Origin of the sequence: Paenibacillus sp. BIC5C1 (assembly GCF_032399705.1) — a bacterium.
Taxonomy (GTDB): domain Bacteria; phylum Bacillota; class Bacilli; order Paenibacillales; family Paenibacillaceae; genus Paenibacillus; species Paenibacillus taichungensis_A.
On the sequence record NZ_CP135922.1, the window covers coordinates 4,498,381 to 4,556,051 of the forward strand.

At 46.4% G+C, this 57,671-nt stretch carries 46 protein-coding genes (2 of these 46 only partly in view); 9 read left to right on the forward strand and 37 right to left on the reverse strand.

The features are described from left to right. The 7 genes from RS891_RS19930 to RS891_RS19960 form a co-directional block, all read right to left on the reverse strand. Nucleotides 1-231, reverse strand: the start of a protein-coding gene (locus tag RS891_RS19930; protein ID WP_315792988.1) for a sensor histidine kinase. 762 nt of this gene lie to the left of the window's left edge; the window shows 231 of its 993 coding nt (coding positions 1-231); the start codon lies at nucleotides 229-231; the stop codon falls past the left edge of the window. Then, entirely contained in the window at nucleotides 228-941 is a 714-nt protein-coding gene (locus RS891_RS19935; protein ID WP_315792989.1) for a response regulator transcription factor, read from the reverse strand. Before RS891_RS19935 ends, RS891_RS19930 begins: the two co-directional genes overlap by 4 nt. An 81-nt stretch (nucleotides 942-1,022) precedes the next feature. After that, the gene (locus RS891_RS19940; protein ID WP_181586480.1) at nucleotides 1,023-2,126 is read right to left on the reverse strand and encodes a diacylglycerol kinase catalytic domain-containing protein; all 1,104 of its coding nucleotides are present in this window, start codon (nucleotides 2,124-2,126) and stop codon (nucleotides 1,023-1,025) included. Continuing rightward, nucleotides 2,123-3,163 carry an SPFH domain-containing protein gene (locus RS891_RS19945; protein ID WP_315792990.1) on the reverse strand — a complete coding sequence of 347 codons (1,041 nt, stop codon included), beginning with the start codon at nucleotides 3,161-3,163 and terminating at the stop codon, nucleotides 2,123-2,125. Before RS891_RS19945 ends, RS891_RS19940 begins: the two co-directional genes overlap by 4 nt. 253 nt (nucleotides 3,164-3,416) lie before the next feature. Then, complete coding sequence (locus RS891_RS19950; protein ID WP_315792991.1) at nucleotides 3,417-4,433, reverse strand: iron-hydroxamate ABC transporter substrate-binding protein; 1,017 nt, start codon at nucleotides 4,431-4,433, stop codon at nucleotides 3,417-3,419. A 156-nt stretch (nucleotides 4,434-4,589) separates the two neighbouring features. Continuing rightward, on the reverse strand, nucleotides 4,590-8,942 hold the full coding sequence (locus RS891_RS19955) for a glycosyl hydrolase 53 family protein (protein ID WP_315792992.1): 4,353 nt from the start codon (nucleotides 8,940-8,942) through the stop codon (nucleotides 4,590-4,592). Nucleotides 8,943-9,257: 315 nt separating this feature from the next. Continuing rightward, nucleotides 9,258-9,977 (reverse strand): YceI family protein, encoded by a 720-nt coding sequence (locus tag RS891_RS19960; RefSeq protein WP_113052015.1) that lies wholly within the window; start codon nucleotides 9,975-9,977, stop codon nucleotides 9,258-9,260. 190 nt (nucleotides 9,978-10,167) lie between these two features. Between RS891_RS19960 and RS891_RS19965 the strand changes: the two genes are divergently transcribed. After that, a complete protein-coding gene (locus tag RS891_RS19965; protein ID WP_315792993.1) occupies nucleotides 10,168-10,854 on the forward strand; it encodes a response regulator transcription factor in 687 nt (228 codons plus the stop codon). Further along, a complete protein-coding gene (locus tag RS891_RS19970; protein ID WP_315792994.1) occupies nucleotides 10,839-12,302 on the forward strand; it encodes a HAMP domain-containing sensor histidine kinase in 1,464 nt (487 codons plus the stop codon). Before RS891_RS19965 ends, RS891_RS19970 begins: the two co-directional genes overlap by 16 nt. A 159-nt stretch (nucleotides 12,303-12,461) precedes the next feature. Here RS891_RS19970 and RS891_RS19975 read toward each other — a convergent pair whose 3' ends face one another. After that, the gene (locus tag RS891_RS19975) at nucleotides 12,462-13,274 is read right to left on the reverse strand and encodes an AAA family ATPase (RefSeq protein WP_315792995.1); all 813 of its coding nucleotides are present in this window, start codon (nucleotides 13,272-13,274) and stop codon (nucleotides 12,462-12,464) included. Between the two features lie 364 nt (nucleotides 13,275-13,638). Between RS891_RS19975 and RS891_RS19980 the strand changes: the two genes are divergently transcribed. Both RS891_RS19980 and RS891_RS19985 read left to right on the forward strand, forming a co-directional pair. Continuing rightward, nucleotides 13,639-13,791 (forward strand): DUF1540 domain-containing protein, encoded by a 153-nt coding sequence (locus RS891_RS19980; protein WP_072733378.1) that lies wholly within the window; start codon nucleotides 13,639-13,641, stop codon nucleotides 13,789-13,791. Between the two features lie 200 nt (nucleotides 13,792-13,991). After that, nucleotides 13,992-15,449, forward strand: a complete 1,458-nt coding sequence (locus RS891_RS19985) for a 4-hydroxyphenylacetate 3-hydroxylase family protein (protein ID WP_315792996.1) — start codon at nucleotides 13,992-13,994, stop codon at nucleotides 15,447-15,449. 26 nt (nucleotides 15,450-15,475) lie between these two features. Here RS891_RS19985 and RS891_RS19990 read toward each other — a convergent pair whose 3' ends face one another. Genes RS891_RS19990 through RS891_RS20000 form a run of 3 tightly spaced genes read right to left on the reverse strand, consistent with a single transcriptional unit; the run spans nucleotide 15,476 to nucleotide 17,357 of the window. Next, the gene (locus RS891_RS19990; RefSeq protein WP_072733380.1) at nucleotides 15,476-16,042 is read right to left on the reverse strand and encodes a nitroreductase family protein; all 567 of its coding nucleotides are present in this window, start codon (nucleotides 16,040-16,042) and stop codon (nucleotides 15,476-15,478) included. A 52-nt stretch (nucleotides 16,043-16,094) separates the two neighbouring features. Further along, on the reverse strand, nucleotides 16,095-16,898 hold the full coding sequence (locus tag RS891_RS19995; protein WP_315792997.1) for a hypothetical protein: 804 nt from the start codon (nucleotides 16,896-16,898) through the stop codon (nucleotides 16,095-16,097). Between the two features lie 6 nt (nucleotides 16,899-16,904). Then, the gene (locus RS891_RS20000) at nucleotides 16,905-17,357 is read right to left on the reverse strand and encodes a flavodoxin (protein WP_315792998.1); all 453 of its coding nucleotides are present in this window, start codon (nucleotides 17,355-17,357) and stop codon (nucleotides 16,905-16,907) included. 262 nt (nucleotides 17,358-17,619) lie between these two features. Between RS891_RS20000 and RS891_RS20005 the strand changes: the two genes are divergently transcribed. From RS891_RS20005 to RS891_RS20015, 3 genes are all read left to right on the forward strand, one after another. Further along, nucleotides 17,620-18,483, forward strand: a complete 864-nt coding sequence (locus RS891_RS20005) for a class I SAM-dependent methyltransferase (RefSeq protein ID WP_024630567.1) — start codon at nucleotides 17,620-17,622, stop codon at nucleotides 18,481-18,483. A gap of 2 nt (nucleotides 18,484-18,485) precedes the next feature. Next, nucleotides 18,486-19,217 (forward strand): RluA family pseudouridine synthase, encoded by a 732-nt coding sequence (locus tag RS891_RS20010; RefSeq protein ID WP_315792999.1) that lies wholly within the window; start codon nucleotides 18,486-18,488, stop codon nucleotides 19,215-19,217. A 119-nt stretch (nucleotides 19,218-19,336) separates the two neighbouring features. Further along, the gene (locus RS891_RS20015) at nucleotides 19,337-19,681 is read left to right on the forward strand and encodes an MGMT family protein (protein ID WP_113052007.1); all 345 of its coding nucleotides are present in this window, start codon (nucleotides 19,337-19,339) and stop codon (nucleotides 19,679-19,681) included. 112 nt (nucleotides 19,682-19,793) lie between these two features. Here the strand turns inward: RS891_RS20015 and RS891_RS20020 are convergent, their stop codons facing one another. From RS891_RS20020 to RS891_RS20115, 20 genes are all read right to left on the reverse strand, one after another. After that, nucleotides 19,794-21,305, reverse strand: coding sequence for a DHA2 family efflux MFS transporter permease subunit (locus tag RS891_RS20020; RefSeq protein WP_315793001.1), 1,512 nt, complete (start codon nucleotides 21,303-21,305; stop codon nucleotides 19,794-19,796). Next, nucleotides 21,302-21,748: a MarR family winged helix-turn-helix transcriptional regulator gene (locus tag RS891_RS20025; protein WP_076288997.1), complete on the reverse strand. Its 447-nt coding sequence runs from the start codon at nucleotides 21,746-21,748 to the stop codon at nucleotides 21,302-21,304. The genes RS891_RS20020 and RS891_RS20025 overlap by 4 nt, the downstream gene beginning before the upstream one ends. A gap of 241 nt (nucleotides 21,749-21,989) precedes the next feature. Continuing rightward, nucleotides 21,990-22,427 (reverse strand): MarR family winged helix-turn-helix transcriptional regulator, encoded by a 438-nt coding sequence (locus tag RS891_RS20030; protein WP_063563171.1) that lies wholly within the window; start codon nucleotides 22,425-22,427, stop codon nucleotides 21,990-21,992. 229 nt (nucleotides 22,428-22,656) lie between these two features. Beyond that, complete coding sequence (gyrA, locus tag RS891_RS20035; RefSeq protein WP_315793002.1) at nucleotides 22,657-25,119, reverse strand: DNA gyrase subunit A; 2,463 nt, start codon at nucleotides 25,117-25,119, stop codon at nucleotides 22,657-22,659. Nucleotides 25,120-25,131: 12 nt separating this feature from the next. After that, nucleotides 25,132-27,111: a DNA topoisomerase IV subunit B gene (gene parE / locus RS891_RS20040; protein ID WP_099858369.1), complete on the reverse strand. Its 1,980-nt coding sequence runs from the start codon at nucleotides 27,109-27,111 to the stop codon at nucleotides 25,132-25,134. Nucleotides 27,112-27,187: 76 nt separating this feature from the next. Further along, entirely contained in the window at nucleotides 27,188-28,177 is a 990-nt protein-coding gene (locus tag RS891_RS20045; RefSeq protein ID WP_315793003.1) for an ABC transporter permease, read from the reverse strand. Then, nucleotides 28,170-29,135 carry an ABC transporter ATP-binding protein gene (locus tag RS891_RS20050; RefSeq protein ID WP_315793004.1) on the reverse strand — a complete coding sequence of 322 codons (966 nt, stop codon included), beginning with the start codon at nucleotides 29,133-29,135 and terminating at the stop codon, nucleotides 28,170-28,172. The genes RS891_RS20045 and RS891_RS20050 overlap by 8 nt, the downstream gene beginning before the upstream one ends. Beyond that, on the reverse strand, nucleotides 29,136-30,002 hold the full coding sequence (locus tag RS891_RS20055) for a GDSL-type esterase/lipase family protein (protein ID WP_113052003.1): 867 nt from the start codon (nucleotides 30,000-30,002) through the stop codon (nucleotides 29,136-29,138). Nucleotides 30,003-30,249: 247 nt separating this feature from the next. After that, nucleotides 30,250-31,041 carry a CAP domain-containing protein gene (locus RS891_RS20060; RefSeq protein WP_258530549.1) on the reverse strand — a complete coding sequence of 264 codons (792 nt, stop codon included), beginning with the start codon at nucleotides 31,039-31,041 and terminating at the stop codon, nucleotides 30,250-30,252. 350 nt (nucleotides 31,042-31,391) lie between these two features. Further along, nucleotides 31,392-31,850, reverse strand: coding sequence for a GNAT family N-acetyltransferase (locus tag RS891_RS20065; protein WP_062328403.1), 459 nt, complete (start codon nucleotides 31,848-31,850; stop codon nucleotides 31,392-31,394). Then, entirely contained in the window at nucleotides 31,840-33,027 is a 1,188-nt protein-coding gene (gene purT / locus RS891_RS20070) for a formate-dependent phosphoribosylglycinamide formyltransferase (protein WP_113052001.1), read from the reverse strand. The genes RS891_RS20065 and purT overlap by 11 nt, the downstream gene beginning before the upstream one ends. A 136-nt stretch (nucleotides 33,028-33,163) precedes the next feature. Next, nucleotides 33,164-35,014, reverse strand: a complete 1,851-nt coding sequence (locus RS891_RS20075; protein ID WP_315793005.1) for an ABC transporter ATP-binding protein — start codon at nucleotides 35,012-35,014, stop codon at nucleotides 33,164-33,166. Next, entirely contained in the window at nucleotides 35,011-36,783 is a 1,773-nt protein-coding gene (locus RS891_RS20080; RefSeq protein ID WP_113051999.1) for an ABC transporter ATP-binding protein, read from the reverse strand. Before RS891_RS20080 ends, RS891_RS20075 begins: the two co-directional genes overlap by 4 nt. A gap of 321 nt (nucleotides 36,784-37,104) precedes the next feature. After that, nucleotides 37,105-40,776, reverse strand: a complete 3,672-nt coding sequence (locus tag RS891_RS20085; RefSeq protein WP_315793006.1) for a dynamin family protein — start codon at nucleotides 40,774-40,776, stop codon at nucleotides 37,105-37,107. 294 nt (nucleotides 40,777-41,070) lie between these two features. Beyond that, nucleotides 41,071-41,343 carry a hypothetical protein gene (locus RS891_RS20090; protein WP_024630585.1) on the reverse strand — a complete coding sequence of 91 codons (273 nt, stop codon included), beginning with the start codon at nucleotides 41,341-41,343 and terminating at the stop codon, nucleotides 41,071-41,073. A 23-nt stretch (nucleotides 41,344-41,366) separates the two neighbouring features. Next, nucleotides 41,367-42,062 (reverse strand): endonuclease III, encoded by a 696-nt coding sequence (gene nth / locus RS891_RS20095; RefSeq protein WP_113051997.1) that lies wholly within the window; start codon nucleotides 42,060-42,062, stop codon nucleotides 41,367-41,369. Nucleotides 42,063-42,225: 163 nt separating this feature from the next. Further along, the gene (locus RS891_RS20100; protein ID WP_113051996.1) at nucleotides 42,226-44,964 is read right to left on the reverse strand and encodes an S-layer homology domain-containing protein; all 2,739 of its coding nucleotides are present in this window, start codon (nucleotides 44,962-44,964) and stop codon (nucleotides 42,226-42,228) included. 72 nt (nucleotides 44,965-45,036) lie between these two features. Beyond that, nucleotides 45,037-45,720 (reverse strand): GerMN domain-containing protein, encoded by a 684-nt coding sequence (locus RS891_RS20105; RefSeq protein WP_113051995.1) that lies wholly within the window; start codon nucleotides 45,718-45,720, stop codon nucleotides 45,037-45,039. A 35-nt stretch (nucleotides 45,721-45,755) separates the two neighbouring features. After that, complete coding sequence (locus RS891_RS20110; protein ID WP_113051994.1) at nucleotides 45,756-47,168, reverse strand: N-acetylmuramoyl-L-alanine amidase family protein; 1,413 nt, start codon at nucleotides 47,166-47,168, stop codon at nucleotides 45,756-45,758. A 258-nt stretch (nucleotides 47,169-47,426) separates the two neighbouring features. Beyond that, the gene (locus tag RS891_RS20115) at nucleotides 47,427-48,833 is read right to left on the reverse strand and encodes an N-acetylmuramoyl-L-alanine amidase family protein (protein WP_315793007.1); all 1,407 of its coding nucleotides are present in this window, start codon (nucleotides 48,831-48,833) and stop codon (nucleotides 47,427-47,429) included. A gap of 334 nt (nucleotides 48,834-49,167) precedes the next feature. Here RS891_RS20115 and RS891_RS20120 point away from each other — a divergent pair, with 334 nt between their 5' ends. Then, a complete protein-coding gene (locus RS891_RS20120) occupies nucleotides 49,168-49,737 on the forward strand; it encodes a hypothetical protein (RefSeq protein WP_315793008.1) in 570 nt (189 codons plus the stop codon). Nucleotides 49,738-49,869: 132 nt separating this feature from the next. Here RS891_RS20120 and leuD read toward each other — a convergent pair whose 3' ends face one another. The 4 genes from leuD to RS891_RS20140 form a co-directional block, all read right to left on the reverse strand. Next, on the reverse strand, nucleotides 49,870-50,472 hold the full coding sequence (leuD, locus tag RS891_RS20125; protein WP_113051992.1) for a 3-isopropylmalate dehydratase small subunit: 603 nt from the start codon (nucleotides 50,470-50,472) through the stop codon (nucleotides 49,870-49,872). Nucleotides 50,473-50,504: 32 nt separating this feature from the next. Further along, a complete protein-coding gene (gene leuC / locus RS891_RS20130) occupies nucleotides 50,505-51,926 on the reverse strand; it encodes a 3-isopropylmalate dehydratase large subunit (protein WP_113051991.1) in 1,422 nt (473 codons plus the stop codon). A 425-nt stretch (nucleotides 51,927-52,351) separates the two neighbouring features. Next, nucleotides 52,352-53,494 (reverse strand): N-acetylglucosamine-6-phosphate deacetylase, encoded by a 1,143-nt coding sequence (nagA, locus tag RS891_RS20135; protein WP_315793009.1) that lies wholly within the window; start codon nucleotides 53,492-53,494, stop codon nucleotides 52,352-52,354. A gap of 26 nt (nucleotides 53,495-53,520) precedes the next feature. Next, nucleotides 53,521-54,306 (reverse strand): DeoR/GlpR family DNA-binding transcription regulator, encoded by a 786-nt coding sequence (locus RS891_RS20140; RefSeq protein WP_181586478.1) that lies wholly within the window; start codon nucleotides 54,304-54,306, stop codon nucleotides 53,521-53,523. 457 nt (nucleotides 54,307-54,763) lie between these two features. On the opposite strand from RS891_RS20140, the gene RS891_RS20145 reads away from it, so the two are divergent. Then, on the forward strand, nucleotides 54,764-55,684 hold the full coding sequence (locus tag RS891_RS20145; RefSeq protein WP_064636917.1) for a LysR family transcriptional regulator: 921 nt from the start codon (nucleotides 54,764-54,766) through the stop codon (nucleotides 55,682-55,684). A gap of 494 nt (nucleotides 55,685-56,178) precedes the next feature. On the opposite strand, the gene RS891_RS20150 is transcribed toward RS891_RS20145, so the two are convergent. Together RS891_RS20150 and RS891_RS20155 are read right to left on the reverse strand one after the other, a co-directional pair. Continuing rightward, the gene (locus RS891_RS20150; RefSeq protein ID WP_315793010.1) at nucleotides 56,179-57,000 is read right to left on the reverse strand and encodes a carbon-nitrogen family hydrolase; all 822 of its coding nucleotides are present in this window, start codon (nucleotides 56,998-57,000) and stop codon (nucleotides 56,179-56,181) included. 48 nt (nucleotides 57,001-57,048) lie between these two features. After that, nucleotides 57,049-57,671, reverse strand: partial view of an ABC transporter substrate-binding protein gene (locus RS891_RS20155; protein ID WP_315793011.1) — the final stretch only. The gene runs 1,024 nt beyond the window's last position; 623 of the gene's 1,647 nt are visible here — the last part of the coding sequence; its start codon lies off the right edge, out of view; the stop codon is at nucleotides 57,049-57,051.

Genomic DNA, 57,671 nt, shown 5'->3' on the forward strand with positions numbered 1-57,671 from the left:
AGGCTCCTGTACCAGCCGTTGTGGCTGCTGGAGCACGCGGTAATATGGATGGAGTTGGAAATAACGCACGGTCAGATAAACGAGCAATACCACTGTACTCAAAAACATGCCATAAAAAACAATTCTCATGGGGCGATCCTCACCTGAAAGCCAATATACACATGGGACAAGCAGCATTTGCAGCAAATAAAATCCGATGAGGGGTAGCTGATCTCTTAAGAACAGTTTCATTGACGGTCCTCTTGGACAGGTGACTCCAAATCAAGCAATCGGTAGCCCGCTCCGCGAACGGTTTCCAAAACTTCTTCAGCCCCCAGATCCTTCAGCTTGCGGCGAACACGTGTAATGTACACATTCAACGTATTATCATCAATAAAATGCTGATCTTCCCACATCAGTTCAAGTAAACGTTCCCGGCCTACTACCCGACCTGCCTTGGCCATCAGCGCTTCAACCAATATGGATTCCTTCTGTGTCAGCTCCACGGAACGACCATCGAACTCCAGCACATATCTTTCGGGGTACAGTAGCATAGAGCCATTTTTCACTTTCATTTCTGGTTGAACAGCTGCATACATCCCATATGCTCTACGCAGATGGCTACGAACTTTAGCAAGTACGACCTCATATTGGAAAGGCTTCGTAATATAATCATCCGCACCATGTTCCAGCGCCATAACCTGATCCATGCCACTGTCACGAGCCGAAATAAATAGAAAGGGACATATGGAATGCGAACGGATCTGTCTGCACCAGTAGTAGCCATCAAACTGAGGCAGATTCACATCCATTAATACCAAATCCGGGCCGATCTGCATGAATTCATCCAAAACATGACGGAAATCTGTCACAATCTGCACTTGAAAACCGTTTCGGATCAGATATGCCGCCAGCAGTCCGGCGAGCTTCGCATCATCTTCAACCAATAATATGGATTGCATCGTCAACCTTCTTTCCGTTCCCTGACATATTCTCTACATCTAGTTTACCATTCTAGTCAAAAACGGATTGGAAATAAAGGATTAGACCACCAAACGTCCACGTTTCTCTGCCAAGCCAATAGTTGCTTCCACTCCGGAATTAAATTCGAGAAAGTCCTGTTCTACCCCGTCACTGAAAATAACACCGTCCTCCGGCATCTGGGAGACAACCTGCAAAGGCTGGTTCGGATGAATCTGTCCGAACACCAGATTGGCTGCAGTCGTCCGGCTGGGGAAAGGTTCACGTACTGTAAAATATAGATAAGGTGCATCCCAGCCGAAGTGATTCATGCTACTCATGCTTCCCTGTGCAGACGCTGTAACCGCGGTATGTGCTTCTGAATAACCTTTTCCTTTAGAGTTTGAGTTTGAATGAGAGCTTATGCTATCTCTATTGGGGATGAACGCTTCACCCGATTGGATGTGCTGCCACGCTTCCGAGCCCACGACTCCGGCAGCACCTGCTAGCACACTTTTGAACCAGCCAGTCGATCCCATTCCCGTGGATACAATCACTCCGCTGGAGGATTGTTGTTCTACCGATGAACCCATACGAACTTCGTAACGAGCAGATACATGCGTCTTTCGGCCAATGAAAAGATCGTTGACGCCATAGAGATACTGCCCATCATTCAGCTCCACTTTGGCCAGAGTCACTTCTTTCAGCGAGCGACGTTTACGAATCACATCAGGTATAATGAAGCTCAGATCCTCCACAGTAAATGGCAGCAGTACCCCATCCCAACGCATCGGATCAGGATTTACACCAATGAGCGGCTGCTCGGTTACGTACTTAAGCGTATTGGCAACAAGTCCGTCTTGCCCAATCACTACCACAATATCTTGCGCTCCAAAAATAAAGTTGGGTACATGTTCCCGATCAATCGTCTGAACCCGGCCCAGTTGGCTAAGCTGCAGCTGGGCCTGCTGCACGGAATGATAATAACGTCTGTCTTCCTCCAGGTAATCACTGAAGTCAGCTCCCAGACGTTCAATATAGAACTGGGCCTGTTGGACTGTGTTATAGCGGACCACCAATTCTTCCAGCCTCGTTCTGCGTTTGACTAGAATCAACTTGTATTCGGTCATTGGTTCTCTTCCCGCAGTGTGTGTGGTTACAGTCTGGCTTGCCTTCCCAAGTCTCATCGTGCCCGACCTCCCTGTTCTCTTGTCGGTGGATTCATCAGTCCTTGCAGCAGATCCGGCGAAATGTTAAGCTGTCCAATTTTCCCGGCATTCTCAGCCATCTCCTGGAATGCAAGGGCAATCAGTTTATCCGAGTTCATACCCATGTTAGCCATCGCCTGTAGCACACTAGGCTCCACCTGTTGTAACGAGTTCATCACAGCAGCAATTTCATAGGCTTTGGCATCAGCTTCGGCGTTCTGATTGGCAATCGTTAATTCAATGAGCTGTTGTTTCCGTTCCTCCATCGCCGTATTGAATTGAAGCTGTTCCTGTTCCATCTCATTTTGTTTCTGTTTCACCGAACGCTCGGCATGTAGTTGCGTTTCTCGAATCTGCTGTTTTTTCGTCTCCACGGCAATTTCCGTATTCAGTTCATTCTCCTTCACTATCCGCTCCTGTTCAATGGATGCATTGCGACGTACATAAAGTGCTTCGTCGGCCTGGCGTAAAATCTCTTCCCGCGCTTGTGCTTCCAGTGCGCGCATCGTCTCTTTATTGGGCAAAATGGCCAGAATGGACAGACTCATCAGCTCTACACCCAATTTCTCCAGTTCCTCACTCTGCACCACTTCCCGTTTCATGCTGCTGGCCAGCCGTTCACTCGATTGGATTGCTTCCTTCAGGGGCATTTGCTCCAGATGTTTTTTGGTTAACACCTTGGCGGTCGTAATTACACGTTGATCCAATTTGCCAGGATCGTCGGAGATATATCTGTTTTTGCGCAAATTGTACGTGTAGTTCAAGCTTTGGGTGATTTTCATATAATCAACGATACGATAGCTCAGTTGACCCTGAACCGTAACGGTTTGATAATCGGCTGTTATTTCTTCGAACATAAAGGGCACATCCACCGAAGATACAGGCAGAACCACCACCGATGTCGTCGGCTCATAATAGTAGAAGGACAAACCCACACCTTGACGTTGCACCTGCCCATTCTTCACTTTCATTACGTACTCACTGGGTTGAAACTTCACGAATCGGAATCCAAACATTGCTCATTCCCCATTTCTTAATATTGTCGTTTTGATATTATCGAAATGATAACAAATGAATTTGATATTGTCAATATGACATTAACAACTTTTTTTGCTTTTGACATCAAAAAAAGACCTACCTTAGGCAAAAGCCTTGAGATAGGTCGATTTTCTATAATTATAGTCAGTAATGACAACTCATAATGGGTTAGATTTGAGAGGCGCTAGCCTAACATTAGGAGTCACCACGTTGTTAATCAACGTTCATCATTTATTTATTTTGTTCAGCGCTCTTCAAGATCAGATCAACAAACAAATCAATCTGCGCTGTAATGGCGATCGGATCATATCGATAGAATGTGTCAAAATCATTCTCGAAGAATCGGTGATTCTTCACCGCATTCAGACCATTCCATACTTTGGACTGTTTGAATTCCTTCAGCGCTTCGCCTTTTTTCTCAGGATCGTACACCGTCATGAACATGTAATCGGTAGCGTATTCCGGCAGTACTTCAAGCGATAGCTGCACGGTCTGATTGTCTTTGCTCACCTTGCTCGGCATTTTCAGCTTCAAAGCATTGTATACCACTTGTCCGCCCCGGCCTGCGTTGTCGCCAAAGATCCACAGATCTCCTTTGTCCGTCAATTCGTATAATCCTACGGTCGTATTTTCGTCCACGATGCCTTTCAGCTTCTCGCGTCCTGCTGCCGCCTTTTCCTCATAATCGGCAATGAACGCCTTCGCCTGCTCCGGTTGACCAATCAAATCACCAAACAGCTCAACTGTCTTGTAGATATCTGTCGCTGTACCATATGGGATATGCACGGTTGGTGCAATTTTGGACAGTTCCTCGTAGTTATCATCATACATGACAACGATCAAGTCAGGCTGTAATTCCAGCGTCTTCTCCACGTTAACCGGATAACCCACGTCTGTGGTGTCTTTCAGCTTGTCCTTAATAAACGGATTATCGAAGGCACTCGGCTCCACACCAATCAGATTACCACCTACAGACAGAATTTCGCCCCCGTAGTAATCGGTCACGATGCGTTTCGGATGTGCAGGAATGGTAACCATCCCTTTATCCGTCTGATACTCGCGTGTTTCACTTTCCGTTGATTCATTCTGAGCCGTATCGGTTCCAGTGGATTCCTGATTCTCAGTCGTCTGCCCTGATCCGCTCCCCGTTTCATCCGTTGTCTTTCCTGCATTTCCGCAGCCCGCAAGAACTAGCGCAAACACAATAAATAACGTGCAAATGGAAAGAATCGATTTGGATTTAAACATAAACATGATGCCCCCTATAATTCAGTGCTTTTGTGATAATGGTAATCATTATCATTGGAATCATAGCAGAATTGATTACTTACTGTCTACCATTTTGTTGAATGTATAAACATAGGGATCGAGCAGAAAGACCCGATCCCTATATCATATATACACTTAGAATTTATAAATCTGCTCCATCATTCTGGCTACAGCGACTGCACCCTGTGCACGATTAGCATGCAGTTTAGGCGCAAACGATCCATCTGCCATTCCTTGAAGCAGGCCTTGCTCCTGCATCGCTGCAACAGCTTGTTTTGCATATTCAGCGATATCTGCGTTGTCATTGAATTCGATACCATCTGATGAAGAATCAACGGCTGCACTGGTGTTCTGCTTCATGACCTGTATCGCACGGTTTAACATCACGGCCATGTCCTCACGGGTAATACGTTCAGTTGCTGCAAACGATCCATCTGCTCGGCCTTGCACGATTCCCATCTCCAGACCAAGGCGTACGGAATCTGAATACCACTGACCATTCTTAACATCCATTGGAGTCAAAGTGGACGGTTCCGGCAAGCGTGATTCGCCAATCCCCTTCATGATCATTTGCAGAAATTGTGCACGTGTCAGTTCTCCTTGCGGGCTGAATTGGGTATTTGTCATGCCTGAAATGATTCCTTTGCCATACAGATTCTGAACCTCTTTAATGGCCCAGGAGTGGGATTGTAAGTCATTCAACGGCACCTGTACTTCAGTAACCACGAAACGACCTGCTTGAAGCGGCTTGAAAGCCAGACTTTGGGTCATTTCATCATATTGAGTAAAGGTTACTGGTTTCATTTCACCGTTTGGCAAAAGGGATTGGATAACCAGCACAACGTCCTCTGCATTGGGATTTTGAACATTCGACATCGCGATTTCAATGGATCTATCAGTCCACTGTAACGGCTCTCCGTTTAACAGCAGATCCACACTGACCACATTGCGGTTACCGATGGCTTTCTTTTGCACTTCTGACAGATTGGCTGTAGAGTCTTCGGCCAGAATGACATCCAGCGTAGCCCTATCTTCACTACCAGTATCCTTCAATAAACCTAGTGGGATACGGACAGATGTCTGCTTCATGGTCAGTTCAAGCGACTGTAATGCCTGAGTACGTGCCCATTCCTGAAGTTGGTTTGCGTTGAGTTGAAAGGACACAGCCTTAGTATCCTTAGGAACATCTGCAATCAAGGTGAGCTTTTTGCTCCCTGCTCCCATTCCGTTAATCGTTTGAGATAACTGCTTCATATCAGGTTGAATCACATAGGTGCCCGCACCCGTACTTGTACCTTTGAGTGTAATGGAACCACTCTCTCCTGGACTGCCCGATTCAACAAGCGGCTTTACAGAAGGATTCTGCGAAGACCCAGGCGTGGAAGGCTGCGCAGGTTGACCAGGCTGTGACGGCTGACCCGGGGTCGACTCTTGCCGTACAAGCTGACTAACCGCCTCTTTCAAGGCATTATCCGCAGCACTGATTTCCTGTGCACTGGCTTCTGCATCATCCATGAGTAAGCGGGCAAACGACAGTGCCTGTGCAAACCCATTCCAGCTTGCGGCCGTGTAATCACTTTGATGCAGCTGCCCAGCGGAATTCACTGTAGTCTCCAGGGCAGATTTGTCTGCCGGGAACACCCCGTAAGCTTCAAAATCCATAAAGCCTACCCACTCAGAACCTGCGGTAATGGTCAGTCGAATATAACGCGCCTCCGTGCCTGCGAGCAGGATATGTCTTGGACTGGTGGATACAACCACATCACTCGTTGTATCTACAATTTTGACAAAATTCTCGTTATCTTTGGACACTTCGATCTTGTATTTAATGCCTCCACTCCACATGGACATTTCCAGCTTACGGATCACAGCGGTTGCCCCCAGATCCACTTGCCACCAGCTACCTACGCTCTGATCTGTCCCCCATGAAGTATTAGGATTACTGTCAATCGCTCCCCCAGGCGAGTTAGCTTCTCCACCACCTGTACCTGCACTGCTTGATGCAGTAGCTGTCTTGCCTGTTGTTAATGCCTCCAGCAAAACAAGGTTGTTATTCGCTTTTTGCAGTATAGTCAGAGCTTCCTGCACTTCCGATTGTATGGCATTCTGCTTGTCTCTGACCGTGATTGCTGATAACAATGCCGCTTTCAGGTTTGCCCAGCTTCGCTGAGTATACGAAGATTCGGTCAACTGCTGGGTTTCACCGATAAACTGTGTCAGCTCAGTTTTGTCTACATTGGACAAACGATGGATGGCTGCTTCCACTTGTTTTGTTGCAGTGTTCACCTCGGTCTGGGTAGCTCTTGGGTCTGTCATAACCTGTTCTGCACGAGTAAGAGCCTTGGTCAGAACAGCCCATGTTGCAGCAGACCAATCTGCTTGTTTATATGTTTTGGCTTCGGCAATGATTGCCTCAAGAGCGTTTCGATTCGCCGCTATAACATCAAGCTGCTCCATAACCTCATTAAGAGCGGCAGTCGCAGCGTCTGTATCCTGTTGTGTCACACCACTAGATGTATAAGCCAATTTGTACGTATTCTCGGCTGCTGCAATGGCTGGAGCAAGTGTGGTCCAACTTTCAGAAGTGAAATCACTGGATTTCAGCGCCTTTGCATGTGTAATGGCTGCTGACAACTCTTTCCGATCTGCAGGCAGAATCTCCAGGCCACGTTTGTACACGTCCAGCGAAGGCAGAGCACGCCCTTCATACGAGTAACCGCCATTCGCCGGATATTCGTCATAATCGAACATGGCGTGATTCTCCCATGCGTCTCCCTCGGAAGCAATCCAGCCTACATTGGCTGCAATCCATGCAGGCTCCCAATAGAAGAATCCCGCTCCCTTCTGATCCGGAACTTGTGAGATCATGTCCATAATGCCCGCAATGGCATCATATTGTCCCTGTACGGTTGCCGGGAAGGTAGCACCTCCCACATTCAGCGTTTCCGGGTTGCCAATAATATTGCCGTGAGCATCCCCGTTTTTATACGAGAATGGATATGACGTCTCAGCAATAATGACTTCTTTTCCATATTTCGCGGATACCTCATTCATCGTTTTGCGCACATCTGCGAATGTTCCGTGCCAGAATGGATAATAGGACAGGCCGATAATATCATACTCCAAATGACGTTTCTGCAATTCGCCGAAATACCAGTCAAATGTATCGGCTTTGCCCCCCTCAGCCAGATGGATCATGATTTGAACCTGATCTCCACCTTGAATCGCGCGAACGCCATCCACTCCTCGCTGAAGTAAGGCAACGTTTTCATCAAAGTTGACATTACTCTTCAATCCGTTTAACACGCCACTGTTGATTTCGTTACCGATCTGTACCATGTCTGGCATCGCGCCCGCTTCCTTCATCTCGCCTACCACTTCACGCGTGTAATCATACACCGCCGTCTTCAAGTCCTCGAACGAGAGATTTTCCCAAGCCTTCGGACGAAGCTGCTGACCGGGATGCGCCCATTCATCGGAATAATGGAAGTCGAGCAGGATTTTCATGCCTTTCTCTTTTACCCGCTGGGCAAGACGAATCACATCTTTCTTGTCGTTGTACCCATTGGATTTCTGTGGATCATTCCACAGACGAAGCCGCACATAGTTCACGCCACGGTCTTTTAGAATATCGAGCAGATCGCGCTCAGCTCCATTGCTGTCCAGATAATAACCTCCATTATCCTCAATGGCCGTTAACGTGGAAATATCCACCCCTCTGACAAAATCACTGCGGTATCCTTCTATTGTAACGGTAGCTTCAGGTTGAATGGGAGCCCCATATACATCACCTGTAACGGTAAAGCTGCCGGCTGATGCATATTGTGAAGGATTAATTTCCTCCCATGCAACCGGGACAAGGCCCGATTTCCCATTCTGATAATGTGCAGTGACTTTTGCTGGCAGAATAGGAGCAGTACGACTTACGGTAGACACGTTGACCGGATCGTAATTCACGATGTCTGCCGGATTCCGTACCTCTTCCTCTCCCCAGATTTGAAGCTCAGAAATGCCTGGCCACCAGTCGGTACCCGCATAATAAGGAATTGTGACTTTTACGTACTGGACCGCTTCAGCCTGGAAATCCAGAATGACCTGTGATTCCGCTTTATCGTTGGCAGAATGATCTGCCACAGATGTCCAAGTATTTCCGTCCTCAGAAACCTCCACCAAAAACTTCACAACCTCGTTTGCATCCTTCCACGTTAGTTCCGCACCGGAAAGGTTGTATGAAGCTCCCAAGTTTACCGTCAGCCAATGCGGTTGATCTACTGAAGTAGGACTATTCGCACTCCATTTTGTATCTCCATTACCATCCACCGCTTTTTCTTTATAGCCCTCCCATTGTAGATCCTCTGAGCTGACCGTAACCGCCTTATTCAGCGCAACATTTACTTTCGCCGCTGCCGCTGCGGGCCGAACTGCCAGACCCAAATCACAGAACAACATCAGTAATACGAGACAGCCGCTTATGTATCTTTTGTGCACGCTTGATCTCCCCCTTATCGTTTGTTTGGTTCAAGTTGAACAATGAATGTTGTAAATCATTATCATTGTAAGCGCTTTATATCAAACGAGGACACGGTATTATGCCAAGGAAACAGCAGTTATTTTAACTGAATGCTTGGTAATTCCTTGCTCGCCGTGGATCGATTTCCATTCTTCACAGAAAAAATCTGCCCCCTCCGCCACACGGGCGGATTGGAACAGATTCTGTCTGTTACTAAAAGTATGAATAAGTAGAATTTCGGTCTACACTTTATGGAATTTTAGCATCACTTATATTCAATCATGCCGAGAAACTTACTTGCTGAGCTTCAGCTCCAGTTGAACCTGAATGTCATTTTCTGTAGAAAGGACCACCGAATGTGGATTCTCCATACCAAAATCTTCAAAGGTCACCATCGTTGTGGCGGACAACAGTACCTGGTCATTTTCATAAGCGGCTTTTACGTCAAACGCAACCTCTTTCTCAATGCCTTTTACCGTTAGGGTGCCGTTCATTTTAAAGTCTACGGTCTGTCCTGTCGCCCATTCCGTTGGTACACCTTCAAATGAGTTAGCCGTAAATGTAGCTTGTGGATGGGTGGAAACATCGAAGAAATCAGCTTCTTTCACATGTCCATCCCGCTGGCTATTGCCTGAATCAATGTCACTCATCTCGATCTGTCCATCCGCTTTCATCTGGGATGCATCGTCTACATTAAGGGTCAAGTTTCCACTAACCTGCTCGTCCGCAAAATTGACCGTTTCCCGGGATGTCGTTACCGAAAAATATACTTTCGAACCTTCGCTAATGCTCCAGTCTCCATTCAATTGCTCTGCTCCTGCTGCAACGTTGGATACACTTGTACCACTGTCCGATCCGGCTTCCGTTGTGGACGCTGCAGTGCTGGCAGGAAGTACCTGTTCAATCTCAACGTTGTTGCCCAGGTAACTGTTCGCGAAATAGTACCCTCCGCCTCCAAGAATGACGATTGCTGCCGCACCTGAGATCATCCATGTTTTTGTCTTTTTATTCATCTCTATTTCCTCCAATGGGTAACTGTATAAGTTGGTTATTTATCAGCATCTTACCAGCCCAATGTGTCAGGATGACGTCAAGAGATGACGTGTAACGCATTTTTTTCTGAAAATAATTGCATGATTGGCTTTGTGCTTCCGCTCATGTAAAATCAGTACACAAGCTTCTGAAGTGAAAGGAGACACTTTCTTGAAATCCATACTCATCGTCGAAGATGAACAAGCCATTGGCCGTGTGCTGGCTGCCTATCTTCGAAAAGCGGGATTCGACGTTCGTCATGCAGCGGATGGACCCACTGCCCTAACTTTATTTGATTCGGATGTGCCTTCCTTGGTCTTGCTGGATGTGATGCTGCCCGGAATGGACGGTTGGGATCTGCTACGAATCATCCGCGAAAAAAGTGCTTGTCCCGTCATCATGTTAACCGCACTGGATGATATTCAGGACCGTCTTAACGGGCTGAATGCCGGTGCTGACGATTATATGAGCAAACCCTTTGTGCCCGAGGAAGTAGTCGCCAGAGTCAATGCTGTGCTTCGCCGCAATCCACACTGGACAGCTGAAGGTGAAGGCAAACGATATTTTGGCAATCTGGTCATTGATCTGGCTGCCAAACAGGTACTTTTGAACGGTGCCGAGGTTGCACTCACACCACGTGATTTGTCACTGCTCCTGTTTCTATCGGAATACCCCAACCGCACATTCACCCGGGACCATCTGATTGAACAGGTATGGGGCATGGACTATGACGGAAGTGACCGGGCTGTGGACCTGTCGATCAAACGGCTGCGTCAGGCGTTATCCCACTGGCTGCCTGAAACGGGAGAAATCCGGACTTTACGGGGAATGGGGTATCAATTTTGGATCGCCAACTAAAACGAAATACAACCAAACGTAAAACATCCATTCTGTCCTACTGGACACTTCGATATTTTCTAATCCTCTGTATTGGTTTCACCATTATTGTTGCAGGGGCACTTTACTGGATCAGAACTACTTCCATTGAAAAAGGTCTCAAAACGGCCCAGCTGCTAGGGCTGGAAATTGCCGAAAAGGTAACAGGAGCGGATAACAAACTGCATATTCCCCCGGATCTCGACAGACTCGTGGACAAGCGAACCAAGCTTTTCAATACAGATAATTACTTTTGTATTATGGTGCTCGACAACAATAATCAATTGATCTATTCCAAACCAAAAATGACGCAGCAAGATGTATATAATCGGCTGTCTGATGACCTACGTGAACCAAGAAACAAAAAATTCGCCGGGGTGACGGTCAATGTCACAGATGACGATCAGACGCTTGGTAAAGTGTGGGTCATGCAGTCCAAAAAATCCATTGCATACAATCCGGAAACGATGCTTGTGGTATGCATCCTGTTCGTTGCTTTAATTCTGTGTGGTTGGTTTACAATCTACCTCCTGTCCCGCAAGCTCTCCAGGCCTATTCGTCAGGTCGCCCATGCCGCAGAGCAGATTCGAAACGGAAATTATGAAGTCAATTTGGATCTGAACACACGGGAACGGGAGATGAATGAACTCGTTGAATCTTTTCGCGAGATGTCCATCCGTTTGCAGCAATTGGAGGAATGGCGTGCCCTGTCACTTGCTGGGGTAACCCATGAATTGAAAACACCGGTAACGTCCATTAAAGGACTCGTGATGGCTGTCCGGGACGATATCGTCAGTCCGGAGGAAGCAAAGGAATTCCTGGACATCGCACTCAAAGAATCCGAACGAATGGAACGTATGGTCGCTGATCTGCTGGATTACAATGCGATGAGCGCTGGAAGTGTTGCTGTTCGTCGGGAACGCATAGATTTGAATTTGCTGGTGGATGAGATTATCTATCAGTGGAAAATTGCTTATGAGGACAAGTCTCCCGAGATTGAATTGCACACACCTTCGGGTACCCTCTATACCATCGGTGATACACTTCGGATTCAGCAGATTATTGTCAACCTGCTTAATAACGGACTGCAAGCAGCCGCTTCCGACCAAGCTGCCATCTTTAATATCCGTCTGCGCACCGAGGCGGAAAACTTGTTTGTTGATGTGCAGGATAACGGTACGGGTATCACAAAAGAAGATCAACCCAAGATCTTCGAACGTTTTTACCGTGGCGAGATCAAAAAACGCCGTACCCGCGGGCTAGGTCTGGGACTGACCTATAGCCGTTTGCTTGCTCGAGCTCAGGGAGGGGATTTATCCCTGACCTCCAGCAGTCCTGAAGGCAGCCTTTTCACCTTAACTTTGCCACGATGGTCTAGTCTTGAAAAAACAGAGATTGAACCACCTTACCGCGCAACGGCTAACGCCTAATTCAATGCATGCATTTTCATAAATGGTCTTACTTCATCTGCCAAAGAATCAAAAACAAACGGTCTATGTAGTTTGCTGAAATATTGAATAGCCCGACATTCCTTCATAGGAACCGGGCTATTCATTATGTGACAGTGGTCGCTGATATTCATATACATGCTATGTGGTCAGTACCCGCGGCATATATTCTGCATAAGCGTCATTAATGAATTGCTCATGTAATGGGCTGCTGGCAATAATGGCTTTTCGCTTAGCCTTCAAGACAATCTGCTCTACATCCGCATAACTGCATCCTGTGAGGCGTTCACACGTGAATTCTTCCAGTCGGCTCTCCTGCGCAAACTGCCCCATCAGCTTGCTAATATACAATCTACGGCTCGAGTCATCCGGCATCCCATAAGTCATTTTGGTATCAAATCGCCGCCATATCGCATGATCCAGCTGTGTCTCCAGATTCGTAGCGGCAACCAGAATGCTGTCACCATCAAATTCATCAAGACACTGCAACAATGTATTGACGACACGAGCCATTTCTTTAACCTCATCATTACTTTCACGTGTACGACCTACGGCATCAAATTCATCTAGAAATAGCACACAGGGATTAGCCCGTGCATATTCAAATAATTTACGGACATTGCTTCCCGTCTCCCCTAGGTGGCTATGAATAATAGCATCGAGTCTTACAAGGACAAGCGGAAGCTGAAGTCGGTGTGCAAGATGGAAAGCCGTTAAGGTTTTGCCTGTACCCGGAGGACCAAACATTACCATTTTGTTCGGCATTGGCACATCATGTTCTGCAAACTGATCTTTCATACCGAGAATGGTAATAAACTCCTCCACAACCCGTTCATTGTCTGCAGAGAATACAATATGCTTTGCCTTGCTTCCACACTCTTTCGGTGAATAAAAAGCGGCCATATCGATGCCTTTCGCTCGGGGTATCCGATTTATATGGTTGGTTTTGCTCATCGTTGATCGTTCTCCTTCTTCTATGTCTCAAGAGATCATCCAAGTTAAATCCTATTGATTCAATCTCATACATAAAGTTAACGATTGTTTAATCGTAATTATTACTATTAAATCATATCATAATACGACCTCTTTGCAAAGTTTCAGTGACTTGTCCATCATTTTGCTCAAGGTCTCGTCCAATTTGTTGCAAGAGGCAGTAAAATTTGCTATTCTAAATATGCATCGTTGTGTATAATGCAAAAAAGCCCTCTTTTTACTCGAGAGAGCACAAAATTTTTCCAGATTTGCAAGCGGCAACTTGCCATTTCCGGATGTTTTTTATACCAACGAATGTAATCCAATCAAAGCGAGGTTATCAATCATGGCAAAAGACGTATTATGTGAGGTTAATTCATGTCGTCACTGGGCTCAAGAGAACAAATGCAACGCATCTTCAATCTACATCGTGAGTCACAGTTCCAAAAAAGTAAGTGAATCCGCTGAAACGGATTGCAAAACATTTGAAGTAAAATAAAAATTCAAATTGTACAAGTTAAAGGAGCCCTCGTGGTTCCTTTTTCTTTTTCTATTGTAACAAGAATGATAATTATTATCAAGCTCTTTTCAACAAAACCTGAACTCCCTTCTCTTCATGCACATTGGACTGCCTATTGACGTACACTACGAGAGCAGTCAAACTGCCCATGAACGAATAGACCATAGAGGTGAGTAACGATGCCCGTAAAAAGTGGCAAACAGTATATTGAACGGATCGATGCACAGACGGTCCCCTGCTGGTACAAAGGAGAGCTTGTTACTGGAAAACGTTCTGAACATTTTGCGTTTGCAGGTTTGATGGAAACTCAAGCGAAGTTGTACGATCTTCAGTCTGATCCACATTTAATCGATACGATGACTTATGCATCTCCTGCTGACGGAAAACCAGTAGGTATGTCCTTTCTGCCTCCAACCAGTGTGGATGACTTGCGCAGACGCCGAGAAGCAATGAATATTTGGTCAGGGACTCACCATGGTTTTTTGGGACGATCACCCGATTATATGAACACAGCAATTATGGCCTTTTATACTGGGGCAGATATCCTTGAAGAAGTATCGCCACAATACGCCGAAAATCTGAGAAACTACTATGCCTACTGCCGGGATAATGATATTACCCTCTCCCATGCCTTTATCCAGCCTCATGCCAGTAAAATTTCGGGACTATTGGACGCGACCGAAGACGCCATTGCCGCCAAAGTGGTTGATCGCACTGAAGAAGGTCTAATCATCAATGGTGCATTCATGATGGCCACTCAGGCCGCCACATCAGACGAAATCCTGGTGTATCCTTCCCCTTCACCAGCACCGTTCGACGATGAAAATCCGTTCGCTTTTGCTTTTGCTGTACCGAATGACCTGCCTGGAATTAGTCTTATCTGCCGGGATACGTACGCATCCGAGTCCAATTTCAACTATCCACTCAGTTCCAGATATGAAGAGATGGATAACATTGTAATTTTTGATCATGTGCTTGTTCCTCATGAGCGGATATTCTTCGCCGGTAATGAGGAGATGTCTGGCCGCCTCTTTAGCGGAAGCCATTTTCATATTCACGCAGGACATCAGGTCGTATGCCGGTATATTGCCAAAACAGAATTTGTTCTGGGCACCATTCAGTTACTCGCTGACACGCTCGACCAAGCTGCTGAAACGCATGTGATAGAGAAAACAGCCAGGGTGCTTGCCGGTCTTGAAACGTTAAAAGCACTGGCTCTGGCAGCAGAAGCCGGTGCTATGGAAGATGGACGGGGATTTATAGTACCTGCCCCCAAACCTTTAATGGCAGCAAACCTTTTATTCCCCAAACTGTATCCAGAGATGATTGAAATCTTACAGCTCTTGGGCTCCAGCGGTGTAATTATGGTGCCTCAGGAAGAGGAGTTCCACTCGAATATCGCGCCTCACTTGGATACGTACCTTAGAGGAACCGATATGGTATCTCAGGAACGCACGGCATTGTTCCGTCTGATCTGGGAGCTTGGAGCAGGATCATTCGGAGGCAGGCAGACCCAGTTCGAACGGTTCTTTTTTGGTAACACCGTCACCGTCTCGAACCGGATGTATTCAGCAGGCTCCGCAGATCAATCATATCGTCAGCTCGTTCGTAATTTTATTGCCAAAACCGGCAAATAAGAATGAGGAATGACTGATACCCTCGTTTAAACCAGATGGTCGTAGACCGTCATCAGTTCAGAGGCTGGTCTGCCTGCGTCGGTGTCCCGAAGTGCAGACTGGTCTCCGTAACCGATGTGGAATACACCCAGTACTTTTTCCTCACGCGTTAGACCCATCAAATTCATAAATACGGGATGCTGCTGATAATCATTGATCTTCCAGACAGCATTCAAGCCTTGTTCCGCTGCCAGGATGCAAAAACGTTTGCTCCAGGCTTTTGCAGGCAATAAATGGTCCTCCCTGGCACTTGAAGGGGCTACAACAACCAGATGTGCCGGAATAGCTTCTGTATACTGATATGTAGCCCAGTCCCCGTAACGATCTGCCAAATGTGGTGGGTAACTCTGTCTGACCGCCTCCAGATACAGTTGACGTCCTTCATTCGCGAACAACATAAACCGCCAAGGCTCTGAACTTATCACATATAAAGATGGATCTGCTTCATCCAGCAACCGTCTTATAACCGACTGTGGTACAGGCAACGGGCTGAATTCACAAGTTCCTGTACGTTTCTTGCCGCTTGCTGCATCTTGTCTCAAACCGGTAGACATGGCTCATCCCTCCTTAATCTGCACGATATATCACAACATCCCTTGTCTTGCTTTACATCAACCAGTTTTTTTTCGGTTCAGTCTCACTTCTCCACCGATCGACCTCTTCATGAACTCTGGCTTTGTCCCGAACCGTAAATTGGTCAGACTCCACCTTCTCTGTGCTCGGAATGCTGTCACGAATCAGTCGAATATAATCCATCGAACGGACAAGCGATTGACGTCCCGGGATATATCGAATCTTGCGACCTTCAAGCAAACAATAGATTTCGATCATGCCTGGCAGCTTGCCAAATGCTTCCCAGCAGAACACACTCACCATATGCTGGAACGCCTCAACCACATTTGGATCATGGACAACCATATATTTTTGGATGAGTAGTGAATCCCAGCCCTCTGGCTGCCAGGCAGCCTGGAAGATCATGGATAGATGCATGGACAAGGTAGGAAGCTCCGTTCGCCATTGTTCAAACAGAATGGTCGGATGCTTCAAATCATCGTTCATGGCAATTGCAAGGGATAATTCATCCGTAATTTTGTTTTTTACATCCCAGTAATGAAGTACCGATTCGAATCCGGTTGCCTTTCTAGGCCACCACTTTTCGAGTAAATATTGCACAGGCACCTCTTTGCGCACTTCCGGGTCCATACTGTAAAAGGCATTAACTGCATGGCTGACTGCATATTGTACACGGTGTCTCCATTGCAGCGGTGAGCGCTGTTCAGCCTCCGGTTCCGGGCGGATGAACCGATGCGGGCTGCGCAGCATCTCTTCCAATCTGTAATCTTCAAGCAGCCGTACCGGTGTGTCTGACATTCCCGGCTGCAGAGCTGCCTGAACATTATGTCTTAACATGAGTCCTTAGGACACCTGTAATCCGGCAGCAGCAAAACGTTTGCCAAAGTCACGGCACGTATCCTTCTCCTGCTCCAACGGACTGTATTCAATCTTCAGCATCTCTGGAGATACCTCCGCCCCACGTTCCACCAGCTTCGCTGCCGCGAGATCAACGGCTCCGCAGTACTGCTCGTAAGAAGTATCCCCGCTTCCGAACACCGCTGCCCGTTTGCCACTCAGATCTAGCTCATCCAGCTCTTCGTAAAAATCGAGGAATTCATCCGGCAGTTCACCGTCTCCCCACGTGTATACCCCAATGAGAAACCCGTCATAATCAAGTACATCAGCTGCATTGCAATCCGTTACGGACTTGAGATCCACTTCATGCCCACCTTGTTTAATTCCTTCGACGATCAGTTCCGCAATCTCTTCCGTATTTCCTGTCATACTTGCATAAGCCACTAACAATTTAGCCATCTATTTTTCCCTCACTTTTTATTGATCATGTCATACTATTCCTGAAGAAGTAACATTTGAATTTATCAAAATCATATGTGATAATGATTATCATTGTCAAATTAAATTTTCAATCGGTTTCCATTTCAGTATATGGTGATGGACCAAATTCAACACCTTATTAGGCGCTGCACCCTTTCAGGCGCCTACCACAACTGGCGTACAGGCCCTTTTTTGTTGTACAATAGTATCCAAATGACTTTTGAAGGATGGATAAATCATTATGTACGTAGCAAAGAACTGGAAGGACTATGAAGTAATCGATACAGGAGGCGGCGAAAAGCTGGAGCGTTGGGGCGATGTGATTTTGCGTAGACCCGATCCACAGATCATATGGCCCCTTGAAAAAGAAACCAATGAATGGCGCCAGGTTCACGGCCATTATCACCGCAGTTCTTCGGGTGGCGGCAGCTGGGATATGAAAAAACCGATCCCAGAACGCTGGACCATCGGATATGAGAACCTGAAATTTCACATCAAACCAACCAGCTTCAAACATACCGGTCTGTTCCCTGAACAAGCGGCTAACTGGAGCTGGATGATGGATAAAATCGCAGGAGCAGGACGTCCCATCTCTGTACTGAACCTGTTTGCATATACAGGCGGCGCAACAGTTGCTGCAGCTTATGCCGGAGCTTCAGTTGTGCACGTGGATGCGGCTAAAGGCATGGTACAGTGGGCCAAAGAAAATGTTCAATTATCCGGCCTCGCGGATCGTCCTGTTCGTTTCATTACAGATGATGTATTCAAATTCGTACAGCGCGAACAACGTCGTGGCAATCGGTATGACGCGATTATTATGGACCCGCCTTCTTATGGCCGCGGCCCTAACGGAGAGACATGGAAGCTGGAAGAGAACCTCTATCCTTTCCTTAAATCCTGTATGGAAATTTTGTCCGATAACCCATTATTCATGCTGGTCAATTCCTACACAACCGGGATTTCGTCTACCGTTCTGCGCAACATGCTGACAATGACGATGTCTGCCCAATACGGCGGTCAAATTACAGCTGGTGAAATTGGGCTTCCAATTACCCGTAGTGGTCTGGATCTGCCATGCGGCATCTTGGGCCGCTGGGAGTCCTGATTATGTCCGAACATTCGCAAACAACGGGAAATATTCCGATTCTGTTTGAGGACAATCATCTGTTAGGCATCACGAAACCGGTCAATGTTCCTACCCAGGAAGATGCATCAGGTGATCCGGATTTGCTCACACTGCTGAAACAGGATTTAAAAGAACGCTATAACAAACCTGGCAACGTCTATCTCGGATTAGTACATCGTCTTGACCGCCCCGTTGGTGGTGCCATGATTTTTGCCAAAACATCGAAGGCGGCTTCAAGATTATCCGAGACGGTTCGGGGACGTCATTTCCGCAAAATATATGCGGCTGTTGTACATGGCAAGCTGCCTGCACAACAAGGAACGTTAAAACACACGCTGCTGAAAGATGCACGTACCAATACCGTCACCGTTGTTCCTAAAGGTACAGCTGGCGGTAAAGATGCTGTGTTGGATTACCGGGTCATCGGCGAAACCGACCGTTACAGTCTGGTTCACATCGAACTGCACACAGGCAGATCTCATCAGATTCGTGTCCAAATGAAAGAGATTGGCTGCCCCCTGTTTGGAGATCAAAAGTACGGTGCAGGTGTGAATAAGCCTGGTCAACAAATTGCTCTCTGGTCTGCCATCGCTGCTTTTCCCCACCCGGTAACAAAGGAAGAAATTGTCCTGCAGTCCCTGCCTCCCCGTGAATTCCCATGGGCAGAGTGGCCGGCTGCTGTGTATGATAAAGCATTTAAATCAGAACATTAATTGATATATTTAAAATAATCATTCACAGGATCAGGTCAAATCTGACCGTAAACCGTGTCATCCAGATTCCTTATCTGAATGGCGCGGTTTTTTTACTCCAATGGAAAGGAAGACCTACTATAACACCTTTTACGAAACAGGTCGTCGCCATCATTGCAGCAATCCCCGAAGGAAAAGTCATGACGTATGGACAGATTGCCGCTCATGCAGGCAGCCCGAGAGCTGCTAGACAGGTTGTACGCATTCTACACTCCATGAGCCGGAAGGAGCGTCTTCCCTGGCACCGCGTCGTCAACGCCAAAGGTCTGATTGCCATTCCCGACGAGCATTCACGCCTCATGCAGGAAACGGAGCTCATTAGCGAGGGTGTTGAATTCCAGATGGATGGAAGCATCAACCTCAGACTGTTCGGTCATGATCCTGGTCCTACCTTCCTCCTTGATCTATCGACAGATGAAGAATAATGTCAACACAAGGCATAACAAAAAGAGAGTTCAGGCAGTGTGATCTGCCTGAACTCTCTTTTGTATTTATAGTACCTTTATAGAATGAATAATAACAGTAATCAAGGATGATTTATGCTGTTGCATTCACTTTTTGTTGCTCAGTTGGTACAGGTTCAGTAGCCGGTTTTGTTTTACGGATAAAGAACGCCAGCAGCAGAGCAACTACAGTCATCGCTGTCGCTACAACAAATGCATAGTTTACGCCGTAGATTGTTGCATCTGCGGTAGCACGAAGCATTGCAGCCTTATCATCTGTAGCGATTTGGCCTGTAGCCAGGGTATCTGCCAGATGGGATTTCAGCTTACTACTCATAATCGTAACGAGAATCGCTGTACCAATCGCACCCGCAACTGTACGCAATGTGTTGGACATCGCTGTACCATGTGCATTCAGGCGCTGTGGAAGCTGATTCAGACCCGCTGTTTGAATTGGCATCATCAACATCGACATACCAAACATACGAGCTGTGTAGATAAACATCATGTAACCATAAGTAGTGTCAATCGACAGGCGGCTGAGCCCCCAAGTTGTGATAGCGGTAATTGCAAGGCCGGCAACGGATAACCAGCGTGCTCCGACTTTATCGAAGATGCGACCTGTGATTGGAGACATAATCCCCATCAGGATGGCGCCTGGCATCATCAGCAAACCAGATTCAATTGGTGAGAATCCACGAATATTTTGCAAGAAAATCGGAAGCAAAATCATACCGGCGAACATCGCCATCGTAACGAGCATGTTAATGATCGTTGTTAATGTATACATGTTGTATTTGAAAATACGGAACTCCAACAGCGGATGATCGGTTGTCATCTGTCTAATAACGAACAGGATCAGGGAAATGGCCCCTACAACCAGACAAGCAATTACAATTGCACTGCCCCATCCGTCTGTACCCGCATCACTGAAGCCGTACAACAAGCTACCAAAACCGAGTGTAGATAAAATAACACCTGGATAGTCCAATTTAGGTTTGGATTGACGTGTTACATTTTTGACAAACGCAATACCGATTGCAGTTGCAATAACGGAGAATGGCAAAATGATATAGAACAATAGTCTCCAGGAATAATGCTCAACCACATAACCTGAAAGTGTTGGTCCAATGGCCGGAGCGAGAATCATTGCGATCCCCATCGTACCCATGGCCTGGCCACGTTTCTCAATCGGGAAGATTGTCAAGAATACAACTGTCATCAGTGGCATCAGGATACCTGCACCTGCCGCTTGAATAACACGACCTACCATCAGAATACCAAAGTTCGGACTTAAACCACAGACCAAGGTTCCTAAAGTAAAGAGCGTCATAGCCGTAATGAAAATTTGACGTGTCGAAAATTTGGCGATCAGATACGCCGTAACCGGAATCAATACACCATTGACGAGCATATAACCTGTAGTCAGCCATTGGGCTTTATTCGCGCCGATGCCGAGGTCCTCCATGATTTTAGGAAGAGCTACGTTCATTAACGTTTGGTTCAGGAAGGCGACGAATGCACCGATTAACAATGCGGCCACAATCGGGCCTTTCTTAATATTGTCCATCGCTGAGGATGGCGCTGCTGCTGCAGTAGTACTCATTGGTTGTTCATCTCTCTTCCTTCTAACTTTTCAATCATTTGATTATGAATTCTTAGCAGGTGCTCAAGGTCTTCCTTCGGGATATCCAGAATAGGTGACACTCGCTCCATCCACAATTGGTGTGTTTCCTGCTGAGCCCGTTCTCCTTTGCCCGTAATCTGAAGCTTTACGGATCGACGGTCCGAGTCGGAACGCGTTCGAACAATGTACTCGCCCTTGACCAGGCGCTCCACCACAGCGCTCATGGAACTGCTGCCCATATGACAGAGCTCAGCCACTTCATTGATACCGATCGAAGGGCGCTCTCTCAAAATGGATAACACCATAAATTGGATCGAAGTGAGCTCAATTTCCTTGTTTTCATTCCAGAATGCCCGGAAGAGCATTTGATTGACCTGCCGAAACGAATTAATAATGTAGAATACTTCATATGTGTCAGACATTAATTCACCCTTTTACTTATGGAATATAATATTTCGTACACGAAATATCAGGGGAACAATTACTTATTATAACAAAAATATTTACATAGTCAACTCTTTACATATAAATTTTCAGAGATTATTCTTAGCTGTTCAAAGCGGGCAAAACTCTTTAAAGTACACATCAATAAAAAATAACCATAGCCCTCCTGCATGTTCTGCAAGAGTTCCATGGTTACTATTATTCGTCCGTCCATCGGCATTAAGATGTGGACAACGCATGCTCTTTTGTTTTTGGTGTCGTCATTTTGCCTAGTAGATATACCAGCAATTGCTGGTTATGCATTGAAATATTGCTGAGAACGGAATTCATAAATTCATTACGAATCGTGATTCCACGTTCGGTCTCCATGCGTCCCTTATCAGATAGGGAAACCCATACAATTCGTCGATCCTGATCATCCCGATCCCGGCGAATCAGTCCGTTTTTCTCCATACGATCCAACAACATCGTCACTGCTGCGGGTGTTGTGGCCAGAAAAGGAATCAGATCGGATGGTTTCATCTTCTCGTGATCCTCAAGAACCTCCAGTACTGCCAGCTGCGCCTCTGTTAACGACGGTGCCAGCTCATGATCCATATGCAGTTTGTAGTCCTTGGTCAGCCTTGACCAACACTTGGCAAAATCGGAATTATACATCTTGAATCGCTCCTCTCTGCAACCGGTTATCACTTCACCTGCTTAAGTTTTCGCCCTTCAAAGCCGCATTCCTGCTGCCTTTTTTCAATTTCCCAGCGATCGACCGTAATCGACGAAGGTTGTTAAACTTCGCATGGAGGTCCTCTTTTAATCCGCGTCTGAACAACAAAATAAGACTCTTCACATGACAGGCTTCCCTGTTCTGCAAAGAGTCTTTATTGAATCCTGATTAGGAGGAAGAAGCTGACTGATTCTCTGCGAGATCCATGATAAGCTCCACAATTTCATCCTGTTTATCCACATGCACAAGCAATTTACCAATATGTTTCCGTTCAGTAATAGGTACAGCTTCGGAAGAAATGTGATGTGATTGACCTTCTTTGGTCATCACCGTTACATTTCGTTGTTCCCGACAATAGAATGCTCCGACAATTCGGCTACCGTTCGGTTTCACCCGTTTGCCTTCCTTAAATTCAAATGTTGCCAGTCCCTTGCCACCACGGCTCTGCAGAGCATAATCCAGCAGTAAAGAGCGTTTGCCATAACCCAAGTCAGATAATATAGCAACCTCGCCTTCATCGCCTTCCACCCACAGAACAGATACAACTTCATCCGTTTCTTTTAACTGAATACCACGTACGCCTCCAGACACACGCCCCATCGGATTTACTTCATCCTCACGGAAACGGATAGCCATGGCTTCTTTGGTGATCAGCATGATATCCTTGCCACCTGTACTTAGATGAACGGATAAGACCTCATCATCTTTGCCGACTTTGCATGCAGCTACTGCGCCGGAACGTTTGGTGACGTATTCCTTCAACTCGGTACGTTTAACCTGTCCTTTGCGAGTGACAAAGACCAGACTGTGGTCCGGTTCTCCAAAGGATTTAACGGCAAGCACACTTGAGATTCGATCATCTTTTGCAAGCGGAATAACATTGACAATCGCCGTCCCCGGATCTTTCCACTTGAATTCCGGCACCTGATGCACAGGTAACAGGAAATACTGGCCTTTCTTCGTAAATACAAGCAGGTTCTCCAGCGTATTAACTTCAAGGACCTGAGCGATATAATCGCCTTCCTTCACACCACTTGCGTTACGCTCCCCGCCGGATCGTGTAAATGACTGCATGCCTGTACGCTTGATGTATCCCTCTTTGGACAAAGTGACAAATACATCTTCCGCGTTCACCAGCACTTCCAGATTAACCTTAAGTTCTTCCACTTCGCCCTGAATGGCTGAGCGACGGTCAATTCCGTATTTCTCACGAATCTCCATCAGCTCTTTGCGGATGACTCCGATCAGCTTGCGGTCACTATCCAGAATGGAGCGTAATTGCGCGATCTTCTTCGTCAGTTCGCCGAGTTCCTTTTCCAGAGAAGTAATCTCCAGATTGGTCAATCGGTATAATTGCAAAGTCAGAATGGAATCCGCTTGACGCTCGGAGAAACCAAACATCCACATCAGGTTATTTTGAGCATCCTGACGGTTCTTCGAAGCTTTAATAGCCGCAATGACCTCATCAAGGATGTTAAGAGCTTTTACCAGACCTTCCAGGACATGTGCACGGTCTTCCGCCTTCTCCAGCTCAAAGCGGGTACGGAACGTCACAACTTCACGCTGATGGGCAATATAAGCCTCGAGGATTGATTTCAATCCCAATTGCTGAGGGGCCTTGTTTACAATCGCAACCATGTTGAAGTTGTAAGTGACCTGCAAGTCGGTTTTCTTCAGCAAATAAGCCAAAATACCTTGTGCATCCGCTTCTTTTTTCAGCTCAACCACGATCCGCAGGCCTTCACGCCCACTTTCATCCCGTACTTCGGCAATTCCTTCAACCTTTTTCTCAAGTCGAATGTTCTCCATCGCAGTAACAAGACGGGATTTTACGACCTGATAAGGGATCTCGGTAATCACGATTTGCTGTTTGCCACCGCGCATATTCTCGATATCGGTTTTGGAGCGGAGATAGATCCGTCCTTTACCAGTGCGGTAAGCATCCAAAATGCCGTCCCCGCCCATGATTAATCCACCTGTCGGAAAATCCGGACCTTTCATAAACATCATGATCTCATCCAGTTCAATTGACGGCTTCTCCATCACAGCAATACAAGCATCAATGGTTTCACGCAAATTATGTGGAGGGATCTCCGTTGCAAAACCAGACGATATCCCACTTACACCATTGACCAGCAGGTTCGGATAACGTGATGGTAATACAACTGGTTCTTTGGCCGTATTATCAAAATTATCCTTAAACAGAACAGTCCGTTTCTCGATATCGCGAAGCATCTCCATTGCGATGGGCGACAAACGGGCCTCCGTATACCGCATGGCCGCTGCCGGGTCATCATCCTGTGACCCCCAGTTTCCATGACCGTCCACGAGCATATGCCCCATTTTCCATGGCTGTGCCATCCGTACCATACCATCATAGATGGAGGAATCCCCGTGAGGATGGTAATTACCCATAACATCCCCAACTGTTTTTGCGGACTTCCGATATGGTTTCTCCGGTGTATTACCTGAATCGTACATAGCGTAAAGAATACGCCGCTGCACCGGCTTCAATCCATCCCGTACATCGGGAATGGCCCGGTCCTGAATAATGTATTTGGAGTAGCGACCGAAACGGTCACCCACGACCTCTTCGAGAAAGGCCGGCATAAATTGTTCTGATAGACTCATTCCAAGCACCTTCTATTCTTCGTACTCTGTAAAGTCGACGTTCTCTACAATCCAGCGTTTGCGCGGATCAACCTTATCACCCATGAGTGTAGATACACGACGTTCCGCTTTTGCTGCATCGACAATTTCTACTTTGAGCAATGCGCGTGTTTCAGGATTCATCGTTGTCTCCCACAGTTGATCCGGGTTCATCTCGCCAAGTCCTTTATAACGTTGAAGCTCCACATTGTTTCCAAATTCTTTCATGTAATTCGCCAGCTCTTCATCAGTCCAGGCATAACGTACACTAGCCATTTTTCCTGATTTACGTGTGAGTTTATATAATGGCGGCTGAGCGATATATATTTTGCCGGCATCAATGAGCGGTTTCATATAGCGGTAGAAGAAAGTCAGCAACAATACCTGTATATGTGCGCCATCCGTGTCGGCATCCGTCATAATTATGATTTTGGAATAATTGCTGTCTTCAACTGCAAATTCGGTTCCAATACCTGCTCCGATAGCCGATGTAATGGCTCGATATTCTTCATTTTTGAGGATATCGGCCAACTTCGCTTTTTCCGGATTGAGCGGTTTACCCTTAAGCGGGAGAATCGCCTGGATCTTGGAATCACGTCCCTGTTTGGCTGAACCACCTGCGGAATCCCCTTCGACGATAAACAGTTCATTCCGGGTAAAATCCTTGGATTGTGCCGGAGTCAGTTTGCCGTTCAGGTTGGAGCTTTCACTGCGTTTTTTGCCGGTCCGCATCTCATCCCGAGCTTTTCGTGCAGCTTCTCTGGCTCTGGAGGCCTGAACCGCTTTGCGAATCAACGTTTGCGCAACCTGCGGGTTTTCTTCCAAAAACCGTTGGATATTCTCGGACACGACAGAGTCTACTGCGCTACGCGCGGAAGCGCTACCGAGTTGATCCTTCGTTTGACCTACGAATTCAACCTCCGACATTTTGACACTGATGACCGCCATCATGCCTTCACGAAGATCATTACCTTCGAGGTTTTTATCTTTTTCCTTAATCATGCTGGTACGCCGTGCGTAGTCATTCATCACACGTGTATAAGCTGCTCTGAATCCGGTCTCATGTGTACCGCCGCCCCTGGTGGGAATCGAGTTCACGAACGACGCCAGCGTTTCCGTATAACCCGCGTTATACTGAATCGCTACTTCGACCTCAATGTCATCCTTCTCCGCATAAAAGTGAATGACATCATGCAGCACATCTTTATTTTCGTTAAGAAAAGCAACAAACTGGCTTGCTCCGCCTTCGTACATGTACTCATCCTGATTGCCTGAACGTTCGTCCTTGAGCACAATTCTCAGACCCGAATTCAGAAAAGCAATCTCCTGAAGACGTTCTGCCAGTGTATCATAATTAAATTGAATGCCGTTCTGAAACACCCGAATATCCGGTTTAAACGTAACTTTGGTTCCCGTTCGATTGGTATTGCCCAATACTTCGAGACCAGACACCGGTTCTCCGACATGCTCAACGCCTTTTTTGTCTTGCCAATACTCGAAACGTTGACGATGAATCTTGCCATCACGGAAAATCTCGACTTCAAGCCATTCGGACAATGCGTTCGTAACTGACGCACCTACACCGTGCAAACCGCCGGATTTTTTATATCCTGATCCACCGAACTTTCCGCCTGCGTGCAAAATCGTAAACACGACCTGGGGAGTAGGAATCCCTGTTTTATGTATACCTGTCGGAATTCCCCTTCCGTTATCCTGAACCGTAACAGAACCGTCCTTATGCAGCGTGATATCGATTTTGGAGCAGAATTTGGCGAGATGTTCGTCGACAGCGTTATCCACGATTTCCCATACCAAATGATGTAGACCCGAAGTACTGGTGCTGCCGATGTACATCCCCGGCCGTTTCCGTACCGCTACCAGTCCTTCAAGTACTTGAATGTCGTCCGCGTCGTAGCCTGAAGACCCTTGTCCTCCGCCTGTCGAACCTGCCGACATATCGATTTGCTCGACCATTCATGCTCCCCCTTCTTAACTTGCAACTAAAAAAATGCCTGAAATGCAAACAGATGTTTTCTTATCCTTGTCCATTTTAATTCAAGATATCCCGTTTCGTAAAGACAATGAATGACACAAAGAGTGAAGCAATGCCCCAAACACTAAGCACAATAAGGGAAAAACCTAAATTCATCCCTTCGATTGGCGGCAATCCGCCAGACAAATAATTCGGAAGTTCGAGGTTAACCATAAACAAATATTTGGCTGACTGCCAGGATGCAGCCATACTCGTGAGAATAGTTCCTGCTATGAGTGCTGCCATCATGATGACAATACTTGCAGCTGTACTTCGTACTAATACAGAGACCATGAAGGCAAGCATCGCCACAATGATACTGACGAACCAGATCAGCCCTGCCTGCATCAGCATATACAGCCACTGGTCCACAGCATGGACTTCAGACATATCGACATCTGTGCCCACAACTTTGAATCCGGTAAAGATCGGCATACCGAAACCTTTATATCCGAATACCGCTCCCGAGATGACATAACAGATAACGTACGCCGACACCACAATAATCGACACGAACATAATCAACGTGATGAGCTTGCTCAGCAACACTTTCCAACGTTTGACTGGACGGGTCAGAAGCATTTTAATCGTACCTGTGGTGCGCTCACCAGATACCAGATCCGAAGCAATAGCCATTATGAGCAGTGGTATAAACAATCCAACGGCGTTATTCATGAATTCCCTCGTAAAAGTTACACCGCCAGGCTCCTTCGGATTGATATCATTCTCCAGATAGTATTGCATTTGCTGGATATATACAGTCCTGTACTTTTTGTATTCTTCTGGTACCCGGTCACTGCCAAGGGAGTTCTGATTATCCGTAATGGCTTGTTGCAGTTCAAGCCGCCAGTCGCCGCCAAACTTGTCACGATTATTTTCCGCAGATTTCATCTGGGCATACGTAAACATCGGAACCAGGACCGCGAGTACGATAAAAATAATATAAAGACGTTTTTTCTTTACCATCTTGATCGTTTCGTTTCGGATCAGCGGCATGATGTTACTCAATGGATTCACCTTCTGTCATTTTTAAGAATAGCTGTTCCAGCGTAGGTTGAATCCGCTGCACTCCTTCAACCTGAATTCCGGCTTGCACCATTTGCTGGACCAGGGCTGGAATCCGATCTTCATGCATTTCAGCAACGACCGCATTCAGACCCAGCCCTGCAACAATCGTATCGTCCATAACATCAGCAGGCCGATCCACCAGGGAAATACCTGCATCCAGCAACATCCTTTTACCTTCATCCAGCGGAGTAACATGCCATATTGCCAATTTGGAATGGTCTTCAATCAGTTCATCGACGCCGCCAACTGCCAGCACGCGCCCGGCACTGATAATTGCTACCCTGTCACAAAGAAGCTGGATCTCGCTGAGCAAATGACTGCTGACGAACACTGCCATGCCTTCGCTTGCAAGCTGTTTGATAAAGACACGAAGTTCCTTAATCCCTTTAGGATCAAGTCCGTTCGTTGGCTCATCCAGAATCAGCAGCCGTGGGCGACTAAGCAATGCCTGTGCAATGCCAAGTCGTTGACGCATCCCCAGAGAGTAGGTTCTTACTTTATCATGAATCCGCTGATCGAGGCGTACAATATCTACGACTTCCTGAATACGGTCATTATCCACCCCTGGCTGCATCCGTGCAAAATGCTCAAGATTCTCCCATCCGGTCAAATACGTGTACACTTCCGGGTTTTCAACAATGGAACCCACATATTTCAGGGCCCGTTCAGGATCACGGTTGACATCATATCCACAGACTTGAATTTTACCTTCCGTGGGTTTAATCAGATCGACTAACATCCGGATGGTTGTTGTCTTCCCGGCACCATTGGGTCCCAGAAAACCGAAAATTTCGCCTGGTTTAACGTCAAAAGTAACATCCTTAATGATCCACTTGCGTCCAATTTTTTTCTTCAGATGCTGCACGGACAATACGGAATCAGTCTGTTCTTGTGCCATTTATTTACCGCTCCCTTCTGCTGGAGTCTCTGCTTGATATTCTTGTGCAATTCGAACCGCAATTTGCTCGTAGCCTTCTCCATTGGGATGAAAATGATCTGACGACAGATATTGTCCCAGATGATTTTCAAACAAATCAAATGTAGGTACGAGTGTCATCTTGTCCTCGTTGTTCAGAACCTTCATCGCAGCATCGTTCCATGCAGCTACAACCGCATTTCCTGGCTCTTTGAGTTCTTTTACATCCCCAAACGGATTGTATAGCCCTATGTATGCAATCTGTGCATCAGGGTTAATTTCTTTGACTTTCTTCAAGATCTCCTGCAAACGCTTCGACGTCTCAGGTAATGCCGCAGTAAGTGTCTCTGCCGTTGGAGCGTCTTCTCCCTGTAGAACTTGTCCACCCTGGAACAGATCATTGGCTCCAATCGACAACAGAATAAAGTTGGACTGTTGTAAGACATAACGTACGCCTTGTTCATCTAGCTTGCTCAATAACGCGTCTGTTCTCAAACCATTCACACCCATATTGTTAAGCACTTGCACATCATATCCTTGATCTTTGAGCAAATTACCTGCCCGCCTTACAAAACCAAGCCCCTCATCATCCCCCGTACCTCTTGCCAGGGAATCACCGATTACAGCCATTCGAATTTTGCCATCTTTCACCACAGGTGTTGATTGCCCGCTATCCTTGGCAGGTGTCGTTGTCTGCTGTCCTGTACCTAATCGGGCATCTCCCTCAGGAAAAATGACGTCTTTAATCGCGTATCCAAACCCAAATAACAGCAGCAATGTTGTCAATATGGATACTGTGCTAATGGTTCTCCAGATCCATGGCGCTGAATCAAGATTCCTTTTTTTCATTCTTCACATCTCCGCTCATGTACACCTGGCTGGGTGCTTAAAATTTAAAATGATTTTACATTAAGATGACGCTTTTTCTAAATAACATAAATGTTCTGTCGTTAATTTGCAAATTTTGCCGCTGTATTAAGCAGAATTCAGTTTCAAACATGCTTTTACAAAAAAAAGCTATGTCACGCACAGCTTCGAGCTGTGATGACATAACCTTTTTTTGAACTAAAATTAAAATATTCTTCAATAAAATGAATTAGTTACCGATAAATTCTTGAGCCCAATATCCGTTGTAGAATCCAACACCAATTTTCGTGAAGTTTTTGCTTAGGATATTCGCACGGTGGCCTTCGCTATTCATCCAGGCTGTAACAACCTCTTGAGGTGTTTTTTGCCCTTTCGCGATATTCTCGCCAGCATAGCTGTAAGTGACTCCGAATTGTTTCATCATGTCAAACGGAGAACCATAGGTCGGTGATTGGTGATCAAAGTAATTGTTGTTGCTCATGTCTTTAACTTTGGCTACAGCCACTTTGTCCAAAAGAGCATCGGAAGCCAATGCGCCCAGGCCTGCTTTGGCACGTTCAGCGTTCACAAGTTTTACAACTTGAGCTGCAAAATCCGATTGTGTGCTCTCGCTACCACTGTTGCCTGTATTGCCTGTAGTCGTTCCAGTTCCAGTTCCACTATTTGAAGGATCTTTGGCTGGTGTAGTTGCCGGTTTATCTTCTTGAGTTGGTTTGGCAGGTGTTACCGGTTTGGCAGGAGTTGTCGGTTGAGCAGGTTTAGTTGTTTGATCAGGCTGTGTTGCAGGCTTCTCTACTGTGGTTTGCCCTTCGCCAGTGGATACAGTGTAACCATTATCTTTCAGCCATTGCTCAATGTACGCTTTTAAGCTTTCCGCACTCGTAATTTTATACGTAGTAGTTTTAGTCGTTGTTTTATATGATGCATCTGCAGCAGAAGCGGAAGCAGGGAGCATAACCCCTACGGCGAGTACGGCTGTCAGACTGCTGGTTACCACGGTTTTCATCCATTTCTTCTTCAAATTCATTCATCTCCTTAGGAATATTAGTTATGACAACTTTGTAATTAATACTCTAGGAGTATATCAAGAGGATAGTAGATTGTGAACCCATAAATTATGGAAAAGTAACTTTTTTGTCATTTTTACTAGCTGTTTCAAGTGGGTGTAGACGGTTTATAGTACATTGCACCTTATCCTGCAAACTGCTCTTAAATCGCTGGTATATCAACTAAATATACAACCATCGTCCTTAAAATACGGCATAAAAAAATGGCATCCGGACTTAAAAATGCTCGCCGAATGCCACTTATCTTCTTTTATCATTCACCGCACCAAAAACGTGAAGATCGCGATATAATAAAACACTTTTTCTATAGAAGGACTTTACTGAAACGATAGCCTCTCTTCTGGAAACCAATATGCTCGTAGAAAGAATAGGTTGTTGAAGTCACTTCACGGTTCGCTCCGGTGACAAACAATTGTTTCCCACCTTGCTGTCTGCCCCAATCCTCGGCACGGGCCATCAGACGACGACCAATTCCGCCCCCACGATGCTCTTGCCCTACTATCAAGGACGTAATTTGTGCGGCAGGTTCCGGATAGGCATGACTTTGCACACATTGCAAGCCAATCACACCAATAATTTGTTCATCCACTTCGGCAACAAGCATGCATGCGTTTGGATTACTTTCCAAACATTCAATGCGCTCTTTCATGACATTGGCTGTTGTGGGATAGCTGACCTCTCGCATCAGTCCCGTTACCGCTTCAGCATCTCGCAGTTCACACTCTCGGATCATCAGTACAGGGGCCTCAACATTATTGGACATGATTTACCTCCACTTTCAGCATATTAGCGGCTTGTACCGCTGTTTTACGAGCTTCTTCCACATCTTGGCCGGCACTTAATGCTACGGCCATTCGGCGTCCCACTTTGGCCTCAGGTTTACCAAATACACGAACCTGAGTACGAGGAAGCGCCAGTGCTTCTTCAATCCCGCCTACAGTAAAGTCAGATGTTTCATCATTAGCCTTCAGCGTTGCTGAAGCTCCCGGTGTCAGTAAATGTACATCTGTGACCGGAAAACCAAGAATTGCACGCACATGCAGCGCAAACTCGGAACTATCTTGCGTTACCATAGTAACCATACCTGTATCATGCGGACGAGGCGACACCTCGCTGAACACGACTCCATCTGATGTCAGGAATAATTCAACCCCGAACAGTCCATAACCACCGAGTTCATCCGTAACAGACTTGGCAATATGACAAGCTTGTTCCCATTGCTCCGGTGTCATCGCGTGAGGCTGCCACGATTCGACATAATCCCCATCTTTTTGAATGTGACCGATCGGAGGACAAAATACAGTCCCTGAGACAGATCTAACTGTGAGCAGCGTAATTTCGCTGTCAAACTTCACGAAGCTTTCCACAATGACTCGTACGGATTTGCCACGTGCTCCCGAAAGAGCAATATTCCAGCAATCCTCTACGTCATCCGCTGTACGGCATACACTCTGCCCTTTACCGGAAGAACTCATTAGTGGTTTGATGACGCATGGTGTGCCCAATTCACGAACAGCTTCCTGAAGTTGCTCCAGGTTGTCCGCAAAAAGATAGGCCGCTGTTGGAAGGTTCAATTGTTCGGCTGCCAGACGGCGGATGCCTTCGCGATCCATCGTTAAACGGGCAGCACGTGCCGTAGGAACGACACAAAATCCTTCTTCCTCAAGCTCGAGTAATGCTTCAGTTGCGATTGCTTCAATCTCAGGTACGATGTAATGAGGTTGTTCCTTTCGGATCAATTGTTTCAGAGCTTCGGCATTTAACATGTCGATGCAGTAAGACCGATGTGCAACCTGCATGGCAGGTGCGTTTTCGTAACGATCAACAGCGATCGTTTCTACTCCCAGTCGCTGGGCCTCAATAACGACCTCTTTTCCCAATTCTCCGCTGCCCAATAGCAGCATTTTTTTGGCTTGAGCCGAAAATGGAGCACCCCACATGTTCTTTCCAATCCTCCCAAAGAGAAATCTTCTATATCTATCTCTCTATTTTCGGGGTTTTGGTTAAAGAATGCAAGAGTGCTCCCTATTTTTCTTGTGAATTTTACAAGATTTTTTGTGTTTTTTCGATCAATTTTTACAAAAATCTGTATTGAGCTTCTATTAATCCATTATAAACTCCTTGTTTCTGGATAAGTTGCTCATGGTTTCCTTCTTCCTTGATTTCACCATGATCCAGCACGATAATGTTATCCGCATTTCGGATTGTGGAGAGACGGTGGGCCACCATAAAGGAAGTTCTTCCTTGCAGCAACACTTTCAAAGCCTCCTGAATTTTGAGCTCTGTTTCGGTGTCGATGCTGGCAGTCGCTTCATCCAAAATCAAGATTCGAGGGTCAGCCAGCAAGGCACGGGCAAAGGATAACAATTGCCGTTGTCCCATGGATAATACATTCCCGCGTTCTTCGACTTCCGTATCATATCCACCCGGCAGCTTCATAATAAATTCATGGGCATTAACAGCCTTCGCAGCTTCTTCCACTTCTTCATCGGTTGCACCCAGCCGTCCAAAACGAATATTATCACGAATGGTACCTGAGAAAATGAACGTATCCTGCAATACAATACTGATCTGGCTGCGCAGACTTTCAACCGTTACATCCCTTACATCCTGACCATCTATGGTGAGACGTCCGCCAGATATGTCATAGAACCGGCTGATGAGATTGATAATGGTACTTTTACCTGAACCCGTATGACCTACAAGGGCAATCGATTGTCCGGCTCCTGCAGCGAAACTGATTCCCTTCAGCGCCTGTCTGCCCTTCTCATATTCAAACACGACATTGTCGAATACAATATCTCCTTTAATAGAAGCAAGCGGCTTGGCTCCAGGTTTATCTGCAATACTCGGCTCCTCATCCATAAACTCGAAGATCCGTTCGGAGGAAGCCATGGCAACGAGCAATTGATTGTACATCTGTCCCAGACGGTTGATCGGGTCCCAGAAGTTGCCGACATAGTTGGCAAAGGCAACAAGCAATCCAATTGTCAGCTGCCCCTCTTGAATCAGATAAGCACCAAACCAGAACAGGATTAACGTTCCGAAGCCGCCTGTAATTTCAATCAGAGGACCAAAGCCCTGGTTCATGGCTGATGCTCTATCCCATGATTTTTTGCTCGACAGATTCATGTTGTCAAAATACTTCATGTTTTCTTTTTCCTGCGTATACGCCTGAGTCACACGAATCCCCTGAATGGATTCATTCAAATGGGAGTTGATGCGGGAGTTTTTCATCCGTACATCCTGCCACGCACGGCGGATCAGCACACGCAGTTTGGTTGAAATAATAAACATGAGCGGAACCGTAATAATGACCGCGAGGCCCAGTTTCCAGTTGATCAGCAGCAAAATGACTATAATACCGAGCAGCTGCACACAGTCGATCATGACATTGACCGCACCGTTGGTGAACAGATCCTGCAGGGAGTTGATATCATTGGTGACACGCACCAATACGGATCCCGCAGGTCTTTTGTCAAAGAAGTTAAAGGACAGCTTCTGGATATGTTTGAACAGATCCGAGCGAAGATCGTAAATGACCCTTTGCCCGATAATGTTCGTCAATTTGATTCTGTACGTATTAGCCGCCCATTGAATCAGATACAACACAAGTACAGAACCGGCAATAATATAAAGCATCGTCAAGCTTGGCAAACCCGTTGCAGGTGCAATCGCTTTATCAATCGCCAAACTGATCAAAAATGGAACGGACAATTTTGTAATGGTACCCAAAATCATCATTAGAATAATAAGTGGCAAGAGTTGTCTTGCATAAGGTTTCATGTATGAGAACAAACGTCCGAACTCACGCCAATTAAACGGTTTTTCAATTATTTCATCGTCCTGATATACAAAACGTTCATTCATTTTCTTGTCAGAGGTCTCTTTGACCTCGCGCCTATCGGCTACCGTTTCGGCACTCATGAATTCACCTGCTCCCCAGCCTCCCGCTTACCGCGGGCAATATAATCTGCGTATTGAATCTCATATACGTCCCGGTAAGGCCCAGGCTCTTCAATGAGACGTTTGTGTGTGCCACGTTGAACGACACGTCCTTCATCCAGTACCAGAATCTCATCTGCGTGACGCAAGGAAGAGATCCGATGCGCAATGATAAACGTCGTTCTTCCACGCATGACTTCCTGGAATCCGGATTGAATTTCATGTTCGGTCTCCATGTCGACTGCACTGGTTGCATCATCCAGAACGAGAATTTTCGGATTCTTGAGCAAAGCTCTTGCAATCGCAATCCGTTGTTTCTGTCCTCCAGACAAGCCCATTCCCCGCTCCCCTACGACCGTATCGTATCCTTCTGGGAATTCCATGATGAACTCATGTGCTTTGGCCAGTTTGGCTGCACGGATAATTTCATCCATGGTTACATTTTTGAGTCCATAAGAAATGTTGTTGCGAATGCTGGAAGAGAACAGGAACGTTTCCTGGAACACAGAAGCAATCTGACTCCGCAGGCTTCGGATTCCAATATCCTTGATATTTTTGCCGTCCAGCTTGATGGTGCCCGAGTTCACGTTGTATGCACGCATCAGGAGCTGAATAATGGTTGATTTACCCGAGCCTGTTCCTCCCAGGAAGCCAATGACGGAGCCTGGTGGCGCATCAAAGTTGATATCGGTCACGGCCGGCATTTTATTGCCGTAGGCAAAGGTAACGGATTCAAAGGTCACATGCCCTTTGACTTGATCAGCCTCTACAATGACCGGATCTTCTGTCTCTTGTACATCTACCGGCGTATTCAAAAGTTCCAACACCCGTTCACCCGATGCTTTGGATTGCGTATAGTTATTGATATGGAAACCAAGGTTCCACATTGGACCGATTATGTACCAGATCAAACTGAAAAAGGCAACGAGTTGACCGAGTGTTAACGTTTTCTGAATAACCATGTTCCCACCAATGAGGAGCAGAAGAACTACGCTGACCGAAGCGAGAATCTCCATGATCGGAAAATATTGACTCCATAATGTTGCTGCATGAATCTGGTTCGTTTTATAACGCTCGTTACGAACGGAAAACTTCTCCACTTCGTGAGGTTCACGTGCAAATGACTTTACAGTACGCACACCTGTAATATTCTCCTGTACTGCTGTCGTCAAAGAGCTGAGTGCCAGCCGCATTTCTTGGAATGCAGGGTGAATTCGGGATTCGAATCTCAGCGCAACGAAGGCAAGCAGAGGAATACATATGAGCGTTAGCAAGGTAAGCTTCCAACTCATCGTCATCATCATGATTGCGCCGAATACGACCATCAGAACCATGTTGAGAATTTGAGCGAAGCCAAATCCGATAAAGTTACGGATCGCTTCCAGATCTCCCGTGAGGCGGGACATCAAATCTCCCGTTTTGGCCGTGTCGTAATACCGGAAGGATAAAAATTGAAGCTTTTCGTAACAAGCGTTACGAAGTCGGTACGCCAGGAAGTTCCCCAGACGCCCTCCAAAAAGACCGTGTAAAAATTGCATTCCCGCTTTCAGAATAACGACACCTAATACCGTTAAAGCAAGTTTGGGAACGTCTTCAAAATTGCGCGGAGTGATGACGTCATCAATCAGTATCCTTAGCAGGTTCGGATACACCAGTCCAAGCGCGGTCGCTATGGCGAGGCATAAGATCGATAAAAATAAATACGTGCGCTTCTCCCAGAAAAAGATCTGCAATTGCCTGAGAACATCCATGTCTCTCCTCCTCTTATATCGTTCAAAAACAGTATGAACATTTATGAAGTTTATCACCGTCCCCCATTCGCGGCAAAGCGAATAAGCGACCATATTCAGGCTACTTTCACCTTAATGCGTCATTAAGGAAGGTAGATACCCTCCTATCAATCAAATGTTTGAATATTCTCTTCCTTTCAGGTTGTTCGTACCAAAAAAGGCTCCCTGTATGCCTTTAGAGGCAGGGGCCTTTTTTGGTACAACGACAACATTTCAAAATATCGCTGTATATCTTATTTCGCTTTTCAACCGTTTACATACAGACATGGATTCGAATCCCTTTTATTCACGTTCAATCTGCCCCAGTTTTACAGACAGACTCTCCCATTCTTCGGCAGGAATTCCACTGGTCAGTGTCTCATGAAGGGCACTCACGGCCTCCTCAAGTCTCTCTTCCAATTGACGGGATTGATACTGCAAAGACTGCACAAGCTGGTTGTCATAGAATTGAACCAGCTTATTCTCTGCAGCAGGCAGAACATCAATCACCATTTGTTTAATAACAGGATCAAGTGCCTCCTGCAGCCTTTGTCGTCCATCTCCTTCGAAGAACTGTTTCGGATTACGGAAATAACTCAGATACGCTTTCCAACCCGAAGGTTCTTCCAAACGAACCTCTTCCAAAGCAGGTGTACTCCAGCGTTCGTTCAGCGGTAACGACAGATCCATGCCTCCGGATAATCGTTTCAATTCATCTAAACATTCGGTCACTTGCTTGTGCAGCCAAGTCTGACCTGCCTGTTCGAGTCTGAGTGTAGTCGCAAGCAGTTCCTGCTCCAGTTCGATGGCAATCATGCGCAGCAGTTCGCGACCACAGGCAGCGAAGGCTGCTTTCAGATTCCCGCGATCCTCACGAAGAACGGATGGATGGAACGCTTCTGCCATGAACAGACCAAAACGATAACCCAGGCGCTGCCGCACATGGAACAGCAGTTCAGCCGTTTCCTGGGCCAGTTCTGCCTTCATGGACCGTTCCGCGAGCAAATGTACCCTCTGAAGGGACTGTTCCTGGATCGAGCCCAGCTCATTCCGTCGTCGCTGTAGAACTTCTTCCCCCTGGGTTGCATCCTCGGCACGTGTCTTCAATCGTTTTATTACCCGTGCGATCTCTTCAGAAGCTCCACCAACCGCAAGGTCCGCAAGCTCACTTCCTGCAAACCGGTTAAATTCTTGCTCGAACTGAATGAAGCCGGATTGCTCCAGCAAATTCGCATCGTTGCCCGTCTTGCCTTCCATTGCCAGCATGCTGGATACAGGAAATAGGCGTGGTGCCCGAATGCCATTACTGCGCAGCTGAGTACTCACATGGTCAAGAACTTGCTCCAACTCCTCTTCAGAGGAAGACAAATCACTGGCATTAACCACAAAGAACATCTGATCCATCGCCGAGCTGTCTTTCACACGTCCCAATTGATTCAGGAATTGTCGGTCTCCCTGAGAGAAGGCATGATTGTAGTACGTTACGAAAATGAGTGCATCCGCATTTTTCATATAATTGAAAGTGACGCCCGTATGACGGGCATTCACGGAGTCAGCCCCTGGTGTATCTACAAGAACAATGCCTTGTTCTGTGACATCACAACTGTAGTACAGATCAATACTGTCGACAAAGCAAGACTTCTTCTCATTAGCAACAAAGTTACGATATCCGTTCAGATCCACCAGCACATCCTGGCCGAGTTGAGCTGCGGTATCCTCCCAGCCTGCTGCGGCTGCCTGCAAAAAGCTGTAATGCGGACGTCCCGCCGGATGCACATCCTGTGGCGAGAGGGCTTTGACCCGTTTTTGCCAGTCTGCCCCAGGCTCACTCAGTCCAAGCAAACGGAAGGAATACGCGAGATCCTCCTGGAAGGCGTCCGGAGTCTTCATCCGGACCCGGGCAGTTCCATGCTCCGCGCCATCGGACGGAGCCATGATCCGGTTAATTGCCGCTGTCGTTGGATGCGGCGAGACCGGTAACACGGCTTCGCCCAGCAACGCGTTGGCGAAGGAGGACTTGCCGGCGCTGAACGCTCCGAACAGCGCCAGCGTAAACGTGCCGCCCGCAAGCGAAGCCGCGCGTGCACGCAGATCCCGTACCGCCGACCCCATGGCGGGGTACGGCTCTACCAGCACAGCGGCGGCTTCCAGCCGTGCCGCCGCTGCGTCCAGGCGCAGGCGGCGCTGTGCGCCAGCCGCCGGCTGCCCAGGCACCGCCGCTTTGCGCGGCGGCGGTGCCCCTGGAGTCTGTGGCTGCGCAGCCACAGACTCTGCCGTGCCCGTGTGCGGGCCGGGTGCTTCACCCGGCTCGTGCGCGGGCACGGGCGGGCCCTGCACCTCCGGCAACAGCCCGGAGGTGAGGGGGCCCGCCGGAGGCAGCAGGCTGCGCAGCCCTGCTGCCTCGGCGTCGGCGGCGCGCTGTAGCGCCGTGTAGCGCGCCGCCGACGCGGATTGCGCCAGCAGCGCGGCGCGGCTGGCGTCCAGCGCCTGGAGCGCGGCTTCGCCCTGCGCGCCCAGCGCTTCAAGCAAGCGGTCGGCCAGCATCATGGCCGCCCTGCGGTAACGGGCCTCCATCTCGCTCCGTATATCTTTGCTGAATTGAAGCACATACTCGGGAGATACCTCTGCACTGACGCTCCGTTTCATCTCCAGAAGTGCTTCATCTACCGCAGGCAGCTCCGAGTTCAACGCCTGCTCCCACTCCGCACCCCACAGCTGATGGGCTTCACCCAACTGTCTGAGCATTGTACGGATATGCACCTCAACTTGCCCTGAAGCTTGATCCTGCAAAAGTCTCACAAGCTCAGCAGCCCGACGCTGTTTCTCCTGCTCTGTCTTACCCCCAGAGAATAATAAGCCTACCCGGAAACCGGGTTTACGGCTCTCCAAATAGGCCGCCGCAGAGGTACGAATATCGGCAGGTGTCAGGTTCGCATTTGCCAGAAGGGGCTCCAACTCCGCCCGAAACTTCTCCCGTTCACGTGATGGTTTGGAACGAAGTTCTGCTTCCTTTTGATCCAGGAGACCCAGTTCCCGTTCCAAGCGTTCAATACCTTCCTTGCCCCCAACTTCCTCCAGAAGTGCTGACTCTTCCTCTTCGCGTTCCTCTGCCTGTCTTGTCAGATGCTGCTCGGTCACATGGCTCGCAGAGCTTGCAAGGCTATGCTTGATTAAACCTTCCTTCTCTTTCATCATATGTTCAATCAGTTGAGGAAGCTGCTTCCACTGGCTGTAACGATGCTCCTTGTCCCGAAGCGAAGTAAACAGCAGTCCATCATACCGGACTTCCCAGGCTGCAAAAATAGCTTCTACACCTTCAACATATTGGTCAAACGAAAGCTCGCGTTCCCGGTGTTTATCAATCTGGTTTACGATAAGAAACAACGGTTTGCCCCAATCGGATAGACTTTTGGCAAAAGAAAGGTTGCTTTCCGATTGCACATGGTTATAATCCATCACATAGAACACCACATCGGCAAGATGAAGTGCTGAATGTGTTGCTAGGCTGTGCCCCTGATCGGTCGAATCCACGCCTGGCGTATCAAGTAATACGGCATCATCTTTCAGTAGGGGAATGTCATCCCATACTTCAATGGAGGTGTAAGCCCCACCATTCTTGCAATACTCTTCCAATTGTTCCGGAGAAACCTCAAGTACTCCCGCTGAATTGTCAGCGCTTACGTTCGATGACGTATAAATAAGTGCTCTCGGCTCACCGTTACGGATGGATACAACATTCGCACTTGTAGGTACAGGACTCGAAGGCAAAACCCGCTTGCCACATAAACTATTAATTAGACTCGATTTGCCTGCCGAAAAGTGTCCACAAAACGCAATCGTTAACTGTTTCATTTCCGCCTTACTGATCAAATCCGTTAAAGCCTGTACAGCTGTATGGTCCCCTGTCTGCTCCATCGCTTCTCGCAGTGGAAGCAGAGGTTTGGCCATCTCTACTGGGTAATCTGTTCTGGACATGACTGGCCTTCCCCCTGGCTCCTCTAATTTGACATCTGGTCCGATGTCTTTATCTTATAATTCATTTATTTTACCATTATCAAGTTTGAAATTGAACGGTCTGAATGCAAGATGACTGACAAAGATAATTTCACATCGTAATTCTCCACATAAAAAAATAAAACCGATCCTGTCGGTTTTATCTGTGAAACAATTGTATTCCATAAGAAGCATGCTGCGTCCATGCCCAATTGGATCACCTTTAAAAGGATAACCTTGTACATAGAAGCAGCATAGCTTATTAAATCAAATCTCTTAAGAAACAGCGTTCTCCATCGAAGGCAGCAAAATTTCAAATACTTGTCCGTGCTGCAAAATCGTAATGTCACGACCTTTGTCTCTCATAACAACCACTTCTGGTTTCGTGGACATACGCTCGAGATAATGTTCAGGCACATCGCCAGAATGGCTTACAGTGATACCTTCTACTTCTTTTTCTTCGTTTTCAGCCATTTCCTGTTCAACGATTTGTTCAAAAATATCGGAGAAGGCCTCAAAATTGTCAGTGTACACGGAAATGCATTTCATAATAACTCATCCTCTTCTGCTCATTAATTTATTTTTCGTTTTGGGGTTGTAGCACGTTCCTTATCTTTCCTGATTTGGGACGTTTTCATACGCTTTTTACCTTCTCTGCATATGTCCAGCAATGGACAGATATGGCATTGAGGGTTTTGTGCCTTGCAATGGTAGCGTCCAAAAAATATGAACCGATGATGAGTTAAAGTCCACTCATCCCGGGGTACGCGCTTCATCAATTTTTTCTCGACTTCAAGTACGGAGTCATCCCAACCTGCCAGTGCCAGCCTTTTGGATACACGTTCAACATGCGTATCCACCGCAATTGCCGGGACTCCAAATGCATTGGATACAACAACATTTGCAGTTTTCCGCCCGACACCGGGGAGCGTCACAAGCTGATCATGTTCCTGCGGTACATCACCGCCATACTGCTCTATTAAAATTCGGCACATGTTCTGAATATGCTTGGCCTTGTTTCGGTACAGACCGATACGCCGGATATCCTGTTCCAACTCTTCGAGAGGAACGGACAGATAATCAGCAGGACTGGTGTACTTTTTGAACAAGTCTACGGTTACTTTGTTTACCGTTTCGTCGGTGCACTGGGCAGACAACAGAACGGCTACAGTCAATTCAAACGCATTGCTGTGATTTAATTCGCAATGTGCATCAGGAAACATCGCTTCCATTGTATCGAGTATATGTCTAACAGTGGCTGCATTCATGAAGAGCTACCTCCCACAAAATGACTCCACACAGTGGAGCCTTACTTCGAAGCTTCTTTCGAGTACTTTGCGGGGACCCCAAAAATCTTGCAAAAAAAACGTCTTGATACGGGAAAGATCCCGCATCAAGACGGTCATTCTTTTGATCCTCGAAAAGAAACGATTACTGTTTTTGGATCTCCAGTACAACGTTGTTCAGGAGATACAATACAATATTATCATTATCTTTGAGAGATTGCACGCTTAAAGTGTTGTCACCCTGGTGAACAAATGCGCCTGTACCCAGTGCAAAACGATAATTTGTGTCAGATGTGGACTCACGTTTAACCAAAATTTGGTTACCGACTCCATCATAAGACCAGAACTGTTTGCTCATGACCGTCAGCACTCTGAAACGGGTGGAATTATCCGTGTCCTTCGTCATCTCAACACGGTCACCTACAGTAAGACTGCCAAGAGTAGTTAACGTAGATCCCGATTTAACCACTTTTACAGAACCACTAACAGGAACCGTCTCACTTTGACCATTGAACAGTTTCAGTGTAACTGACGAAGCATCAACAGATGTAACCTCCGCAAGCGTACGTTTAACAACTTGAACCGCTTTAGGCGTTGTTCCCTCAAATGTAACGTTGATCAGGTTACCCGCTGTCAATTGTGATGCCGTAATGGTCTGACCGCTTTCTCCTGTCAGTACCGCTTGATCAACGTAGAACTGACTTGTCAGCGAATCCGATTTCACACGGACACGTCCATTGGTTTCTACAGAAACTACTTCAAATTGAGCCACGGTGTTCAAAGCCACTTTCTGCACATAGTCCTGATTCGAACCCAGCGTAACTGTGACACTATCACCGATCTTCAGATCACTCAGACCTGCTCCAGATTTGTTGTAAATCTCGATTGTTGGAACCGTAGAGTACGGCACCGTGATCGTCTGGTTTCCAGACAACAAACTAATTTTTCTTCCAGAAGTATCAATACTGCTGATTGTGCCTTCGTATTTGTAGATCACTTTAACGGATAACGCACGAGTTCCCACATACGTCAGATCCAATTTGCGACCATCATTTAACAAAGACTCCAATCCAGCAAGTGTAGGTTTCGATGTGTTGTAGTCCAGCTTCGTTTTGTCATCAAGCGTGAACACAAACGGTTTTTTATTGCTGTCCAGAACCGTCAATACTTTTGTTTTACTGTTGTAGGATACAACGGAAACTCCGTTCATTGGCTCCATCTGACGTCCGATCACTTGAATGCGCGTCACACGGTCTTCAGAGTTTAGCGTAAGTTCAACCTGATCTCCATTAGTTGCGTCAGTAATCAGATCATTCAGCGTAGCATCCTGGATTCCGTTAATAACTACTTCCGGCTTTTCTGCAAGCAGCTTCGCTTCCAGCGATCCACCTTCACGTTTAAACGTCAGTGTGGATTGGTTACCACCGATCTCCACCAGTGTACCACGTAAAGACTGCTCTACACCTTGCGACAATTCGATCGTTTGCAGGATGCTGTCTTTCACCGTGTACTTCACTGCACTTCCCGCTTTGAGCTCAGCCAAGGAAAGGATTCGATCTTGATATCGAATGATCAGATTATCGTTATACGTGTATTGCTCTGTAGTTCCGGCTGCATTGGTAAGCTTAATCGTTTTGGCAGAAGTCGTTACTTCAGCAACGACACCACTATCACTTTTGTTTACAATACCGGACTTCACACGAATAACAACTGTCTTTTTATCAGCCGAGAACGTCTCACGTTGTACTTCAATGGTGCTATCTGCTGTAATATCAGACAGTTTGATTGCATTTCCATTTTGATCGATAAATGCTGTTGCCTCATCATAGCCATATGTTTCATAATTCTCGCCTACAAACAAGCCAATTTTATTACCTGATAATGAACGAGCAAATGTACCTTCAACGCTTTCTACCTGCGGCGTAGCATCAACCACTTCTACATAGGAAGCTGTACCCGTAGTACCTACAATCTGAACTTTTGTATACAGCTTCACATCCGCAGACGATGCACGAGATTCACTGTCTTTTGTAAAGTAAGGAGTACTGCTGTTCACTGCGAAGTTAACAGCTTTTCCGTCCACAACCAGTGTGATCTGCCCATCTTTTAATCCAGTTACATAACCCGTGAATGTGTTCGCATACTTCGTATCCGTTAAGGTTTCGCCGCGGCTAAAGAATGTAGCGAGTTGGGCACGAGTCACAGAACCGGTTGGATTAAATTTGTTGCCTTCTACACCTTTGGCCAGATCCAAACTTACAGCCAGATTGATGTACCCTTTGCCACTTTCGGAAATGCTATCATTATCAGCAAATCCGGTAGATTGGTTGTTTTGGGCCTTCGCTTCAGCATCCTTGTTCAACGAACGGATCAACAATTTTGTAATCCATTCACGTGATGCCTGTTTCTGCCCCCAGGATGTTTTGGACACATCCACTGTAGATTCTTCGGTTTTATCAATCAGTCCCAGTTGAAGCGCCAAAGCGACATAAGGCTTGAAATAGTTTCCCACTTCCATATTTGTCGGTAATGCCGTAGCCGTGCTGTCGTTCAACTGGTCCTCCTTGTTCATAAAACGGATCGCCATTGTCACAGCTTCCTGCTGCGTTACCGCGTCTCCCGGACGGAACAAGCCGTTGTTACCGAGAAGAATGCCTTGATAGGCCAGTTTGTACACATGTTTCTCAGCCCAATATCCGACCTTGATATCACTGAACAAACCGGTTGGTGCAGCTGTATTGTTTACAGTTGCAGTCTGGCCTTGCCCCGTATCTGTTGATTCTGCTGCCATGGCAGCTCCGCCGGCGCTAAGGGCCATCATGCCTGCAAGCACGGCTGAAACTACTTTTTTAGAGTGTGATGGATTGTTATATTTAAAAGTCACCTGTGATTCCCCTCTCTCATGTAAAACGGCCGATATTCCGCAGATTCACGGTAAAACAACATGCTGTACAACCTATTCGGATCGTGTCATTGGATGCTCAAGATCCACATGGCCCATCAAACTCTCGGATTGCTGGCCATCTACCAGCAAATCAAGTGATTTGATTTCATCAAACTGGAAGAACGTTTGCTTCAAAGCATCAATGGCAAACACTTCGCCACCTGCACCAAGACGTGCTGTATCCGGCATGTGAATATCCAGGGTAAGCGCACCGTCTTTGAACTGAACAGATTTCAATTCAATTTCTTTAGCCCAAAGCGGAACAAGATTGTCGTCTTTGCTTTGTTGCAGCGCTGCAAATGCAGCCTTGTACTTGGCTTCATCAGAAGAATAAGAAATAACTGCCGATGCTTTGTGCAATTCCAACTCTTCCAGATCTGTGTAGTACACATCAATGGTCTTCTTCTCATTAGTTTCGGAAGTTCCAGGCTTCTCTGTAGTAGTTCCACCCGATGGAGTCGTTGTACCCTCCGTACTGCCTTCTGTGTTACCCGGTGTCGTTGTCGTTGTATCCTCCGGATCCACAGTTACAGGTTCAGTAATATCCGTCTCATTCTGATCCTCAGGCGCATTATTCTCTGTTCCCGCACCTTGAGTCTGATTTGGAGCTGGAGCAGCTGTTGGCTTGCTTCCACATCCAGCAGCAACTGTCATAACCGTTACCAGCAGCGCTGCAATCCATAATTTTTTGTTCATTCTAACTCCGCCTCCTGATCATAAGGGTTGAACCCTTATTTAATTCCCAGATACTCCTTGATCCCTGCAACAATCCCTTTGGCTACACTGTTCTGGAAACTTTCAGTGAACAATGCGGCTTCATCGCTCTTATTGCTCAGGAAACCGGCTTCCAGCAAAACAGCCGGCATCGTTGTTTCACGGGTTACGTGGAGACTTGCCGTTTTTACTCCGCGGTCCTTCAGGCCAGATGATTGCAAGAGATACTTGTGCATCACCGTAGCCAATGCCTTGCTATTCGAACGGGTGTAATATGTCTCCACACCGTTTGCCGCTGCAGACCCGCTGTTCGCATGAATAGAAATAAAGATATCCGCCTTTAATTTTTCTGCGATTTTCACTCGTTCACTTAAAGCCAAAAATGTATCATCGCTGCGCGTAAGCACAACGTCAATGTTAGATTCTTTTTTCAGCAATGCTTCCACTTTCAGAGCCATTGCCAGATTGAAGTCTTTTTCCTTCTTGCCGGTTACACCAATGGCTCCCGGGTCCTGATTACCATGTCCAGCGTCTACAACAACAACTTTTTTGCCGTTGTTGCCAACAGGAGGCTGCGGTGTTGTAGTGCCTTCTTTGTTCAGATCAATCATAACCAGACCAGAGTCACTTTGCACGTCATAACCTTTCGCATTGGTCAGATCAATGACAAAACGAAGAGTAGAAGGACTATTGCTGTACAAGGAATAACGAATCTTCGACACATCCGGATATCCACTCACGACAAGCTGTCCATTCTGGTTGCTGTCCAAAGCTTGTCCTTCACTAAAAGAGTCAGCGAATGCGGTATTTGGCAAGTCTATAACGATTCGATCCGGTCCTGTCATCGTGAAGACGTTCGGCTTCGTATTTCCGCTAGTTGCAATCAAAAAGCGGTTGTCACTGAAGCTGATGCCGTTCACCAGTACAAGACCCTCCTGATCAGATCCTCCACCGTCATTACCAGAGTTCGGAGGAGTGGTTGTCCCGTTTCCGGAACCTGAATTCTGGGTAACTAATGTTACCGTCTTCGTTGTATTGTTCCAACCCACCTTAAGACCCATTTGCTCACCAATGAACCTTAAAGGCACAAGTGTGGTTCCATTTTTCACGAGTGGCGGGGCATCCAGGTTCACATTACTGCCGTTCACCGTTGCCGTCTTCTGTCCAACAATCATCTGCATGGCAGTGTTGTCTTTGCTAATAGTCACGGTGCTTGTTGCCTGTTTCCAGTCCACACCATATCCCAGGCTCTCCGAAATAACCCGAATCGGAACCATCACACTGCTATTGATGATTTCCGCTTTGGCATCCGAAGGTTGCACAATTTCTTTCCCATCTAGGATAATGTGCGTATCTGCTGCTGCATGACTATAGCCCGGGAAAACGAGCCCAAAGACAAATAACAGTACCAAAAAACCGAACTTCTTCATCCTTCACCCCTACCATTCTCATATTTTTTTGCCGCATGTTGTGAACCTTCAGCTCCGACTGACCACTGAGGCATTACCAGACACCTATTAGACGCCTCGGACTCTCAAAAGTTGCGAATATATTCCAACATAACAGAAAAAAAACGTTGTCAAATCAAGCTTTTTCTACATTTTATTGTCTGATTTTTTCCTTAATTATCAATTATGCATCTCGAAACAACGCACTACCCTGACCTTCATATTTGCGCACAGCCCAAATTAAAGACCCAAATATTCTACAATTCCGTCTACGATGGCCTGTGCACATTTGTTCTGATAATCTTCAGTCAGCATCATTGCTTCATCAGCTGGATTACTTAGAAATCCGAGTTCAAGCAGAACTGCGGGCATCGTTGATTCACGGGTTACATGCAGACTTGCCGTTTTGACTCCTCTATCCTTAAATCCCGTAATCTGCAACACATGCTTGTGCAAAATGTCGGCCAAATCCTTGCTATCTTTACGACTGTACAACGTTTCAATTCCATTAGGAACAGGAGTTGTAAACTTGTTTCCATGGATCGACACAAAAATATCCGCCTGATTCAGTTGGGCAATATCTACACGCTGCTGCAGGGATAATTCCGTATCATCCTGCCTTGTAATCACCGTCTGAATCTCCGTATGTTGTTGCAGAAGTGCCTGAACTTTGAGTCCCACAGCCAAATTAAAGTCCTTCTCATAGGCGCCTGTCACACTGACGGCCCCCGACTGTCGTCCACCATGTCCTGGATCGATAATAACAATCTTTTTACCATCATTGGTTGGTACAGCAGGCTGACTTGTTGGCTCTCCATTACTCGCCGCAAGGTCAACAAGCAACACGTTGTTCTCACCCAGTGACCATTTGGCAGTCGCTGCCTGACTCAGATCAAGGACCACACGCACCGTTGAAGGCGTTTGGCTGAATATTGCATATCGCACCTTGGAAACCAGCGATGAATCCGTAACCAGAAGAGTTCCGCTGCCATCCAGATTGGAAGCCTGTCCCTGGATGAACTCCTTAGCAAATGTGGTGCCGGGCAGGTCTACGATGATACGATCAGGTCCGCTGAGACTGGAAACCTTCGGTGTGATTTTCCCGTTCGTCGCCAAGATTAGACGATCCCCGCCGAAGCTGATACTTTGAAGTTCAGACAGACCTTCCGGTTCAGGAGCTTCCACTGGGTCATTTTCACCCTCGTTACCTGCCACAGGAGGAATGCTTAATAGGCTTACTGTCTTGGTTCCATTGTCCCATCCTACCTGAAGACCCATGCCTTCACCGACAAAACGTAACGGAACCAGTGTAGTCCCTTGTTTAATTAGAGGTGGAGAATCGAGACTCACCCGATTTCCATTTACGGTGGCCGCATCTTCGCCTGCCGTCATCTGGATACTGCTGTTACCTTTGAGAATACGAACAGTCTGTGTGGCTTTCTCCCATTTCACCTGATAACCGAGGTTTTCAGAAACGATCCGAATGGGCACCATCACGGTCTTGCCAGTATTCTCGGCCGGAGCTCCCGACTGCTGATTAATGGTCACACCGTCCAGCACAATCGAGGGAGACGAATCGGCATTTGCCATGACAGGAAATAAACACAGGAACAGAAAAACAAAGACTGCTGCCGACCATTTCTTCATACATTAACCACCATTCTGTTTGTCTTTTGAACCTTCGACCTGATTCGCTGTGATGCAACACTCGACTCTATCTACCCTTCCATAATCTACTAATCAGTTTATCAGATATTGTCACTTCATCCGGTTACAACGTTGTCATATTTAGTCGGAAATAAGACGACAACAGAAGATCATCTTCAAGTGCATGATCTCCTTTTTATATGAAGATATATCGTTTCAAAGATGTCATGTATCTCGTCCTCTTCTATTCTATAATGTACCTTATGGGATACATATTCCGAACAAAATAGGTTGCTATATAAGCGGAAAATCTGACAAACAAGGAGGAAGAAGCATGCTCACACTATATAAGAAAGAACCAGACGGCAAGCTGCTATATGCGGAATACTGGATTGAAGAAGGTCAGGTGGTGGAGCATATCGGTACAGTCGGTAATTCCGGCACAACGAGCAAATCAGATTTCACAGGTGTGTATAGGGATGAGGACGAATTCAAAATTGATTTTTTAGAGCGTTTCACAAATCAAGGCTACGAACAGGTTTCAGAACAGGAGGGATATATGCTGCTCGTCCAATACCCCATGAAGAGCATGGCAGGAAACAAACGTGATCTGTGGCTTAAGGATAAGGCGAGTGAAACATTGACAAGTGAACTGGGATGGAAAGGGCTAGGGTTTGTAGACGGGCATGATATGGGCAAAACGGCAAACCCAGTCGCTCAGTACGCCTTGAATATATACTGCTTTGTTGTGGATGAGAAACTTGGTATTCAAACGATTAAGCGAGTACTCAGAGAGACGCGGCTTGACCACACTAGGATCAAAATTGCATCAAGAAAACTGAACAGTGATGGGGAATACGTGTTGAGGCATTCAGCCAAGAAAGATCTTGAATTCTATGTATAAAGATGATTAATATCTTTACTATTTCGGTTTTGTTCATTTGAGAGTACAAGAAAAAGCTTCTGTTCTCTTGGATCGGAACACAGTTCCTTTCTGGAGACAGAAGCTTTCTACAATAGCAACATTTTTTATTGATTAACCAAACAATTTAGCCGCGTGGCGCTGTTCATAAGCTGTAATTTCATCATCATGCTGGAGTGTCAGGCCAATATCATCCAGTCCTTGCAACAGGAACTGACGACGGTGTTCATCCAGGTCAAAGTCAATATGCAATCCATGTGCATCTGTAATCGTTTTGTTTTCCAGATTGACATTCAGTTCATAACCTGCATGAGTCGCTGTACGCTGGAACAGATCTTCTACTTGCTCTTCCGACAGTTTGATTGGCAAAATGCCGTTTTTGAAGCAGTTATTATAGAAAATATCCGCATACGATGGTGCAATTACACAACGGAATCCGTAGTCCATAATCGCCCATGGTGCATGCTCACGAGAAGATCCACAACCAAAGTTGGCGCGTGAGATCAGAATGGATGCTCCTTCGTAGCGAGGTTTATTCATTTCGAAAGAAGGATTATTGTTGCCCTCTTCGTCAAAACGCCATTCGTAGAACAAAAATTGTCCAAATCCGGTCCGTTCGATCCGTTTCAAAAATTGTTTCGGAATGATTGCATCTGTATCTACATTGACCCGATCTACCGGTGCAACGATGCCTTGCAGTGTTTTGAATTCATCCATTTCATTCGTTCTCCCTTCAATCCGTTCCTGTGTTAGATAGCTGCTTCCGTTTTGAAATTCCAGTCACGTACGTCAACAAAGTGTCCCTTAACCGCTGCTGCAGCCGCCATTGCAGGAGATACGAGGTGAGTACGTCCTCCGCGTCCCTGACGTCCTTCAAAGTTACGGTTGGATGTCGAAGCACAACGTTGTCCTGGTTTCAATACATCCGGATTCATTGCCAGGCACATACTGCATCCTGCATCACGCCATTCAAATCCAGCCTCCGTGAAGACTTTATCCAGACCTTCTTTTTCCGCCTGAATTTTAACACGTCCCGAGCCTGGTACAACGATCGCTGTAACATTGCTGGATACGGTGTGACCTTTCGCTACCTGTGCAGCAGCACGCAAATCTTCAATCCGTCCATTGGTGCATGAACCGATAAATACATAATCAACCGGGATTTCGGAAATTGGTGTTCCAGGCGTAAGACCCATATATTCAAGCGCTTTTTCAGCAGCTTTACGTTCATTTTCAGTTGGCAGTTCAGCCGGGACAGGAACTTTCGAAGAAATGTCGGTTCCCATACCTGGGCTAGTACCCCAAGTTACTTGCGGAATTAATGATTCCACATCGATTTCAACTATACGGTCAAATTCAGCACCTTCGTCAGTTACAAGCTCTTTCCAAGCAGCAACCGCTTCATCGAATTTGCCATCAGCAGGTACGTATTCACGTCCACGCAGATATTCAAATGTTGTTTCATCCGGAGCAATCATGCCCGCTCTTGCTCCACCTTCAATGGACATGTTGCAGACGGTCATACGCTCTTCCATGCTCAGTTCACGAATCGACTCACCTGTATATTCAATAACATATCCAGTAGCAAAGTCTGTACCGTATTTGGCGATGACTGCGAGGATCATATCCTTCGCCGTTACACCCGGGTTACGTTTACCTACAAACCGAACTTCCATCGTTTTGGCTTTGGCTTGCTGCAAACATTGGGTTGCCATAACATGCTCTACTTCACTTGTTCCGATCCCGAATGCGAGTGCGCCAAATGCACCGTGTGTGGACGTGTGACTGTCGCCACATACAATCGTTTTACCTGGATGAGTCAAGCCGAGCTCAGGACCCATAACGTGAACAACACCTTGATCGATGGTATCCAGATCATACAGTTTTACGCCGAAGTCACGGCAGTTTTGTGAAAGTGTGTCGATTTGTTGTTTGGAGATTGGATCCGTAATGTTAAAACGATCCTTCGTTGGAACGTTGTGATCCATTGTTGCGAACGTCAGCTCAGGGCGACGGACTTTACGTCCGCTCAGACGCAGACCTTCAAATGCCTGCGGAGATGTTACTTCATGCACCAGATGCAGATCGATATACAAAATGCTTGGTTTGCCTTCTTCCTGATGAATCACGTGATTTTCCCAAATTTTCTCAAACATCGTTTTTTTACTCATCATTTTCACCTCATCATAAGTTCGGTCCTTGGAAGAGCCTCATATATTCATCTAAAAGTGAAGCTCTTGAATGACATAAATATATCACCCTGTCCTTCATTGTTCCAAGATATAATATCTATAGATGTAATAGGTTTAACCTATAATGAGTGAAATGCAAATAAACCACTGCGCTATGCAGAGGTTACAATTGATAACAATTATCATTATCATATAAGTCTTATACTACGTTCCAGCTTCTTCCCTGTCAATGCTTTTTATGTTAAACAGAAAAACAGCCCTATTATCAGGGCTGCGATGACAAGTCTAACCTGCTCCAGATGATCCCGTCCAAAATCAGTACAACCACAAATAAATAAACGAATGAAATAGCCCACTAGACTTATCTAATGGGCTTTTGCTGTGGAATCGCAAATAATAGTGATTTATAGAATTTGACCGCCCACCATCGTCCAGAGAACCTTAAATTCATCATCCAATAGGACCAGGTCGGCATCGAAACCAGCGGAAATTTCCCCCTTTTGTTGAAATCCAAGAATATTGGCCGGCGTAGTTGAAGCCATCTGTACGGCATCTATCAAGGGAATTCCGGTTTCGACAGTATAACGTAAGGCTTCATTCATGGTAACTGTACTGGAGGCCAGTGTATCATCCTCCAGTCTTGCAATGCCACCCGATACCGTGACATGATGGCCTCCAAATAGATAATTCCCATCGCCCATACCCATTGCTTGTAAAGCATCTGTGATCAAGACCATTCCTTCCGGTCCTTTCAGGTTATGCATCAGTCGAATAATAGCAGGATGCAGATGGACATTATCCACAATAGCTTGAAGACTTACATGTTTCTCTTCAAAAGCAGCCACAATCAGACCCGGATCTCGATGATGGATCGGCCGCATGCCATTAAAACAATGCGTAACATGACTCGCACCTGATGCAAAGGCTTGTTTGGCTTCCTCATATGTGGCATCCGAATGAGCGATCGCTATAACTACTCCCTGTTCTTTCAAAAAGGAAATCAAGTCCATTCCTCCCGGCAGCTCGGGAGCAATAGTAACCATCTTAATGAGTGACCCTGCTTCCTGGAAAATGATCTTCATTTCTTCTATGTTGGGATGCCGCAAATACTTTTCATTCTGCATTCCTTTTCGCTTCGGGTTCAGATACGGTCCCTCTAAGTGAATCCCTGCGATCTTTGCTCCCACTTCTTGTCCTATTACACGCTTGACACTACGAATCATTTTCAGAAGATCCTCCATCGTAGAACTAACAGATGTAGCCAGAAATGAGGTACACCCCGTTAAAGCACATTGGCGTGAAACTTCTTGAATACTCTCTTCAGTACCGTCCATCATATCAAAGCCATTGGCACCGTGAATATGGACATCTATCATTCCTGGGACTAGCAAATGTCCACTCCCATCAATCCGTTCATACTCTCCTTCTAGCGTAGGAAGATCACCTGTGTCTACCCTCATGATTTTCCCTTCAGAAATCCACACATTGGCTGATGGAACGATACGATTGCGAAGTGTCATTTGTACATTATGCAAAATATAATCCATAAAAATCCTCCTCTTCCCGATGGTTATCAGTCTTGCATTCGAACCTCTTCATTTTCTTCCTGACACTCAATAACAGTGATGTTCTTCTGATCCAGAACTTCTCTGATCTCACTCGGGAGTTCCAGATTTGTGACTAAAATGTCAACGAAATCAAAGTCCAGCCGATGAATAGATTTGCCAATAAATTTTGTGTGATCGGCTACTACGATAACCTGATCAGATCTTCTGGCCATTTCTTTCTTTACCCGGGCATCTTCTTCATATGGATAATAAAGTCCATCAGACCGAATCGCCGATGCTCCAATGAAGGCTTTATCAGCACGAATTTCACTTAGTTTATCAATAATGGAAGAACCATATAAAAAGCGGTGCTTTACATTCAAGTAACCACCGAGAATATAGATTTGAAGATCCTCTCGATTGGACAAGATCCCTACGTTATCAATCGAGTGCGTGACCACCGTACAATTTTTTGCGCTAATTTGTTCTGCTACAAATTGCACCGTGGTTGATACGTCTAAAATCACAGTCTCATGGTCTTGGATAAGTTTTGCCCCAAACTTCCCTATTTTTTTCTTACTCTCGGATTCATCAATCAAACGATCCTGATAAGACAGCATTTCTTTCTGTAACTCAGGTAACGATAGCCCCCCATGAGTTCGAATCACAACGCCTTCTTGTACTAATCTAACAATATCCCTTCGTGCAGTATCCCTTGATACTTCAAACAGCGTACATATATCTGTAACACTCATCGATTGATGTTGTTTCAAGTATTCGAGTATTTTTAACAATCTTTCCTCTTGATACACAATACATGCACCCCCTTTTAAGTAATTATAAGCATTATTTTAATTTTATCAAGTTATTATAAGTAAATATTAAGTAAGTGCAAGTATTTATTCCTGACTGTTCAATAAAAAAGACGTTAGCCAGATGAATTTACATCCGTTAACGTCTTCATAAGTTAAGATTTACTGCTAAGAAAAAATTAATGAACGGATTTCGGAGCCATTTGCTTAACAAATTGATTTAAATCACTCAGATAAATTCGATCTTGAGTCCAGTGGATTCCCAATAGGTTTTTTTTAATGCTCGTTGCAGAATTGGACTTCACGCTTTTCACTCCCTTGGGACAGTTCTTTTTGTTATAGTTTTGCCTGTGTTGTATTAACTCTTTTTAAGCAGTGCAAGCGTTTCAGCAAAAATAATGATTTCTTCATTTGTAGTGATATAATGATGGCATAACGAAAGGAATGACGTGTGGATATGGAATTCAGACAACTTCAATATACGCTGCAAATCGCGGCAGAGCGGAACTTCTCGCGGGCAGCAGAGAAGCTGCACATTGCCCAGCCTTCTTTAAGTCAGCAGCTATCCAAACTTGAAAAGGAACTGGGCGTACTGCTATTTCAGCGTAATACCAGCACCGTAGAGTTGACCCATGCAGGGGTCACTTTTGTAGAGCAGGCTCAGAAAATTATTGATGCAGTCGAGCTGCTCAGACAGGAAATGTCGGACATTTCCCAGCTGCGGAAAGGTAAAGTCGTTGTAGGCAGCATGCCGATCACGGGCTCTCACCTGCTTCCGCATGTGCTTCCCGCATTTCAGCAGGCCTATCCCGAGATTGAAGTAACCTTGCTGGAAGACTCCGGGCTGACGCTTGAAAAGTTGACGGCTAGTGGCAAGGCTGACTTAAGTCTGCTATCCCTCCCATTGCAGGAGCCAAGTCTATCTTATGTAACGATTGGTGAAGAGCGAATTGATCTGGCTGTCCCCCCAAATCACCCGCTGGCACGCAGAGGAGATCCGGAGCATCCAGTTCCAGTACGGATGGAAGAGCTTCGCGATGAACCCTTTGTTGTGCTGAAGAAAGGACAGGGATTCCGCAAGCTTACATTTGATCTGTGTGAGGAGGCGGGGTTTGACCCCAATGTGGTGTTTGAGAGTACAAATATTGAGACGGTGCAGTCATTGGTGGCTACAGGTATGGGGATTACACTCGTTCCGCGCTTTATTGCCCGCGCGCCCCGCAGTGAATTTGTTCCTGTTTATGTACCGCTAGCTGAGCCAACTCCCAGTCGTACCCTTGTAGTTGCATACCGCCAAGGACGGGTTCTCTCCAAAGCCGCGGAGGCATTCATTCATACGTTTCAACAAACCGTTGCCGAGCTCTCTCAAGGAGAATAATTGGACGGTCAACGTATTAACCCTGCTCTATACATGGCAATAAAATAAACAAAGGCTTGACCCATAAGGGCCAAGCCTTTGTTCTATACTCGTCTCCCGCATCCGCAGGATAAAGTTCTTACATGGTATTAGCAGTACATCATCGTTACAGCACAATGTTGCTAAATCATCATTGAATTGTTAACGTAAAAACGTACATATGAGAATTTAAAGTTTGGCGGTTTATTTTCGCAAATCACGTTCACTTGTCAGTCTGTTCTGTTGATTCACAAGGCGGCCTTCGTCCTGAACAGAATGTTCAGGGGGTGATAGCCCTCCTGCCCCATTCTCTAAGAATGGCCTCAAGTGATCTACCCTAGTGTGTTCCTGTTCCAGTCTCCTGAGCGTATCTTTCACATGGTTGTCCATTGATTGATCATCCTCCTTGGTGACGGGATAGTTATCATTACCCGCCTCCCGGATGAATAAACACTTTATTGGAAAAATACATACTTTTATTTGCTACCAAAATAAATGCCAGGTCTACGGTCTTCGAATACCGGAATACGGCCACGAACCTCATCCACAAGCGATGGACGGATAACTCCGGTCACGATCTCTTCTCCTTCTCCGCCTTCAGCCACAATTTCACCCCAAGGATCAATAATGAGGGAATGTCCGAAAAATTCGGTATCTCCGCTTTTCCCTACGCGGTTGCAGGCAATTACGTACATCTGATTCTCGATGGCCCGTGCCGTTAATAATGTACGCCAATGGTGCAAGCGCGGGTTCGGCCATTCAGCGGGGACAATTAATGCTTTGGCTCCGTTCAAGGCAAGCGTTCGAGCAAGCTCAGGGAAACGGATATCGTAACAGATCGAAGCTCCAGCGGTGAGGCCGTTCTCCAATTCAAATATTTCCGGTTCTGCGCCAGGCTGCAAATACTTCTCTTCATCCATCAGTCGGAACAAATGCAATTTATCGTAACGTGTCACCTGAGTTCCTTCACTATTATAGGCGTACATTGTATTGTAGATTTGGCCGTCACGTTTCTCCGCAATGGAACCACCAACGATGGAGATTCGATGCTTTTGGGCAAAAGCCGCGAGCCACTCTCTTGATTTCTCGCCCTCCGGGTCAGCAAGCTCATGAATTTGTTCCAAAGCATAGCCCGTATTCCACATCTCGGGCAGCACAGCCAATCCCAGGTCGGGAACCTGTTCTATCGCTCGTTCGAGCAAAGACTGCATATGTTTATGGTTGGCCTCAGGGTCTCCGATCTGAATATCGCCCTGAATCAGGGCCACACGCATTTCCCTTTGTTGCTGTTCTGTCATGACAAGCACTCCTCTGAACCGTAATACCTGTAATCATAGCTTGATCATTCAAACATCTGCAACCTGTTTTCGTTCTGAACTCCTGCATAATAACTCGGGCAGCAATGTTAACAATCGGTTGCTCGTCATTGCATCGCCTACATTCCATGTTGTTTCCTCCACTACGTACACCTGCTCCTTCTGCACGGCTGGAAGTGCTCGCCAGCTAGGACCCTGCATCAACTTCTCTGTCGCCTGTCGTGCAATCACCTCTTCAGGAAGCAAGATAAATATATGGTCACCGGCATACTGACGAATCGCTTCTGACGAAATTTCCTTATACGCTCTGCCCGCGACAAGCGCCTCCTTCACTTTCGCAACGGGCCTGAACCCCATCGGATGATACAAGAGCGAGGTCAGACCAATATTGCCCATAACAAATAATCGTGCTCCCCGATGATACGTGAATACAGAAGCCGTTCCCCCCGGTTCAATTGAGGCATGAATCTTCATCCACATCTTTTCCATACGTTCCTGATAGGAGGAGAGCCATTGTTCAGCCTCTGATTGCTTGCCAAACCAGCTTCCCACCCTGCAAATTCGATCTTCCAGCGTTGCGTGAGAGTTGTATGCCAGTGTGGGTGCAATTCTGGAAAATTGCTCATATTGCTGTTTGTTAGTACTGTCGAAAA

Excerpts from the sequence above, each read along its gene's own strand:
- RS891_RS19935 (WP_315792989.1), bottom strand. The coding sequence starts at position 941 with ATGCAATCCATATTATTGGTTGAAGATGATGCGAAGCTCGCCGGACTG.
- RS891_RS19940 (WP_181586480.1), bottom strand. The coding sequence starts at position 2,126 with ATGAGACTTGGGAAGGCAAGCCAGACTGTAACCACACACACTGCGGGA.
- RS891_RS19945 (WP_315792990.1), bottom strand. The coding sequence starts at position 3,163 with ATGTTTGGATTCCGATTCGTGAAGTTTCAACCCAGTGAGTACGTAATG.
- RS891_RS19950 (WP_315792991.1), bottom strand. The coding sequence starts at position 4,433 with ATGTTTAAATCCAAATCGATTCTTTCCATTTGCACGTTATTTATTGTG.
- RS891_RS19960 (WP_113052015.1), bottom strand. The coding sequence starts at position 9,977 with ATGAATAAAAAGACAAAAACATGGATGATCTCAGGTGCGGCAGCAATC.
- RS891_RS19975 (WP_315792995.1), bottom strand. The coding sequence starts at position 13,274 with ATGAGCAAAACCAACCATATAAATCGGATACCCCGAGCGAAAGGCATC.
- RS891_RS19980 (WP_072733378.1), top strand. The coding sequence starts at position 13,639 with ATGGCAAAAGACGTATTATGTGAGGTTAATTCATGTCGTCACTGGGCT.
- RS891_RS19985 (WP_315792996.1), top strand. The coding sequence starts at position 13,992 with ATGCCCGTAAAAAGTGGCAAACAGTATATTGAACGGATCGATGCACAG.
- RS891_RS19990 (WP_072733380.1), bottom strand. The coding sequence starts at position 16,042 with ATGTCTACCGGTTTGAGACAAGATGCAGCAAGCGGCAAGAAACGTACA.
- RS891_RS19995 (WP_315792997.1), bottom strand. The coding sequence starts at position 16,898 with ATGTTAAGACATAATGTTCAGGCAGCTCTGCAGCCGGGAATGTCAGAC.
- RS891_RS20000 (WP_315792998.1), bottom strand. The coding sequence starts at position 17,357 with ATGGCTAAATTGTTAGTGGCTTATGCAAGTATGACAGGAAATACGGAA.
- RS891_RS20005 (WP_024630567.1), top strand. The coding sequence starts at position 17,620 with ATGTACGTAGCAAAGAACTGGAAGGACTATGAAGTAATCGATACAGGA.
- RS891_RS20010 (WP_315792999.1), top strand. The coding sequence starts at position 18,486 with ATGTCCGAACATTCGCAAACAACGGGAAATATTCCGATTCTGTTTGAG.
- RS891_RS20020 (WP_315793001.1), bottom strand. The coding sequence starts at position 21,305 with ATGAGTACTACTGCAGCAGCAGCGCCATCCTCAGCGATGGACAATATT.
- RS891_RS20025 (WP_076288997.1), bottom strand. The coding sequence starts at position 21,748 with ATGTCTGACACATATGAAGTATTCTACATTATTAATTCGTTTCGGCAG.
- RS891_RS20030 (WP_063563171.1), bottom strand. The coding sequence starts at position 22,427 with ATGTATAATTCCGATTTTGCCAAGTGTTGGTCAAGGCTGACCAAGGAC.
- gyrA (WP_315793002.1), bottom strand. The coding sequence starts at position 25,119 with ATGAGTCTATCAGAACAATTTATGCCGGCCTTTCTCGAAGAGGTCGTG.
- parE (WP_099858369.1), bottom strand. The coding sequence starts at position 27,111 with ATGGTCGAGCAAATCGATATGTCGGCAGGTTCGACAGGCGGAGGACAA.
- RS891_RS20050 (WP_315793004.1), bottom strand. The coding sequence starts at position 29,135 with ATGGCACAAGAACAGACTGATTCCGTATTGTCCGTGCAGCATCTGAAG.
- RS891_RS20055 (WP_113052003.1), bottom strand. The coding sequence starts at position 30,002 with ATGAAAAAAAGGAATCTTGATTCAGCGCCATGGATCTGGAGAACCATT.
- RS891_RS20065 (WP_062328403.1), bottom strand. The coding sequence starts at position 31,850 with ATGTCCAATAATGTTGAGGCCCCTGTACTGATGATCCGAGAGTGTGAA.
- purT (WP_113052001.1), bottom strand. The coding sequence starts at position 33,027 with ATGTGGGGTGCTCCATTTTCGGCTCAAGCCAAAAAAATGCTGCTATTG.
- RS891_RS20075 (WP_315793005.1), bottom strand. The coding sequence starts at position 35,014 with ATGAGTGCCGAAACGGTAGCCGATAGGCGCGAGGTCAAAGAGACCTCT.
- RS891_RS20080 (WP_113051999.1), bottom strand. The coding sequence starts at position 36,783 with ATGGATGTTCTCAGGCAATTGCAGATCTTTTTCTGGGAGAAGCGCACG.
- RS891_RS20085 (WP_315793006.1), bottom strand. The coding sequence starts at position 40,776 with ATGTCCAGAACAGATTACCCAGTAGAGATGGCCAAACCTCTGCTTCCA.
- RS891_RS20090 (WP_024630585.1), bottom strand. The coding sequence starts at position 41,343 with ATGAAATGCATTTCCGTGTACACTGACAATTTTGAGGCCTTCTCCGAT.
- nth (WP_113051997.1), bottom strand. The coding sequence starts at position 42,062 with ATGAATGCAGCCACTGTTAGACATATACTCGATACAATGGAAGCGATG.
- RS891_RS20105 (WP_113051995.1), bottom strand. The coding sequence starts at position 45,720 with ATGAACAAAAAATTATGGATTGCAGCGCTGCTGGTAACGGTTATGACA.
- RS891_RS20110 (WP_113051994.1), bottom strand. The coding sequence starts at position 47,168 with ATGAAGAAGTTCGGTTTTTTGGTACTGTTATTTGTCTTTGGGCTCGTT.
- RS891_RS20115 (WP_315793007.1), bottom strand. The coding sequence starts at position 48,833 with ATGAAGAAATGGTCGGCAGCAGTCTTTGTTTTTCTGTTCCTGTGTTTA.
- RS891_RS20120 (WP_315793008.1), top strand. The coding sequence starts at position 49,168 with ATGCTCACACTATATAAGAAAGAACCAGACGGCAAGCTGCTATATGCG.
- leuD (WP_113051992.1), bottom strand. The coding sequence starts at position 50,472 with ATGGATGAATTCAAAACACTGCAAGGCATCGTTGCACCGGTAGATCGG.
- leuC (WP_113051991.1), bottom strand. The coding sequence starts at position 51,926 with ATGAGTAAAAAAACGATGTTTGAGAAAATTTGGGAAAATCACGTGATT.
- nagA (WP_315793009.1), bottom strand. The coding sequence starts at position 53,494 with ATGGATTATATTTTGCATAATGTACAAATGACACTTCGCAATCGTATC.
- RS891_RS20145 (WP_064636917.1), top strand. The coding sequence starts at position 54,764 with ATGGAATTCAGACAACTTCAATATACGCTGCAAATCGCGGCAGAGCGG.
- RS891_RS20150 (WP_315793010.1), bottom strand. The coding sequence starts at position 57,000 with ATGACAGAACAGCAACAAAGGGAAATGCGTGTGGCCCTGATTCAGGGC.